Source organism: Azospirillum sp. UENF 111221, assembly GCF_058780625.1.
Genome location: NZ_JBSNCH010000005.1, coordinates 2,617,433 through 2,673,085 on the forward strand (window position 1 = coordinate 2,617,433; position 55,653 = coordinate 2,673,085).

The 55,653-nt window shown below is 68.1% G+C and carries 51 protein-coding genes and 2 pseudogenes (2 of these 53 only partly in view); 30 read left to right on the forward strand and 23 right to left on the reverse strand.

Going from position 1 to position 55,653, the window contains the following annotated elements:
- A protein-coding gene (locus ACWPN3_RS27220; protein ID WP_492240115.1) for a tetratricopeptide repeat protein crosses the window boundary here: on the forward strand, positions 1-622 show its 3' end. It extends 2,027 nt beyond the left edge of the window; only the last 622 of its 2,649 coding nucleotides appear in the window; the start codon falls outside the window, past its left edge; it ends in the stop codon at positions 620-622.
- Entirely contained in the window at positions 619-1,416 is a 798-nt protein-coding gene (locus tag ACWPN3_RS27225) for a galactosyltransferase-related protein (RefSeq protein WP_492240116.1), read from the forward strand. The genes ACWPN3_RS27220 and ACWPN3_RS27225 overlap by 4 nt, the downstream gene beginning before the upstream one ends.
- 44 nt (positions 1,417-1,460) lie before the next feature.
- Here the strand turns inward: ACWPN3_RS27225 and ACWPN3_RS27230 are convergent, their stop codons facing one another.
- The 3 genes from ACWPN3_RS27230 to ACWPN3_RS27240 all read right to left on the reverse strand — a co-directional run bounded on the left by ACWPN3_RS27230 (position 1,461) and on the right by ACWPN3_RS27240 (position 5,784).
- On the reverse strand, positions 1,461-2,144 hold the full coding sequence (locus ACWPN3_RS27230) for an orotate phosphoribosyltransferase (RefSeq protein WP_014247028.1): 684 nt from the start codon (positions 2,142-2,144) through the stop codon (positions 1,461-1,463).
- Positions 2,145-2,269: 125 nt separating this feature from the next.
- A complete protein-coding gene (locus tag ACWPN3_RS27235; RefSeq protein ID WP_492261846.1) occupies positions 2,270-3,946 on the reverse strand; it encodes a methyl-accepting chemotaxis protein in 1,677 nt (558 codons plus the stop codon).
- Between the two features lie 131 nt (positions 3,947-4,077).
- Positions 4,078-5,784 (reverse strand): methyl-accepting chemotaxis protein, encoded by a 1,707-nt coding sequence (locus ACWPN3_RS27240; protein WP_492261847.1) that lies wholly within the window; start codon positions 5,782-5,784, stop codon positions 4,078-4,080.
- Between the two features lie 216 nt (positions 5,785-6,000).
- On the opposite strand from ACWPN3_RS27240, the gene ACWPN3_RS27245 reads away from it, so the two are divergent.
- The gene (locus ACWPN3_RS27245) at positions 6,001-7,650 is read left to right on the forward strand and encodes a S10 family peptidase (RefSeq protein ID WP_492240119.1); all 1,650 of its coding nucleotides are present in this window, start codon (positions 6,001-6,003) and stop codon (positions 7,648-7,650) included.
- A 90-nt stretch (positions 7,651-7,740) separates the two neighbouring features.
- On the opposite strand, the gene ACWPN3_RS27250 is transcribed toward ACWPN3_RS27245, so the two are convergent.
- Positions 7,741-9,603, reverse strand: a complete 1,863-nt coding sequence (locus ACWPN3_RS27250; RefSeq protein WP_492240120.1) for a flagellin N-terminal helical domain-containing protein — start codon at positions 9,601-9,603, stop codon at positions 7,741-7,743.
- A 367-nt stretch (positions 9,604-9,970) separates the two neighbouring features.
- Between ACWPN3_RS27250 and ACWPN3_RS27255 the strand changes: the two genes are divergently transcribed.
- The gene (locus ACWPN3_RS27255; protein ID WP_492240121.1) at positions 9,971-10,438 is read left to right on the forward strand and encodes a RidA family protein; all 468 of its coding nucleotides are present in this window, start codon (positions 9,971-9,973) and stop codon (positions 10,436-10,438) included.
- A gap of 107 nt (positions 10,439-10,545) precedes the next feature.
- Positions 10,546-11,709, forward strand: a complete 1,164-nt coding sequence (locus ACWPN3_RS27260; protein WP_109450577.1) for a GNAT family N-acetyltransferase — start codon at positions 10,546-10,548, stop codon at positions 11,707-11,709.
- Positions 11,710-11,712: 3 nt separating this feature from the next.
- Here the strand turns inward: ACWPN3_RS27260 and ACWPN3_RS27265 are convergent, their stop codons facing one another.
- From ACWPN3_RS27265 to ACWPN3_RS27285, 5 genes are all read right to left on the reverse strand, one after another.
- Positions 11,713-12,825 carry a CaiB/BaiF CoA transferase family protein gene (locus ACWPN3_RS27265; protein WP_492240122.1) on the reverse strand — a complete coding sequence of 371 codons (1,113 nt, stop codon included), beginning with the start codon at positions 12,823-12,825 and terminating at the stop codon, positions 11,713-11,715.
- A gap of 49 nt (positions 12,826-12,874) precedes the next feature.
- The gene (gene moaA / locus ACWPN3_RS27270) at positions 12,875-13,915 is read right to left on the reverse strand and encodes a GTP 3',8-cyclase MoaA (RefSeq protein WP_109450573.1); all 1,041 of its coding nucleotides are present in this window, start codon (positions 13,913-13,915) and stop codon (positions 12,875-12,877) included.
- 133 nt (positions 13,916-14,048) lie between these two features.
- On the reverse strand, positions 14,049-16,103 hold the full coding sequence (locus tag ACWPN3_RS27275) for a 4Fe-4S dicluster domain-containing protein (RefSeq protein ID WP_492240123.1): 2,055 nt from the start codon (positions 16,101-16,103) through the stop codon (positions 14,049-14,051).
- Between the two features lie 172 nt (positions 16,104-16,275).
- Positions 16,276-17,127 carry an ABC transporter substrate-binding protein gene (locus ACWPN3_RS27280; protein WP_492240124.1) on the reverse strand — a complete coding sequence of 284 codons (852 nt, stop codon included), beginning with the start codon at positions 17,125-17,127 and terminating at the stop codon, positions 16,276-16,278.
- 100 nt (positions 17,128-17,227) lie between these two features.
- Positions 17,228-17,929, reverse strand: a complete 702-nt coding sequence (locus ACWPN3_RS27285) for an ABC transporter permease (protein ID WP_492261848.1) — start codon at positions 17,927-17,929, stop codon at positions 17,228-17,230.
- A gap of 86 nt (positions 17,930-18,015) precedes the next feature.
- On the opposite strand from ACWPN3_RS27285, the gene fdhD reads away from it, so the two are divergent.
- The 5 genes and pseudogenes from fdhD (at position 18,016) to ACWPN3_RS27310 (ending at position 21,551) form a co-directional block, all read left to right on the forward strand.
- A complete protein-coding gene (gene fdhD, locus ACWPN3_RS27290) occupies positions 18,016-18,897 on the forward strand; it encodes a formate dehydrogenase accessory sulfurtransferase FdhD (protein WP_109453151.1) in 882 nt (293 codons plus the stop codon).
- A complete protein-coding gene (gene mobA / locus ACWPN3_RS27295; RefSeq protein ID WP_492240126.1) occupies positions 18,887-19,525 on the forward strand; it encodes a molybdenum cofactor guanylyltransferase MobA in 639 nt (212 codons plus the stop codon). Before fdhD ends, mobA begins: the two co-directional genes overlap by 11 nt.
- Complete coding sequence (locus ACWPN3_RS27300; RefSeq protein WP_492240127.1) at positions 19,522-20,031, forward strand: DUF3305 domain-containing protein; 510 nt, start codon at positions 19,522-19,524, stop codon at positions 20,029-20,031. The genes mobA and ACWPN3_RS27300 overlap by 4 nt, the downstream gene beginning before the upstream one ends.
- Complete coding sequence (locus tag ACWPN3_RS27305) at positions 20,028-20,759, forward strand: DUF3306 domain-containing protein (RefSeq protein WP_492261849.1); 732 nt, start codon at positions 20,028-20,030, stop codon at positions 20,757-20,759. Before ACWPN3_RS27300 ends, ACWPN3_RS27305 begins: the two co-directional genes overlap by 4 nt.
- Positions 20,701-21,551, forward strand: a pseudogene (locus ACWPN3_RS27310) (IS5 family transposase). The gene ACWPN3_RS27305 and the pseudogene ACWPN3_RS27310 overlap by 59 nt, the downstream one beginning before the upstream one ends.
- Here ACWPN3_RS27310 and ACWPN3_RS27315 read toward each other — a convergent pair.
- Entirely contained in the window at positions 21,479-22,678 is a 1,200-nt protein-coding gene (locus tag ACWPN3_RS27315; protein ID WP_492240129.1) for an IS256 family transposase, read from the reverse strand. The pseudogene ACWPN3_RS27310 and the gene ACWPN3_RS27315 overlap by 73 nt on opposite strands.
- Before the next feature lie 712 nt (positions 22,679-23,390).
- Between ACWPN3_RS27315 and ACWPN3_RS27320 the strand changes: the two genes are divergently transcribed.
- The 7 genes from ACWPN3_RS27320 (at position 23,391) to ACWPN3_RS27350 (ending at position 29,950) form a co-directional block, all read left to right on the forward strand.
- Positions 23,391-24,017, forward strand: a complete 627-nt coding sequence (locus ACWPN3_RS27320) for a TorD/DmsD family molecular chaperone (RefSeq protein ID WP_492240130.1) — start codon at positions 23,391-23,393, stop codon at positions 24,015-24,017.
- A 17-nt stretch (positions 24,018-24,034) separates the two neighbouring features.
- Entirely contained in the window at positions 24,035-24,286 is a 252-nt protein-coding gene (locus tag ACWPN3_RS27325) for a formate dehydrogenase (RefSeq protein ID WP_247873215.1), read from the forward strand.
- Between the two features lie 13 nt (positions 24,287-24,299).
- Positions 24,300-27,200, forward strand: coding sequence for a formate dehydrogenase subunit alpha (locus ACWPN3_RS27330; RefSeq protein ID WP_109450558.1), 2,901 nt, complete (start codon positions 24,300-24,302; stop codon positions 27,198-27,200).
- Positions 27,201-27,218: 18 nt separating this feature from the next.
- A complete protein-coding gene (gene fdh3B, locus ACWPN3_RS27335; protein WP_492240132.1) occupies positions 27,219-27,896 on the forward strand; it encodes a formate dehydrogenase FDH3 subunit beta in 678 nt (225 codons plus the stop codon).
- 2 nt (positions 27,897-27,898) lie between these two features.
- On the forward strand, positions 27,899-28,087 hold the full coding sequence (locus ACWPN3_RS27340; protein ID WP_492240133.1) for a hypothetical protein: 189 nt from the start codon (positions 27,899-27,901) through the stop codon (positions 28,085-28,087).
- Positions 28,088-28,112: 25 nt separating this feature from the next.
- A complete protein-coding gene (locus ACWPN3_RS27345; RefSeq protein WP_492240134.1) occupies positions 28,113-29,156 on the forward strand; it encodes a formate dehydrogenase subunit gamma in 1,044 nt (347 codons plus the stop codon).
- Between the two features lie 104 nt (positions 29,157-29,260).
- The gene (locus tag ACWPN3_RS27350) at positions 29,261-29,950 is read left to right on the forward strand and encodes a class II aldolase/adducin family protein (protein WP_492240135.1); all 690 of its coding nucleotides are present in this window, start codon (positions 29,261-29,263) and stop codon (positions 29,948-29,950) included.
- A gap of 23 nt (positions 29,951-29,973) precedes the next feature.
- Here ACWPN3_RS27350 and ACWPN3_RS27355 read toward each other — a convergent pair whose 3' ends face one another.
- From ACWPN3_RS27355 to ACWPN3_RS27400, 10 genes are all read right to left on the reverse strand, one after another.
- On the reverse strand, positions 29,974-31,692 hold the full coding sequence (locus tag ACWPN3_RS27355; protein ID WP_492261850.1) for a sensor histidine kinase: 1,719 nt from the start codon (positions 31,690-31,692) through the stop codon (positions 29,974-29,976).
- Between the two features lie 524 nt (positions 31,693-32,216).
- Positions 32,217-33,005, reverse strand: coding sequence for a DODA-type extradiol aromatic ring-opening family dioxygenase (locus tag ACWPN3_RS27360; RefSeq protein ID WP_492240138.1), 789 nt, complete (start codon positions 33,003-33,005; stop codon positions 32,217-32,219).
- Between the two features lie 162 nt (positions 33,006-33,167).
- Positions 33,168-33,647, reverse strand: coding sequence for a F0F1 ATP synthase subunit B family protein (locus tag ACWPN3_RS27365; protein ID WP_109450543.1), 480 nt, complete (start codon positions 33,645-33,647; stop codon positions 33,168-33,170).
- A 12-nt stretch (positions 33,648-33,659) separates the two neighbouring features.
- Positions 33,660-34,295, reverse strand: coding sequence for a F0F1 ATP synthase subunit B family protein (locus ACWPN3_RS27370; protein WP_492240139.1), 636 nt, complete (start codon positions 34,293-34,295; stop codon positions 33,660-33,662).
- A 93-nt stretch (positions 34,296-34,388) separates the two neighbouring features.
- Positions 34,389-34,613: an ATP synthase subunit C family protein gene (locus ACWPN3_RS27375; protein WP_012973363.1), complete on the reverse strand. Its 225-nt coding sequence runs from the start codon at positions 34,611-34,613 to the stop codon at positions 34,389-34,391.
- Positions 34,614-34,691: 78 nt separating this feature from the next.
- The gene (locus tag ACWPN3_RS27380) at positions 34,692-35,435 is read right to left on the reverse strand and encodes a F0F1 ATP synthase subunit A (protein ID WP_098740366.1); all 744 of its coding nucleotides are present in this window, start codon (positions 35,433-35,435) and stop codon (positions 34,692-34,694) included.
- A gap of 12 nt (positions 35,436-35,447) precedes the next feature.
- Entirely contained in the window at positions 35,448-35,816 is a 369-nt protein-coding gene (locus tag ACWPN3_RS27385; RefSeq protein WP_098740365.1) for an AtpZ/AtpI family protein, read from the reverse strand.
- A gap of 253 nt (positions 35,817-36,069) precedes the next feature.
- Positions 36,070-36,684, reverse strand: a complete 615-nt coding sequence (locus tag ACWPN3_RS27390) for an SCO family protein (protein ID WP_109450539.1) — start codon at positions 36,682-36,684, stop codon at positions 36,070-36,072.
- Between the two features lie 88 nt (positions 36,685-36,772).
- Positions 36,773-38,983 (reverse strand): bacteriohemerythrin, encoded by a 2,211-nt coding sequence (locus ACWPN3_RS27395; protein WP_492240140.1) that lies wholly within the window; start codon positions 38,981-38,983, stop codon positions 36,773-36,775.
- A 229-nt stretch (positions 38,984-39,212) separates the two neighbouring features.
- The gene (locus tag ACWPN3_RS27400; RefSeq protein WP_109450535.1) at positions 39,213-39,968 is read right to left on the reverse strand and encodes a PhoH family protein; all 756 of its coding nucleotides are present in this window, start codon (positions 39,966-39,968) and stop codon (positions 39,213-39,215) included.
- A gap of 818 nt (positions 39,969-40,786) precedes the next feature.
- Here ACWPN3_RS27400 and minC point away from each other — a divergent pair.
- The 8 genes and pseudogenes from minC to dgcA all read left to right on the forward strand — a co-directional run bounded on the left by minC (position 40,787) and on the right by dgcA (position 49,080).
- Complete coding sequence (minC, locus tag ACWPN3_RS27405) at positions 40,787-41,554, forward strand: septum site-determining protein MinC (protein WP_199237696.1); 768 nt, start codon at positions 40,787-40,789, stop codon at positions 41,552-41,554.
- A 94-nt stretch (positions 41,555-41,648) separates the two neighbouring features.
- On the forward strand, positions 41,649-42,464 hold the full coding sequence (gene minD, locus ACWPN3_RS27410) for a septum site-determining protein MinD (RefSeq protein ID WP_014247062.1): 816 nt from the start codon (positions 41,649-41,651) through the stop codon (positions 42,462-42,464).
- Positions 42,461-42,832, forward strand: a complete 372-nt coding sequence (gene minE, locus ACWPN3_RS27415) for a cell division topological specificity factor MinE (RefSeq protein ID WP_109450533.1) — start codon at positions 42,461-42,463, stop codon at positions 42,830-42,832. Before minD ends, minE begins: the two co-directional genes overlap by 4 nt.
- A gap of 280 nt (positions 42,833-43,112) precedes the next feature.
- Entirely contained in the window at positions 43,113-44,498 is a 1,386-nt protein-coding gene (locus tag ACWPN3_RS27420; RefSeq protein WP_492261851.1) for a CRTAC1 family protein, read from the forward strand.
- 230 nt (positions 44,499-44,728) lie between these two features.
- Positions 44,729-45,253 carry a PAS domain-containing protein gene (locus ACWPN3_RS27425; protein ID WP_492240142.1) on the forward strand — a complete coding sequence of 175 codons (525 nt, stop codon included), beginning with the start codon at positions 44,729-44,731 and terminating at the stop codon, positions 45,251-45,253.
- Positions 45,228-46,572: pseudogene (locus tag ACWPN3_RS27430) on the forward strand (methyl-accepting chemotaxis protein). Before ACWPN3_RS27425 ends, ACWPN3_RS27430 begins: the two are co-directional and overlap by 26 nt.
- A gap of 378 nt (positions 46,573-46,950) precedes the next feature.
- Positions 46,951-47,997, forward strand: a complete 1,047-nt coding sequence (locus ACWPN3_RS27435) for a PDC sensor domain-containing protein (protein ID WP_492240143.1) — start codon at positions 46,951-46,953, stop codon at positions 47,995-47,997.
- Between the two features lie 90 nt (positions 47,998-48,087).
- Positions 48,088-49,080 carry an N-acetyl-D-Glu racemase DgcA gene (dgcA, locus tag ACWPN3_RS27440; RefSeq protein WP_492240144.1) on the forward strand — a complete coding sequence of 331 codons (993 nt, stop codon included), beginning with the start codon at positions 48,088-48,090 and terminating at the stop codon, positions 49,078-49,080.
- A gap of 27 nt (positions 49,081-49,107) precedes the next feature.
- Here the strand turns inward: dgcA and ACWPN3_RS27445 are convergent, their stop codons facing one another.
- Complete coding sequence (locus tag ACWPN3_RS27445) at positions 49,108-49,518, reverse strand: 4a-hydroxytetrahydrobiopterin dehydratase (protein ID WP_492240145.1); 411 nt, start codon at positions 49,516-49,518, stop codon at positions 49,108-49,110.
- A gap of 141 nt (positions 49,519-49,659) precedes the next feature.
- Here ACWPN3_RS27445 and ACWPN3_RS27450 point away from each other — a divergent pair, with 141 nt between their 5' ends.
- Entirely contained in the window at positions 49,660-50,265 is a 606-nt protein-coding gene (locus ACWPN3_RS27450; RefSeq protein ID WP_492240146.1) for a uracil-DNA glycosylase, read from the forward strand.
- On the opposite strand, the gene ACWPN3_RS27455 is transcribed toward ACWPN3_RS27450, so the two are convergent.
- On the reverse strand, positions 50,262-50,921 hold the full coding sequence (locus ACWPN3_RS27455) for a class I SAM-dependent methyltransferase (RefSeq protein ID WP_492240147.1): 660 nt from the start codon (positions 50,919-50,921) through the stop codon (positions 50,262-50,264). The two genes, ACWPN3_RS27450 and ACWPN3_RS27455, sit on opposite strands and share 4 nt — an antisense overlap.
- Before the next feature lie 208 nt (positions 50,922-51,129).
- Between ACWPN3_RS27455 and ACWPN3_RS27460 the strand changes: the two genes are divergently transcribed.
- Positions 51,130-51,909 carry a CHAP domain-containing protein gene (locus ACWPN3_RS27460; protein WP_492240148.1) on the forward strand — a complete coding sequence of 260 codons (780 nt, stop codon included), beginning with the start codon at positions 51,130-51,132 and terminating at the stop codon, positions 51,907-51,909.
- Between the two features lie 103 nt (positions 51,910-52,012).
- Here the strand turns inward: ACWPN3_RS27460 and ubiA are convergent, their stop codons facing one another.
- Positions 52,013-52,960: a 4-hydroxybenzoate octaprenyltransferase gene (ubiA, locus tag ACWPN3_RS27465; RefSeq protein WP_492261852.1), complete on the reverse strand. Its 948-nt coding sequence runs from the start codon at positions 52,958-52,960 to the stop codon at positions 52,013-52,015.
- A 232-nt stretch (positions 52,961-53,192) separates the two neighbouring features.
- On the opposite strand from ubiA, the gene ACWPN3_RS27470 reads away from it, so the two are divergent.
- The 3 genes from ACWPN3_RS27470 to ACWPN3_RS27480 form a co-directional block, all read left to right on the forward strand.
- Positions 53,193-53,576, forward strand: a complete 384-nt coding sequence (locus ACWPN3_RS27470; protein ID WP_492261853.1) for a response regulator — start codon at positions 53,193-53,195, stop codon at positions 53,574-53,576.
- Between the two features lie 176 nt (positions 53,577-53,752).
- Positions 53,753-54,532: a 16S rRNA (uracil(1498)-N(3))-methyltransferase gene (locus ACWPN3_RS27475; protein ID WP_492240151.1), complete on the forward strand. Its 780-nt coding sequence runs from the start codon at positions 53,753-53,755 to the stop codon at positions 54,530-54,532.
- Between the two features lie 48 nt (positions 54,533-54,580).
- Positions 54,581-55,653: the 5' portion of a glutamate--cysteine ligase gene (locus ACWPN3_RS27480; protein ID WP_492240152.1), read on the forward strand. Its footprint extends 292 nt past the window's final position; only the first 1,073 of its 1,365 coding nucleotides appear in the window; the start codon lies at positions 54,581-54,583; its stop codon lies beyond the right edge, outside the window.

Below are 55,653 nucleotides of genomic sequence, written 5' to 3' on the forward strand. Positions count from 1 at the left end.
CAAGCTGACGCCCGCTTTGTTCGACGGCTGGGCGCGCATCCTGGCGGCGGTGCCGGGCAGCGTGCTGTGGCTCTATGCCGGCGATCCCCAGGTGGCGGTCAACCTGCGCCGCGAGGGCAAGGCCCGCGGTCTCGATCCCCATCGGCTCGTCTTCGCCCAACCCCTGCCGCACGCGGAGCATCTGGCGCGGCACCGGCTGGCCGACCTGTTCCTCGACACGCTTCCCTACAACGCCCACACGACGGCCAGCGACGCTCTGTGGGCGGGCCTGCCGGTGCTGACCCGGCGCGGGACGACCTTCGCCGGGCGCGTGGCGGCCAGCCTGCTGCGGGCGGCCGGATTGCCCGAACTGATCGTCGACGGGCAGGAGGCCTACGAGGCGGAGGCGGTGGCGCTCGCCCGGTCGCCCGGACGGCTCCGCGACCTGCGGCAGCGGCTGGCACTCAACCGGCCGGTCTGCCCGCTGTTCGACACGCCGCGCTTCACCCGGCATCTGGAGGCGGCCTACCGGGCGATGTGGGACATTCACCGGGCCGGCGGTGCGCCGCGCCCGATCACCGTCACGGCTGAGGACGCCGGCGGTCCGGCATCCGCCATAGAGGGAAGAGGGGAGAGCGCATGACCACCGGCGAGAGCACAGGAGCGCGGCTGCACATCGTCGTCCCCTACCGGGATCGCGCAGACCATCTCCGCCAGTTCGTTCCCTGGGTGAGCGCTTATTTCGACCGTCTGGCGCAGCCGATCGATTATCGCGTCACCGTCGTGGAGCAGGAGGCCGGGCTTCCCTTCAACCGTGGGGCGCTGAAGAATGCCGGCTTCCTGCTGGGCGAAGGGCAGAGCGACTATGTCTGCCTGCACGACGTCGATTACCTGCCGGTCGATGCCGATTATTCCTGGGCCGACTGTCCCACACCGATCCTATGGTACGGGGCGGAGCTGCGCCCGGTGGCGCCGGGACGCTCGGACCGCACGGTGACGACGAACCTCGAAAGCACGATGGGCGGCGCGCTGTTGATGCCGAACGCGGCGATGCGGCAGATCGACGGCTATTCCAACCTCTTTTGGGGCTGGGGATACGAGGATTTCGACTTTTCGCTGCGCATCCGGGCGCGCCGCATCCCAACCGGCCGGCGCAAGGGGCGTTTCCAGCCGCTCGACCATGCCAATGACGGCTTCACACCGGAGGCGGCGCCATCCCCCATTTCCCTGGTGAACCGCCGCGTTTTTCAGGGGCTTTGGTCTTCCGGCAAGATCCCGGCCGGCGACGGTTTGTCCTCGCTGTCCTTCGAGGTGCTGGACCGCAGGTCTTGCGATGGGTGTGTCGAAGGTGCGCAGGACCGTTGGGAGATCGTCCGGGTTCGCTTCGCCCATGCCCCGACGCCGGAACAGGCGGCGGCGGCCGGCACCCAGGCCTGACAACCGCGGGGGACGGCGGCTGCTCCACCGCCCCCCGTCTTGCGTCACATGCTCGACTTGCCGCCGTGGGCGGACGACCAGCCGACCGGATCGTTCAGGAACTTCTCGACTTCCGACAGGGTGTTCTCGTCGAAATAGCGGTTGTCGCGGGCGACCTTCAGCACGTCCCACCAAGTGCACAGCGCGTGCAGGCGCACGCCGATGGCGTCCATGTTGACCTTCGACTGCGGGAAGATGCCGTAGTGGAAGATCACGAAGGTGTCGGTCACCTGGGCGCCGCCGTTGCGCAGCGCGGTGACGAAGTTCTCCTTGCTCTTGCCGTCGGTCGCCAGATCCTCGACCAGCAGGACGCGCTGCCCCTCGGTCAGCAAACCTTCGATCTGGGCGTTGCGGCCGAAGCCCTTCGGCTTCTTGCGCACATACTGCATCGGCAGTTCCAGCCGGTCGGCGATCCAGGCGGCGAAGGGGATGCCGGCGGTCTCGCCGCCCGCCACCGCGTCGATTGCCTCATAGCCGATCTCGCGCTCGATGGTGGCGACGGCGAAATCCATCAGCGCCTTGCGGGCGCGCGGGAAGGAGACGATGCGGCGGCAGTCGGTGTAGACCGGGCTGGCCCAACCCGAGGTGAAGATGAAGGGCGTCTCGGCGTTGAAGTGCAGCGCCTTGATCTCCAGCAGGATCTTGGCCGCGGTGGCGGCGATGGTGGCCTGATCGGGCAGGGTCGACATGGAAGAAGGGCTCCGGAAAACGGGATGGCATCGCGCGGATGCCCATTGTGTAGCGGGGGAGGGCGCGATTCGCAATTCCCGACCATCCTTCCCCGCTCATCCCGTCAGGAACTCGGCATTTGCTGTCAGGCTGTCCGCACGGTGCGGGTGTAGGTGTCGACATCCGTCCGCAGCTGCTGCATCTCCCGCCGCAGCTTGGCCGCGGCCCCGGCCAGTTCGCCGGCGGTGCGGTCGGTCCGCACAATGACATCGTGGACGTCGCCCAGCATGCCGGACATCGCCGTCACCGCGCCCGACCCGTCCTTCATCGCCCGCAGGATACCCTCCGCCGCGTCCGATTGGCGCGACACCGCATCCGCGATGGCCGCCCCGCTGTCCCGGGCCGCATCCACCGTGCGGGAAACCCCGTCCATGGCATGGACCGCTTCGTCCACGATGGTCTGGATGCCGGCGATCTGGCTTTGGATGTCATCGGTCGCACGCGCGGTCTGGCCTGCCAGGCTCTTGACCTCGCTGGCGACCACGGCGAAGCCCTTGCCGGCCTCCCCGGCGCGCGCCGCCTCGATGGTGGCGTTCAATGCCAGCAGGTTGGTTCGGCTGGCAATCGAATTGATCAGGCCGACCACTTCGCCGATCCGCCGCGACGCCTCGGCCAGTTCGCGGATGCGGCCCGCGGCTTCATCGGTCCGCTGGACGGCGTCGGCTGTCATCCGGGCGGCCTTCCCGCTGTGACGGCCCACCTCGTCGATGAGGGCTCCCAACCCATCGGCGCCGGCGGCGGCGTCGCTCACGATGCGGCTCGCAGCGTCCGCATGCCCGCGCACATGTCCGACCTCGTCCGCCGCGCGGCCTGCGTCCTCCGACATCGTGCCGGCGGTGGATTGAAGCTGTTCGCTGGTGGTGCCCAGCCCGCTCAGGATGATCTCGGTCTGATGGGTGAAGCGTTGCGTGGCGTCGTTCAGGGCGGCAAGTTTGCGCTGCTCCTCGTCCCGCCGCGTCTCCTCCTCGGCCCGGCGGCGGTCGAGATCGCTTGCCTGGCTTTGCATCAGCATCACGGCCGCGGTCACCCGGCCGATGGCATCGTCCACCGGATGCTTCAAGGCAATATCGCGTCGCCCGCGCCCGATCTCGGCGATTCCGTCCGCGGCGCGGTCGAGCGGCCGGACGATCGAGCGGCCGATCACAAGCGCCATCAGGGCCGATCCGCCGATGGCCAGTGCGGTCACCACGCCGATCAGCACATAGGCGTAGGCCGTGATGCTGGCCGAATCGCCGTTGCTCGCCTGGTTTTCCGCCCGGATCAAGGTGGACAGGGCTTCGTTGCGCTCCTCCAGCCGATGGAAACGCTCCAGAAAGCCGGCAAGCCCGTCCTTCGCCTTCGCCCTGTCGCGGAGCGCCACCGCGATCAGCCCCTCCGCCGCCCGGATGTACTCCTCCATCTCGGGCAGCAGTTCATCCAGCCCCCTGCCGATGGCGGGGCTGAGGGCAAGGTGCCGGTTGGCGCTCAACGCTTCGCGAAACGTGTCGGCATGGTCCTTGAGATCCTTTCGGACCTCGTCCCGCTCTGCTTCCGCGCCGTCCGGGCCGGTCAGAAGAGCGGCAAGCACGTCCGCACGCAGGGCGTCGTGCATCATGTCGCCCGCCTGATGGTTCGACAGGGCTTCTCCCGTGATCAGAACCTGACGGTTCGCCCCATCGACGACGGAGAGCGCCGAGACGGCGACACCCCCCACGACCAGCAATGCCAAGGCGAAGGACAAAGGCAGCAGAGACAATTTCCGGGACAGGGTCAGGACGGACATCTGCACAACCCTTCATTGGTACGCAAAATGGGATTGACGCATCATCCGTGCAGGATAGGCAATTTTATATGCTGATTCCTATAGGGGTTTTTCGGGGTGTTGCGCGAACGCCCGGCCGTTCGCGCATTTCGTCAGACCTTGCCCCGCACGCTTCCCAGGAACCGGTCCACCTGGGTGTGCAGCAGTTCCGCCTGCTTCGACAGCTCCCCGGACGAGGAGAGCAGGCGCGATGCGCCGCTGCCGGTTTCGGAGGCCGCCTGGAGCACACCGCCGATCGAGGACGAGACCTCGTTGGTGCCGGCCGCCGCCTGCTGGACGTTGCGGGCGATCTCCATGGTGGCGGCGTTCTGTCCGTCGACCGCCTGGGCGATGGTGCCGACGATGACGTTCACCTCGCCGATGGTGGCGGCGATGCTCTGGATCGCCTCCACCGCGTCGGCGGTGGCCGTCTGGATCTCGGCGATCTGCTGCGAAATGTCGCCGGTCGCCTTGGCGGTCTGGTTGGCGAGGCTCTTCACCTCGCTGGCGACGACGGCGAAGCCCTTGCCCGCCTCACCCGCCCGTGCCGCCTCGATGGTGGCGTTGAGTGCCAGCAGGTTCGTTTGCCCGGCGATGGAGTTGATGAGGTTCACCACGTCGCCGATCTGGTTGGCCTTGGACGACAGGCCGTCGACGATGCGGTTGGTGCCGTCGGCCTGGTCGGCGGCCTGCTTGGCCTTGCGGCTGCTTTCGCCGATCTGGCGGCCGATCTCGGAGATGGAGGCGGCCAGTTCCTCCGCGGCGGCGGCCACGGTCTGGACGTTGACCGATGCCTGCTCCGATGCGGCGGCGACGGTGGTCGCCTGGGTCTCGGTATGGTCGGCGGTGGTCGCCAGCGACTTCGCCAGCGCCCGCACCTCGGTCGAGGAGGAGGCGACGCTGTCGACCACGCCCTTCACCTCGTTCTCGAACCGGTCGGCCAGTGCGGCCATCTCGGCGCGCTTGCGCTCCTCGGCGGCATGTTCCGCCTCGGCCTGGCGGCGGCGGAAGGCATCGGCCTCCACCGCGTTGGCCTTGAACACCTCGACCGCACCGGTGATCTGCCCGATCTCGTCCTTGGAATCCGATGCCGGGACGGTGACGGTCAGATCGCCGCGCGCCAGCGTCAGCATGGCGTTGGTCAGGCGCCGCAGCGGACGCAGGGCGGCGACCGTCCACAGGCCGAAGGCACCGGCCATCAGCAGGGCGGCGCCGCACAGCGACAGCATCAGCGTTCGGAAGCCCTTGGCGACATCGCGGGCACGCGCGGCGATGGTCTGGTTCTTGCGCTCCTGCAGGTCGATGAAGGCGTTGATGCGCTTCAGCCATTCGGTGAAGGCCGGGCGGGCATCCTGCATCAGCCCCTTCTGCGCGGCGGCCATGTCGTTCGCCTTGCGGGCGGCGATGACGGCCTTGATCGCCGGCAGGCTCTTCGCCTCGATCTCCTTGATGCCGGTCAGCAACTGCCGTTCCTCCGGCTCGATGTCGGCCATTGCGGCGAACATGGCGTCGAGCGGCTTGGCGGACTCCTCGTAATAGGCTGCCAGCCGGTCGATGTCGGCCAGCACCAGCGACAGGATCGCCGGGTCGGTGGTCAGCACCACGTCGCGCAGGGCGATGGCCCGGTCGTGGACACTGCCGCGGAAGTTGATGGCATAGCGCTGCTTGACGCTGTTGACCTCGTTGATCCGAGTGAGGTCGGCGTCGATTTTCCGCACCTCGCGGACCCCGATGACGGTCAGACTGATCAGAAGGACAAGAACCACGCCGAAGCCGAGAAACAAACGTGTGCGAATCGTGGCGTGCCGTGGAAGAAACATATCGGCGCATCCCGTCAGAGTTGGCCCGCATGGGCAATAATCAGACCTTACCCCAAAAATCGTTACCTTTTTGGGTTACTCAACATGTGCTTTTAAGCCTGCCCGGCAAGGTGGCCGGCGCAAGCCTGCGCAAAAATGTGCGGGTTGCGGATCGAAGCCGCCGCCGCAATATGCGAGGCCCGGAGACCGATCCGGGAAACCGCCCTGGATTTGCCGATGCTGCCCCTGCTCCTGCCCCTGGCCACGTCCCTGCCCACGTCCCGCCGCAACCGCAGCCTGTCGCGTCTGCTGGCGATGGCCCTGCTCCCGGCCCTGCTGTTTCCGGCGCCGGCGTTCGCAGCCGATGCGGATGGGGGCGCCCAGCAGGACCGGCCGGAGCACGCCGGATCGACGGCTGCCAAGTCAGAAGGGGGCAAGTCAGAAGCCGCAAAGGCCGATGCTGTGAAAACGGACGACCTCCGGGGGTTCGATTCGCAGCGCAGCGTGACCAGCCACAGCCTGCCGCTGCCGGGCGGTGCGTTGGCCTACACCGCGACGGCGGAGTTCCTGCCGCTGCGCGACGGCGCCAGGGAGGAGCTGGCGGCGCGCATCTTCACGGTGACCTACACCGCCGATCTTAAGACGCCGGCCGCCGGTCCGCGCCCGGTCACCTTCGTCTTCAACGGCGGGCCGGGGGCGGCGTCGGCCTACATGCATCTGGGTGCCGCCGGTCCGAAGGTGGTCGCCTTCGGTCCGGACGGGGCTCTGCCGCCGCCGCCGGCCCCGCTGGTCGACAATCCCGACAGCTGGCTGGCCTTCACCGATCTGGTCTTCATCGATCCGGTCGGCACCGGATACAGCCGCGCGGTGAAGCCCGACGAGACGGAAAAGCGCTTCTGGTCGGTGGACGGCGATGCGCGGTCGATGGCCGAGATCGTCCGGCTCTGGCTGACCCGGAACGGCCGCTGGTCGTCGCCGACCTTCCTGGCGGGGGAGAGCTACGGCGGTTTCCGCATCGCGAAGATGGCGGACGAGCTGATCGATCAGGTCGGGCTCGCGGTGAACGGGCTCATCCTGGTTTCCCCCGTCGTCGATTTCGCCGCCATCGACGAGGACGGCATCCTCGGCCCGGCCTGGAAGCTGCCGTCGATGGCGGCCTCCGCCGCCGCGCTCGGCCGCACCTCCGGCACGCCCGAACAGGCGGCGGAGGCGGCGGAGCGCTTCGCCCTCGGTCCCTATCTCACCGGGCTGGCCGGTCTCGACTACGGACGGCTCGATGCGGCGCAGGATGTCTTCGCCGAGGTGGCGCGCATCACCGGCCTGCCGGTGGAGACGGTGCGGCGCCAGCGCGGGCGCGTGCCGATGGGTGTCTTCACCCGTGAGCTTCTGCGCGACCGCGGCCGCATCCTCAGCATCTATGACGGCACCTTCACCGCTCCCGATCCCGATCCGGGTGCGCCGCGCGTGCCGTTCGATCCCTTCCTGAAGGGCACGGTGCCGACCTATACCACGGCTTTCGCCGCCTATGCCCACGATGCGCTGGCGGTGGGGACGGAGCAGCCCTACCGGCTGCTCAGCGACCGGGTGAACCGGAACTGGGAGTGGCCGCGCATGTCGGTGCCGAGCGCGGTGGACGCGCTGCAAACCGCACTCACCCTCCAGCCGGCGTTGCGGGTGCTGATCGTCCATGGCCGCACCGACCTGATCACGCCCTACATGGCCTCGCGCTGGGTGGCGTCGAGGCTGGAACTGCCGGAAGGTGAACGCGGCCGGGTCGCGGTGACGGTGCATCCCGGCGGCCACATGATGTACACGCGGGGCGAGGGCCGCGCCGCGCTGGCGGCCGATGCCCGTGCGCTGATCGCGGAGAGCCTGCGCCCGCGGTGACCGGCGCCTGCCGGAGTTGGAAAGCCCGGAAACGGAAAGGGGCGCCCCGGCGGGGGCGCCCCTTTCCATGTGTCGGATCGCTGTGCCGGATCAGAACAGACGCAGGATCGACTGCTGCGACTGGTTGGCGAGCGAGAGGGCGATGGTGCCCAGCTGCTGGCGGGTCTGCAGCATCAGCAGGCTGGCGCCTTCCTCGTTCTGGTCGGCCAGCGTCAGCTTGCTGGCGCCTTCCGTCAGCACGTCGCTGAACTCCTTGGTGAAAGTCTCGCGGGTCGTGATGATGTTCAGGTTGGTCGACAGGTTCTGCGAGGCGGAGCGGATCGTCGCCTTGGCGTGATCCAGGCCGGCGACCGCCTTGTCGATGTCGGCGCGGTCCATCCAGCCGTTCTGCGCGCCGTCCAGCTGCAGGCCCTGGCCGCTGGTCGACAGGTTGACCGCGTTCACCGTGATCGCGTTCGTGTTGCGCTCGTTCAGCTGGACCGTGATGTCGTTCGACGTGTTGGCGTCGGAAATCTGCTTGGTGACGATGTTGGCCGAGCAGTTGGCCGAGGCCGCCTTCTTGATCGTCTTGGCGTCGATTTCCATGCGGACGGTGCCGCTGTCGAAGTTGAAGGACTGCTCACCCCCCGTCAGCTTGCCGTCGCCCTTGTCGCTCATGGCGTCGCGGGTGACCTGGGCGCCGTTGGAGTTGGTGACCTGGATTTGCAGGTCGACCTTCTTCTCGATGACCGAGACGCCGTTGCCCTGGTTGTTGGCCGATTCCAGCAGGCGGCGGTCGACCGTGAAGGACACGATGGTGCCCGACGCGAAGCTTTCCGAAATCTTCTTGGTCAGCGCGTTGGTGGCGCTGGTCGTCACCGTCATTTCTCGCACCGCGCCGGCCGTGGCATTGCCGGTGAGGGTGATCGTGCCGGTTGCGGTGACGGTTGCGGAGGCGACGTCCTTGCCGACCAGGCGGCCGGTACCGGTCAGGGCCGTGCTGATCGAGGCCCGCAGCTGGGTGGCCACCTGGGCCGAAGCGTTCTGGCCGACGGCGACATCGCCCTTGGTGGCGGTGTAGCTGAAGGACTGTCCTTCCACCGTGATGGTGAAGATGTCGCCTTCTTCGATGGTCCCGCCGACATTCACCGTCGACACCTGCGCCGAACCGGTCTTGGCGGCCGTCGTCAGCTTCGCTTCGATGGTCTGGGTGTTGTCGAAATAGGAGATCGTGCGGCTCTCGTCGCCATCCGACACGATGAAGTCGCGGGAACGGCCGTTGGCGCCGCGCACCTCGATCTGGACGTCGGAGAAGCTGCCCAGCGAGCCGGACATCGTGCCCGACAGCTTCAGGCCGATGAAGCCGTGCGCGTTCTCGGTCTTGGAGATGTCGGCGGTCTTGCCTTCGATCGAGCCGTCGCCCTTGACGCGGATCGAGTAGGTGTCGGCCGAGATGACGTTGGTGACGCGGGCGTTGTCGACGCCGGTCATGCTGTTCACGGCGGCACGGGACGCGCTGGTGCTGTCCATGCTCATGCCGTTGCCGTTGATCAGGTTCTTGCCCTGATAGCCGCTGTCGGCGGCCAGCTTGTCGATCTGGTCCTTCAGCGTGTTGAACTGGGTGGCCAGCGCCTTGCGGGAGGCGACGGAGGCGGCGTCGTTGCCGAGCGCCGCATAGGCGGCGGTGGTCAGGCCCTTGGCCTGGTCGACCAGCGAGTCGATCGAGGTCAGGCCCTTGTCGGCGGCCTGGATCGTGCTGATCGACTGGCCCATCGCGTCCTTCAGCGAGGACAGGTCGCCGGCGCGCTGGTTCAGGCCCTTGGCCGAGAAGAAGGAGGTGGGACCATCGAGAGCCGAATTGATCTTGTTGCCCGTCGACAGGATGTTCTGCTTCTTGTCGATACCGGCCTGCGTGCTTTGCAGTTGCAGCAGGTTGGTGCGCATCGAAGCGGTCAGGGTCACATTTCCGGCCATGGTCCTAGTCTCCTTCTGAGGCTGTCCCCGCCCCTGGTCATTTGACCGGCGAGGCAACGTGCGTTTTCCTGACACCACTCTTTCAAGCGCCGTGCCAACTGCCCGGATGTGCCATAAGTGGCTGAATTTGCTATGGAATAAAAATAGGTCGGCAAAAAGGGCAGGGTTGGGCCCAAAGGTTCGGGCCGGGCGTCCGAAAAACTTTCCCGGAATCTTTTGCCGATGACGGACGGTTCTGCCGGGATGCCGGGCGGCAAGAATCTTCCCACTGCTCCGCCGGCAAGGGCTATGGTCGGGCTCCAAACCACGTCCCAATCATCGAACGCATGGCCCTTTCATGGGCCAAAGCAGGGAAGGGAGAAGCATCATGACCGGTCGGATCGACGCACGCCTGGCGGAGCTGGGCATCGAGTTGCCGCAGGCCGCCGCCCCGGTGGCCGCCTATGTGCCCTACACCCGTTCGGGCAACACCCTCTACATCTCGGGCCAGGTGACGGTCTGGAACGGCGAGCGCAAGTTCGTCGGCAAGGTCGGCCAGGACTTCACGGTGGAGCAGGGCAAGGACGCCGCGCGCCTGTGCGCGCTGAACATCCTGGCCCAGGCCAAGGCCGCGCTGGGCGGCGACCTTGACCGCGTCACCCGCGTGCTGCGGCTGGGCGGATTCGTCAACTCCGGCCCCGACTTCCACGACCATCCGCTGGTCATCAACGGCGCGTCGGAGTTTATGCGCGACGTCTTCGGCGAGGCCGGCCAGCACGCCCGCGCCGCGGTCGGCGCCCCGTCTCTGCCGGGCAATGTCGCGGTCGAGGTCGATGCGATCATCGAGGTGGCCTGACGGCAGCGGCCCGATGGGCGCCGGGGCGGTGGCCAGGACGGCGGCGGTGCCTTGCTGTATCGCGGCATGAAGCCTACCTCCTTGCCATCGTTCAAGGAGACGCAGGCATGCCCGACGGCAACGATGCCATCACCGTCAAGGTTCTGACCGGGATCGACGAGGCGGACCAGCAGGGCTGGGACGCCTGCGCCGGTCCCGGCAACCCGTTCCTTTCCCACGCCTTCCTCCTGGCGCTGGAGGAATCGGGGTCGGCGTGCGGCAAGTCCGGCTGGCAGCCCAGCCATCTCGCCGCCTATGACGGGGCCGGCCGCATGGTGGGCGCGGTGCCTGCCTATCTGAAAAGCCATTCCTACGGCGAGTATGTGTTCGACCACGCCTGGGCCAATGCCTTCGAGCGGGCGGGCGGCAGCTATTACCCGAAGCTGCAGGTGGCGGTTCCCTTCACCCCGGTGCCGGGCCCGCGGCTGCTGGTGGTGCCCGGGCCGCGGTCCGAGGCCGTCGCCGATGCGCTGGTCGCGGCGCTGGAGCAGGTGACGGAGCGCTATGGCGTTTCCTCCGCCCACGTCACCTTCCCGGAGCGGGCCGATTGGGACCGGCTGGGCACGGCCGGGTGGCTGCAACGGCTTGGCGTGCAATACCATTGGCACAACCGCGGCTATGGCAGCTTCGACGAGTTCCTGGAGGCGCTGAACTCCCGCAAGCGCAAGGCGATCCGCAAGGAGCGGCGCGAGGTCGCCGAAAGCAGCGTGCGGCTGCACACCCTGACCGGCGACGACCTGAAGCCGGAGCATTGGGATGCCTTCCACCGCTTCTATCTGGAGACCGCCGACCGCAAATGGGGCGGCGGCTATCTCAACCGCCGCTTCTTCGACCTGCTGGGCCGGACCATGGCCGACCGGGTGGTTCTGGTGATGTGCGAGGATGGCGGGGAGTGGGTGGCCGGCGCGCTGAACCTGCTGGGCGACGATGCGCTGTACGGCCGCAACTGGGGCTCCGACGGGAGCTACCGCTTCCTGCATTTCGAGGCGTGCTATTATCGTGCGCTGGATTTCGCCATCGAGCGCGGGCTGGCGCGGGTCGAGGCCGGTGCACAGGGCGAGCACAAGATCCAGCGCGGCTATCTGCCGGTGCCGACCTACAGCGCGCATTGGATCGCCGACCCTGGCTTCCGCCGTGCGGTGGACCGCTATCTCAAGCAGGAACGTCCGGCGGTGGAGGCGGAGATCGACGCGCTGGACGAGGAACTGTCGCCCTACCGTCGGGAGGGCTGAGGCCTATTCCCAGCCGGCCAGCACCGCCGCGGCATCGCTTTCCCGCAAAGGCGCGCGGGACGGCGGCGGGGCGCCGTCGACCCGCAGTCCCATCAGCGTCTCCACCAGCGGCTCCGGGCCGGCCGAGACGCGCACCTGCCCGCGGGCGGCGATGTGCGGATGGTCGTGGACCTCCGTCAGGTCCGGCAGGGCCTCGAAACAGCAATCGACCGGATCGAGCAGAGCCTTCCAGTCCGCCAGCGTCCGGCCGGCGAACAGCGCCTCCAGCTCGGCCGTCAGGGCGGTCTGGGGCAGGGGATCGTCCTGGCGGGCGATCCAGTCGGGACGGCCGACCGCCTCGCAGAAGCCCTGCCAGAACTTGGCCTCCAGCGCCGACAGGGTGACGAAGCGGCCGTCGGCGGTGCGGTAGATGCGGTAGCAGGCGGCGCCGCCCGACAGCAGCGCCTCGCCGCGCTTCGGCAGGGTGCCGCGCGCCGCCGCGGTCAGGGTCATGCCCTGCCAGCCCAGCACCGACTCCATGATCGACAGGTCGAGGAAACAGCCCTGTCCCGTCCGCTCCCGCCCCAGCAGCGCGCCGGCCACCGCCAGCGCCGTCTGCTGGGCCGAGGCGAAATCGGCGACCGGCAGGTAGCTGATCACCGGCCGGTCCGGCAGTCCGGAGGCGTCCAGCCCACCGCCGACCGCCATGTAGTTCAGGTCGTGCCCGGCCCGCGCCGCATAGGGGCCGTCATAGCCCCAGCCCGACAGGCTGGCATGGACCAGCCGCGGGTTGATCTCCCGCAACCTTTCCCGCCCAAGCCCCAGCTTGTCCATCACGCCCGGCCGGTAGCTTTCGATCAGCGCGTCGGCCTTCGCCAGCAGCCCTTCCAGCGCCGCGCGCCCTTCGGCCGATTTCAGGTCGATGCGGATGACTGTCTTGCCGGCATTCAGCAGCTTGTAGGCGGCGGTGGTGCCGTCGCTGTCGGCGGGGCCGAGCCGGCGCAGCGGGTCGCCCCCCGGCGGCTCCACCTTCACCACCGTGGCGCCCAGGTCGCCGAGAAGCTGTGCCGCATAGGGGCCGGGCAGATATTGCCCGAGGTCGATGACGCGCAGTCCGGTCAGGAAGGGCAGGGGCATGGCGGCGCTCGCTCTTGGTTGCCGATCGGAAAGCACGTGAGGCGGTGCCTTACCCCCCGGTGACGCTCATGTGCCGCCCGACGGCCGGACCCTGGTGGCGGCGGTCGATGATGAAGTCGTGGCCCTTGGGCTTGCGGGTGATCGCCTCGCGCACCGCGTCGATCAGCGGGCCGTCCTCGTCGCTGACGCGCAGCGGCGTGCGCAGGTCGGCGGCGTCCTCCTGGCCGAGGCACATATAGAGCGTGCCGGTGCAGGTCAGCCGCACACGGTTGCAGCTTTCGCAGAAGTTATGGGTCAGCGGGGTGATGAAGCCGACGCGCTGGCCGGTCTCCTCCACCCGGACATAGCGGGCGGGGCCGCCGGTGCGGTGGTCGCTCTCGGTCAGGGTCCAGCGCGTCTGCAACTCGGCCTTCAGCATGGTCAGCGGCCAATACTGGTCGAGCCGGGCACCCTCGCCGATGTCGCCCATCGGCATCACCTCGATGAAGGTCAGGTCGAAGCCCTGCTCGCCGCACCAGGCCACCATGCGGTGGATCTCGTCGTCGTTGACGCCCTTCAGCGCCACCGTGTTGATCTTGATCTTCAGCCCGGCTTCCTTGGCCGCCTGGATGCCGCCCAGGATCTTGTCCAGCTTGCCCCAGCGGGTGATGGCCTGGAACTTGTGCGGATCGAGCGTGTCCAGCGACACATTGATTCGCCGCACGCCGGCCTCATACAGCCCGGCGGCGTGCTTGAACAGCATGGTACCGTTGGTGGTCAGCGTCAGCTCGTCCAGGTCGCCCGACTTGATGTGGCGGCCCAGCGCATGGATCAGCCGCATCACGTCGCGCCGCACCAGCGGTTCGCCGCCGGTCAGCCGCAGCTTGCGCGTGCCCAGCTTGACGAAGGCGCTGCACAGCCGGTCCAGCTCCTCCAGCGTCAGCACCTCCGCCTTCGGCAGGAAGCTCATGTCCTCGGCCATGCAGTAGACGCAGCGAAGGTCGCAGCGGTCGGTCACCGACACGCGCAGATACTCCACCTTGCGGCCGAACGGATCGACCAGCGGAGCGAGGGCGCCTGACGGCGAGGTTTCGGACACGAGCTTGGTCATCGCTGGACTCCAGGGGCGGCCGCTGACGGGCCACCACAGTATATGTTCGTCACACGCACCATGTGCAACGGTGACGGGAGCGTATTCCACATCACGGTATGCCGACTTTGACGGCGATCAAGAGGTCTCGGCGTCACATCAGCTTTTGCCGCACCGCCGCCGGTTGTGCCGCCCGCTCGGCTTCCTCGCGTTCGCGCAGGTCGTCGTCGGTGGTGCGCGGCACCGGCCGCTGACCCAGGGCGAAGGGCTCGTTGCCGCGCTCGAACTGGTCGCGGACGCGGCAGTCCTCGCACATGCGGATGCGGTTGGCGGCCTCCGGCGTGGCGAACATCCAGTGCTTGCCCGCCAGCGTCGTCACGATCTTCTCGATGGAGGATCTGGTGGCGAAGGGCTTGCCGCAGGACACGCAGCAGAAGGGTTCCTCTTCCTTCACCACGGCGGCACCGCGGGCCTGGTCTCGGAAGTCGATCTCCGGCACCAGGGAGATGACCTTCTCCGGGCAGGTGGTCTTGCACAGGCCGCACTGCACGCAGGCGTCCTGGGCGAAGGACAGCATCGGCTTGTCGGCATTGTCGAGCAGCGCCCCGGTCGGGCAGGCCCCGACGCAGGACAGGCACAGCGTGCAGCCTTCGACAGCCACCGAAACCCGGCCGAAGGGCGCGCCCGGCGGCAGCGGCAGAACCTCCACCGGGGCCGGAGCGGTCTTGTGCAGATGGCGCAGCGCCAGCATGGTGACCGTGCGCTTCGGCCCCATCGGCAGGAACATCCCCGCCTCGACCGCGTCGGCCGGCAGGGCCCACAGCTCGTCCGCCACCGCGTCGGGATCGGCGGCGTCGATCACCGCCACCCGGCCGGAGCCGTAGCCGAGGCCGCTGAAGGCGGCCTCCGCCAGCCCGATCTGCGAGGCGAGGCCGGCGGTCTCGCCGTCGTTTTCCGGTCCGGTCAGCAGGCGGACATGGGTGCAGCCATAGGCCAGCGCCAGGGCGAACAGGTCGAAGCCGACCTGCGTCACCTCGTTCAGCGCGAAGGGCAGCACGCGGGCCGGCAGGCCGCGGCCATGCCGCGCCATCATGCCGACCAGCGCATCGCCATGGCGCGGATCGTGGATCAGCAGTGCGGGCGCTGCGCCGCCGGCCTTGCGGTAGGTGGCCAGCAGCGTGCGCAGCCTCTCATAGACGGTCGCGGCCGGCGGCAGGGCGTAGGTCGCAGCACCGGTCGGGCAGACTGCGGCGCAGGATCCGCAACCGGCGCAGACATGCGGGTCGATGGCGACATGGTCGCCGTTCGGCGTGATCGCCCCGGTCGGGCAGACATCGAGGCAGCGGGTGCAGCCGGTCTTGCGGCTGCGCGAATGGGCGCAGAGATCGGCCTTGAAGTCGACGAAGCGCGGCTTCTCGAACTCGCCGACCAGATCGGCGATGTCCAGCAGCGCCTTGGCGACCTGTGCCGGGCTGTTGGGATCGGGCCGCAGATAGCCGTCGCGGCGCTTGTGGTCGGGGAACAGCGGCGTGCCGCCGGTCAAATCGAGGATCAGGTCGCAGCGGGCCGACGCCCCCTGCCGCACCGGCTCGAACCCCAGCGCACCGCGGGAGGAGGGCAGGGCCGGGGCGTAGTCGTCCACCACGATCTCGAAGGCGCCGACCCAGCCGCGGGCGCTGCGGATGCGGCCGCGGAAGATCGCCGCGTCCATCACCGGCGGCGGCGGGATGTCCTTGGCACTGGTCAGCAGAACGGTGACGTCCAGCCGCTTGGCCAGTTCCCGGCCGGCCTCGATGGCGCGCTCGTCGTTGCCATAGACCAGGCAGGTGCCCTGGGAGGTCAGGGTCAGCGCACCGGTGGCCGGGATCGGCAGGGCAGCCTCGGCCAGCAGGCCCGCGATCTTCGGCAGCGCCTGGGCACCCTCGTCCGACCAGCCGGCGCGCTCGCGGATGTTGGTGAAGGTCAGGGAGGTGTCGGGCGCCACCTCCGCCGCGATCTCGGCAAACAGCGGTGCTTCCTGGGTGCAGGCGACCAGCAGCGGCTGGCCGGCGGCGACCGCCGCCTCGAAACGGTCAAGCTGCGCCCGGCAGAGCTGGGTGTGCACGGTGGGGGTGCCGCCGTCGCCGCAAGCCTTGCCCAGCGCCGTCCCGTCCAGCGCGATGCTGTGCGCACAATCGCAGACGAGCACCGTCCGTTCGCCGATCTTCATCGTCCCCAAAACTCCTGTCGCTTGGGGCTGACGCCCCTGGCCTGAGGACACTCATATGGGGGAATGCGGGGCGATGGGAATGGGAATCTTGTCAGGGGCGATCCGGACAAACGCTGGCTGGACGGTTCCCGCGACCCTTCCGGACGGCAGGATCGCAGGAACCCGCCGCTCCTTACGCCCCCGGTTCGTTGGCGTTCGGGAAGAACAGCTGCTCGCCGTTGATCTGGTAGTCGGCGATGGCCTTCTGCCCTTCGGCGGAGACCAGCCAGTCGACGAAGGCCTGGCCGTCGGCCGCCTTGACGTGGGCGAACTTGGCCGGGTTGACCAGCATCACGCCATACTGGTTGAACAGGCGCTTGTCGCCCTCGACCAGAACCGTCAGCGGGCCGCGGTTCTTGAAGTTCAGCCAGGTTCCGCGGTCGGTCAGGGCATAGCCGTTCATCGCGGCGGCGGTGTTCAGCGTCGGCCCCATGCCCTGGCCGATGGAGCGGTACCAGCCGCCATCCGCCTTCGCCGGGTCGAGGTTGGCGGTCTTCCACAAGGACAGTTCGGCCTTGTGCGTGCCGCTGTCGTCGCCGCGCGACACGAAGGGCGCCTTGGCCCCGGCGATCTTCGACAGGGACTGGGCGACGTCCCTGCTGCCCTTGACGCCGGCCGGGTCGCTGGACGGGCCGACGATGACGAAGTCGTTGTACATCACCGGCCTGCGCACGGTGGCGAAGCCCTCTGCGACGAACTTGTCCTCCGACGGCTTGTGGTGGACGAACAGCACGTCGGCGTCGCCGCGCTTGGCGAGGTCGATGGCTTGGCCGGTTCCCTTGGCGACGACCCGCACCTCGATGCCGGTCTTGGCGGTGAATTTAGGCAGGAGCGAGCCGAACAGGCCGGAATCCTCGGTCGAGGTGGTGGAGGCCACGGTGATGAAGCGGTCGGCGGCCGATGCTGCCGACGGGGTGGCGACCTGGACCAGACCGGCCACGGTCACGGCGGCGGCAAAGCCCAGCACGAATGAACGGCGCAGCATTCTTACAATTCCCCCCGCATCGTTGTTGCTTCGCTGACATAGCGCAGTCTGGACGCGGGTGCAAAGGCTCGGCCGATCTTTTCCAATCCAGGGCAGGGCCTCAGGCCGGTCGGGCCGCCGTCTCCTTCAGCAGCGATGCGGTGAGGTTCACCGCCAGCGACAGGGTCATCAGCACCAATCCCAGCCCCAGCGCCATCGGCAGGTCGCCCTTGCTGGTCTCCAGCGCGATGGCGGTGGTCATGACGCGGGTGACCTGCTCGATGTTGCCGCCGACGATCATCACTGCCCCGACCTCCGCCGAGGCGCGGCCGAAACCGGCCAGCACGGTGGTGACGAGGCTCCAGCGCGCCTCCGCCAGCAGGGTGGTCAGGCGCCTCAAGGGGCTCGCTCCGGTGACGCGCAGCAAATCGTCATATTCGACCAGCGAATCCTCCACCGTCTGGCGGGCGAGCGACGCGACGATGGGCACGATCATCACCGTCTGGGCGACGATCATCGCCGTCGGCGTGAACAGCAGCCCCAGCACCCCGAACGGGCCGGAGCGCGACAGCAGCAGATAGACCACCAGACCGACCACCACCGGCGGCAGCCCCATCATGGTGTTCAGCGCGACGGCGACGGCGCGGCGGCCGGGAAAGTTGAGCGCCGCGACGGCGGCCCCCAGCGGCAGGCCGATCAGCGTGGCGATGGCGACGGCGGACAGGCTGACCCGCAAGGACAGGCCGATGATCCGCATCAGTGCGTCGTCCATCGACAGGATCATGGAAAAAGCCACGGCCAGGGCTTGGGAAAAATCCTGCATGAAGTCCAAATCACTGTTCGAATCATTTCGGCGAGGGCTTGTCCGACGGACGCCGCTCGCCCACACTCGCGCGCATGAGCCCGACCATGAGCCTGAAGACCTTCACCATAGCGCCGGACCCGGCGAATCCCAAGCTGACCGAGCGTGTCCGCGGCCTGGACCAGGACGGCCGCGGGATCGAGACCGCCGTGACGGTCGAGCGGCCGCTGACCCTGTACCTGAACGGCCAGGAGATCGTCACCATGATGACGATCGGCGACTATCCCGACTGTCTGGCCGTCGGCTATCTGCTGAACCAGAACATGCTGCGGCGCGACGACCGCATCACCGGCATCGACGTGGACGAGGAGACCGACACCGTCGTCGTCCGCACCGAGCGCGCGACCGATTACGAGTCCAAGCTGAAGAAGAAGACGCTGACCTCCGGCTGCGCCCAGGGCACGGCCTTCGGCGACGTGATGGAGACCTTCGAGGCTGTCAGCCTGCCGGCCGATGTGCGTCTCCGCACCTCGTGGATCTATGCGCTGTCCAAGCAGATCAACCTGCAGCCCAGCCTCTATCTGGAGGCTGGCGCCATCCATGGCAGCGTGCTGTGCCAGGAGGACCGGCCGCTGGTCTACATGGAGGATGTCGGCCGGCACAATGCGGTGGACAAGGTTGCCGGCTACATGCACCTGAACGGCATTTCCGCTTCGGACAAGATTTTCTACACCACCGGCCGCCTGACCTCCGAGATGGTAATCAAGACGGTGCAGATGGGCATTCCGATCCTGGTCTCCCGCTCCGGCTTCACCGCCTGGGGCGTGCAGCTGGCGCGGCAGGCCAACCTGACGCTGGTCGGCCGGGCCAAAGGCAGGCGTTTCATCGCGCTGGCCGGCACCGACCGGCTGGTGTTCGACACCGATGCCGCGGGAGCCGACGATGAGGATCGCCGGCATGGACGCAAGGGAAGCCGCGATGACGACTAACTCAACCCATCCCGACATTGGCGGCGTTCTGCTGGCCGGTGGCCTGTCGCGCCGGATGGGCGGCGGCGACAAGTGCCTGCGCCCGCTGGGCGACCGCAGCATCCTGGAGCGCATCGTCGCCACCGTCCGGCCGCAGGTCGGGCCGCTGGTGCTGAACGCCAACGGCGACCCGGCGCGCTTCGCCCATCTCCATTTGCCGGTCGCCGCCGATGTGGTGGAGGGTTATGCCGGCCCGCTCGCCGGGGTGCTGACCGGCATGGAGTGGATGCGCGGCACCGCCCCCGGCATCGCCTGGGTCGCCAGCTTCGCCACCGACGCGCCCTTCATCCCGCGCGATCTCGTCACCCGCATGGTGGCGGCGCTGGAGCATGAGGGCGCCGACCTCGCCTGTGCCCGGTCGGGCGGGCAGGACCATCCGGTCTTCGGGCTGTGGCCGATCCGTCTGGCCGGCGACCTGCGCCGGGCCATGGTGGAGGAGGGCATGCGCAAGGTCGATGCCTGGACCACCCGCTACCAGCTGGCCGTCGCCGACTTTGCCATCGATCCTGTGGATCCCTTCTTCAACACCAACCGGCCGGAGGATCTGGCCGAGGCGGAACGCCTGCTGGCGTCGGGACATGCGTCATGACGGACAAGCCCCTCACCCAAGCCCTGGAACGCATCGAGACCATGCCGCTGGGCATCGTGGTGGAGCGCCGCCGCGGCGTCACCGCCTGGGCCGATTGGAGCTGGCGCCCGGTTTCGGTCATCCCCGGCGCCGGCCCGGTCGAGCCGCCCGGCCGCCTGCTGATGGAGGGGGAGGGCTGGAGCCACAGCCACGCCGCCACCCTGACGCTGGAACTGTTCCGCACCGACACCGAGGGCTACCGCCTGAACCTGTCGCAGGACCCGCCGCGCCTGTGGGTGGTGATGCGTCCCGGCGGAGACGGAGAGGAACTGGTGCCCTTCACGGTCACGGCGTCGGCCCATGAAGGGGAGGGGTACCAGATCGGGGCCGATGTGGTGGAGACGGTGCCGATGCCGTCGGAGGTGATCGCGCTGGTCCGCGACTTCGTCGAGCAGCACCATGTCGACGTCCCCTTCCACAAGCGCGAGCGCAAGCGCCACTTCGAGAAGGAGGAGGGGCGGCGGTGAGCGACGAAGCCTTCCTGTCGCGCTGGTCGCGCCTGAAACGCACGGCGGTCAGGCCGGAGCCGGCCCCGGTGGAGGTGCCGCCGGCCGTTGTTCCGCCGGTGGAGGAGGATGCGGAGCTTCCCGTTGCCCTATCGGAGGACGGCGCGGCCGGCACCGTCCAGCCGGACGCCGAGGCCGACGATCCGCTGAAGGATCTGCCGCCGGTCGAGGACCTGACCGGCGAGTCCGACTTCACCCCCTTCCTGCGGGCCGAGGTGCCGGAGGATCTGCACCGCCAGGCCATGCGCAAGCTGTGGACCTCCGACCCGATCTACGCCAACGACGACGGGTTGAAGGACTACGCCGACGACTATGCCAGCCTGTTCACCGGCGGGGTGCCGGTGAAGACCCTCTACCGCGTCGGCAAGGGCTTCCTCGACACGCTGGACGAGGAGGCGGAGGGCGTCCTTGAGGCTCCGCCCGCGACTGACGCCGAGGTTGCCGAGGTAAGCGACACCCCCACTCCCCCACCGCCAATCCCCTCTCCCCCCGGGGAGAGGGTTAGGTCCTGTCTGACGAGCCTATTGACGTTGTGGTTTAGAGCCCAAGGTCAGTTTGATGGCTTACGATGCGACAGGGCTGCGACGCTACGAACTGAGCGATGCGCAGTGGGATCGGATCGCGGATTTGATGCCGCGGTCGAATCCGCGAGGTGGCGGTGTGTGGCGGGATCACCGTCAAGTGGTTGATGGGCTGATGTGGAAGCTGAACACCGGCGCCCAATGGCGGGACATTCCCGAACGCTACGGCCCCTGGCAGACGATCTACGAACGCTTTGTGCGATGGCGTTGCGACGGGCTGTTCGAGCGGATCCTCGACCGGCTGCGCTTGCAGCTTGATGCGGATGGTCGGATCGATGTGGACCTCTGGTGCATCGACGGCACCAGCATCCGGGCCAGTCGCTCGGCGGCTGGGGGCGGAAAAAGGGGGGCTCGGACGAGCCGGCCGACCACGCACTCGGCCGCTCCCGCGGGGGCTTCGGGACCAAAATCCATTTGGTGACCGATGGCAACGGCCTGCCGCTGGCCGCCGTGCTGAGCGCAGGTCAGCTTCAGGAAATCTCCTTCGCCGTCGCCGCCTTGGAGGCGGTCAGCTTGCCCACCCGCCGAGGGCGCCGACGCACCAAGCCTCGAAAGCTGGCTGGCGACAAGGGCTACAGCGCCAATCGCTTTCGTCAGTACCTGCGACGCCGCCACATCGAACCGGTCATTGCCATGCGCAAGGACGAACGCAGGCGAACCCACCGCGGCAGGCCGCCTCGGTTCGATCGGGAGGCATACCGGCGACGAAACGTCGTCGAGCGTGGCATCGGATGGCTCAAAGGATGCCGATCCGTTGGGTCGTGTCCCGAGGCGTGGTGTAGGAGCCGGGGCGCTCATCTGGTCTCCGGCAGTTCTGGCCGGGACGGTCACGCGGCCGCAGCGGGCAACGTGAGGGCAAGATCATCGCGCAGCGGGGCGATGGTTTCCAGGGTCATGTAACGCGCCCGCTGCACCGCCCATTCGTCGTTCTGTTCGAGCAGGATGGCACCGATCAACCGGGTGATCGCCGCCTCGTTGGGAAAGATGCCGACCACCTCGGTGCGCCGCTTGATCTCGCCGTTCAGGCGTTCCAGTGGGTTCGTGCTGTGGATCTTGGCGCGGTGCTCCTTGGGGAAGGTCATGAAGGCCAGCACGTCGTCCTCGGCCTCGTCGAGCAGGGCGGCCAGCTTCGGCAGCTTGGGGCGGACCTGATCGGCGACTTGGCGCCACTGCGCCTTGGCGGCGCCGGCGTCGTCCTGGGCAAACGCCGTGGCAATGAAGGCCGACACCACGCGCCGGCCGCTCCGGCCGGCATGCGCCAGCACGTTGCGCATGAAATGCACCCGACAGCGCTGCCACGTGGCGCGGAACACCTTGGACACGGCGGCCTTGATGCCCTCGTGGGCGTCGGAGATCACCAGCTTCACGCCGGCCAAGCCGCGGCGCTTGAGCTTACGCAGGAAGTCGATCCAGAAGGTCTCCGCCTCCGAGGCGCCGATGTCCATGCCCAGCACCTCGCGCCGGCCATCGGTGTTCACCGCCACCGCGATGGTGACGGCGACCGAGACGATGCGGCCATTCTGGCGGACCTTCACATAGGTGGCGTCAATCCACAGGTACGGCCAGTCGCCTTCGATGGGGCGCTCCAGGAAGGTCTTCACCCGCTCGTCGATCTCTTCGCACAGCCGGCTGACCTGGCTCTTGGAGATGCCGCCCATGCCGAGCGCCTTGACCAGGTCGTCCACCGAGCGCGTCGAGATGCCGTGCACGTAGGCTTCCTGGATCACCGCGGTCAGCGCCTTCTCGGCCATCCGGCGCGGCTCCAGGAAACCGGGGAAGTACGAACCCTTGCGCAGTTTTGGGATGCGCAGCTCGACGGTGCCGGCGCGGGTTTCCCAGTCGCGCTCGCGGTAGCCGTTGCGCTGGACCAGCCGCTCGGCGGAGCGCTCGCCGTGGGCAGCACCAGTCAGGCCCTGCACCTCCAACTCCATCAGCCGCTCGGCCGCGAAACCGATCATCTCGCGCAGAACGTCGGCGTCAGGGCTCTTCTCCAGCAGCGCGCGAAGCGCCATCATCTCGTCGGTCATCGTGGTCATCCTTCGGTCGGGTTGAGGTGTGGTGACCAGACTCTACCGAAGATCCACGATGACCGCCCCGCTGTGGGGAACCGGCCCGCCTACGCCAGCCATGTGAAGGCGCTTCGGCGGGCCGCTTACCCACAGTTCCTACACCACGCTCTGGGACGTGACCGATCCGTTGCCACGCGACATGACAAGCTTGCCGTCAACTACATGACCTTCATCAGGCTCGCCATGATCCAGCGATGCCTGCGCGTCAGTAGGCCGTCAGACAGGACCTAGGGTGAGGGGGACGCACGGCGAGGCCCTCTCAATCCGCGCACAGCTTCCATCACCCGCTTCATCCGCCCCACGCATCCCCCTCTCCCCCGGGGGGAGGGGGCTTGCCCCGACCGCCAATCTCCCTCGCAAATTCACTCCCGGAATGCGACGGATCGTCGCGCCGGCACAGACCCCCTCAAAACAAAGGGGCGCTCTGTTGCCGCAAGCATAGCGCCTCGACAAAGATTCATTTGTTTCCACTTCCGGGCGCGTCCTTGGTTGACAAAAGGATAGGTTCAGTCCTTCTATTGTCAGTCTGTGGATTGCTAAGCCACTGTAAGGCAACAGCTTTTCGCAGGTGCATCAAAAGGGGTGCAAGGGTCGGTTCCAGGAACGGCGCGCGGTAGGACCGCGGACGCCGACGCCCCTGTCTTGCGTTTCCGGGAGGAGTTTGCGGCACGTGTCCAGCGCCGTCGATCACATCGTCCCCCCCGCGGTGGCGGAGGAAGAGCTGTTCCGCGCGCAGGTCTATGCCCTGCTGGCGCGCCTGCTCGCGCGTGCGCCCGATGCGGCGTTCCTGACCGCGCTGGGCGGGCTGGCGGGAGAGGGCGGCGAGTTCGGCGCGGCCCTCGACCGTCTGGCCGAAGCGGCACGCGACAGTGACCCGGCGGCGGTGGAGGAAGAGTTCACCACCCTCTTCATCGGCGTCGGCGGCAGCGAGCGCACCCCCTACGGATCCTTCTACCTGACCGGTTTCCTGAACGAGAAGCCTTTGGCGGAGCTGCGCGTCGCCATGGCGCGGCTGGGCATCGCGCGGGCCGACGGCGTGACGGAGCCGGAAGACCACATCGCCGCCCTGTGCGAGATGATGGCCGGCCTGATCGGCGGCGAGTTCGCGCCGGAGGACGGCGACACCGTCGGTCTCGACGGGCAGCGGGCCTTTTTCGACCGTCACGTCGGCTCCTGGGCCGGGCGGTTCTTTGCGGATTTGGAGACCTCGCCGTCGGCCCGCTTCTATCGGGCGGTCGGTGCGGTCGGACGGAGTTTTCTGGCGGTCGAGGCGCGCGCCTTCGACCTTGCGGCGTAAAGGTGAGGAGCGAAGCCATGACGCGGAACGCGGTCAAAGCCACGGATGAAGCAGTCAAACAGGGCAAGGATACGCAGGGCACGGACAAGGGTCTCGCCCGGCGCGACCTGTTCCGCGCCGCCGGGCTCGGTGTCGGCGCGCTGGGCGCCGTCGCGGCCGGCGTGACCGCCACCGGCGGAACGGCCGAGGCCGCGCCGGCAGAGACGACCTCCACGGGCTACCGCGAGACCGACCATGTCCGGAAGGTCTACGAAGTCAGCCGCTTCTAAGAGGAACGCCCCGATGCTCATCAAGAAAAGCTCGGCCACCTCCGGCGGCCGCCATCTCGCCCGTACCCTGACCCAGACGCTGGCCACCGCCACCGGCGTAACCGTCGACCGCCGCGCCTTCCTGCGCACGTCCGGCATCGCCGCCGGCGGTGCCGCGCTGGCCTCCGCCATGCCCTTCGGCATGGTGAAGAAAGCCGATGCCGCCACCGCTGCGGCTGTCGCCGGTGCGCCGGTCAAGCAGGTCAAGTCGGTCTGCACCCACTGCTCGGTCGGCTGCACCGTGGTGGCCGAGGTGCAGAACGGCGTCTGGATCGGGCAGGAGCCCGGTTTCGACAGCCCGATCAACCTCGGTTCGCACTGCGCCAAGGGCGCCTCGGTGCGCGAGCATGCCCATGGCGAGCGCCGCCTGCGCTATCCGATGAAGATGGTCGACGGCAAGTGGACCCGGATCAGCTGGGACCAGGCCATCGAGGAGGTCGGTTCCAAGCTGCTGGCGATCCGCGAGCAGTCCGGCCCGGATTCGGTGTTCTGGCTCGGCTCGGCCAAGCACAGCAACGAGCAGGCCTATCTGTTCCGCAAGTTCGCCGCACTCTGGGGCACCAACAACGTTGACCATCAGGCGCGCATCTGCCACTCCACCACCGTGGCCGGCGTGGCGAACGTCTGGGGCTACGGCGCCATGACGAACAGCTACAACGACATCCAGAAGTCGAAGGCGCTGTTCTTCATCGGCTCGAATGCCGCCGAGGCGCACCCCGTCGCCATGATGCATGTGCTGAAGGCGAAGGAGCAGAACGCCGCCCCGCTGATCGTCGCCGATCCGCGCTTCACCCGCACCGCCGCCCACGCCAACGAATATATCCGCTTCCGTCCCGGCACCGACGTGGCGCTGGTCTGGGGCATCCTCTGGCACGTCCTCCAGAACGGCTGGGAGGACAAGGACTACATCGCCAAGCGCGTCTACGGCTTCGACGACATCCGCGCCGAGGTCGCCAAATGGACTCCGGAAGAGGTGGAGCGCGTCACCGGCGTTCCGGGTTCGCAGCTGCACCGCGTCGCCCGCACGCTGGCCTCCAACCGTCCGGGCACGCTGGTCTGGTGCATGGGCGGCACCCAGCACCACATCGGCAACAACAACACCCGCGCCTATTGCGTGCTTCAGCTGGCGCTGGGCAATGTCGGCGTGTCGGGGGGCGGCACCAACATCTTCCGCGGCCACGACAACGTCCAGGGTGCGACCGACTTCGGCGTCACCTCGGACAGCCTGCCCGGCTATTACGGCCTGGCCGAGGGCGCGTGGCGCCACTGGGCGCGCGTCTGGGATCTTCCGTACGACAGCATCCTGAAGCGCTTCGGCTCCAAGGCGCTGATGGAGAGCACCGGCATCCCGGTGTCGCGCTGGTTCGACGGCGTGCTGGAGGCCAAGGAGAATCTGGACCAGCCGAACCCGGTCAAGGGAATGGTCTTCTGGGGCCATGCGCCGAACAGCCAGGTCCGTCTGCCCGACATGAAGAAGGCGATGGAGAAGCTGGAGCTGCTGGTCGTCGTCGATCCCTACCCGACGATGACGGCGGTGCTGCCCGACCGCAAGGACAACTTCTACCTGCTGCCGGCGGCGACCCAGTTCGAGACCTCCGGCTCCGCCACCGCGTCGAACCGCTCGGTCCAGTGGCGCGACAAGATCATGGAGCCGCTGTTCGAATCGAAGACCGACCACGAGATCATGTATCTCTTCGCCAAGAAGTTCGGCTTCGCGGCGGATCTGGTCAAGAATGTGAAGGTCAACGGCAACGAGCCGTCGGTCGAGGACATCACCCGCGAATGGAACCGCGGCATGTGGTCGGTCGGCTACACCGGCCAGTCGCCGGAGCGCCTCAAGCTGCACATGCAGCATCAGGGCACCTTCGACAAGACGACGCTGCGCGCCGTCGGCGGCCCGTGCGACGGCGATTATTTCGGCCTGCCCTGGCCGTGCTGGGGCACGCCGGAGATGAAGCATCCGGGCTCCGCCAACCTCTATGACACCTCGCTGCCGGTGGCAGAGGGCGGCGGCGCCTTCCGCGCCCGCTTCGGCGTCGAGCGCAACGGCGTGACGCTGCTGGCCGAGGGCTCCTATCCGGAAGGGTCGGAGATCAAGGACGGCTATCCGGAAGTCACCATGGCGATGCTCCAGAAGCTGGGCTTCGACGCGGACCTGACGCCGGAGGAACTGGCGGTCATCCAGAAGATCGGCGGCGACAAGATCGGTGCGGTGTCCTGGACCACCGACCTGTCCGGCGGCATCCAGCGCGTGGCGATCAAGCACGGGCTGAACCCGCCGGGCAACGCCAAGGCCCGCTGCGTCGCCTGGAACTTCCCGGACCCGGTTCCGATCCACCGCGAGCCGCTCTACACCCCGCGCCGCGATCTGGTCGCCAGCTATCCGACCTACAAGGACACCAAGTCCTGGCGCGTCCCGACGCTCTACAAGTCCATCCAGGACCGCGACGTGTCGAAGGAATACCCGATCATCCTCACCTCCGGCCGTCTGGTCGAGTATGAGGGCGGCGGCGACGAGACACGCTCCAACCCCTGGCTGGCCGAGCTGCAGCAGGACATGTTCGTCGAGATCAACCCGTTCGACGCCAACAATGCCGGCGTCAAGGACGGCCAGCTGGTCTGGGTCGAAGGCCCGGAAAAGGGCAAGGTGAAGGTCAAGGCGATGGTGACCGAGCGTGTCGGCCGCGGCGTCGCCTTCATGCCCTTCCATTTCGGCGGCGTGTATCAGGGGCAGGACCTGCGCTCCAAATACCCGGCCGGTGCCGACCCGATCGTGCTGGGCGAGGCCGCCAACACAGCGACCACCTACGGCTACGATTCGGTGACGCAGATGCAGGAAACCAAGACCACCCTTTGCCGCATCCAGGCGGCCTGACGCGCAGGAGTTTGAACCATGGCCCGGATGAAATTCCTGTGCGACGCCGAGCGCTGCATCGAGTGCAACGCCTGCGTCACCGCCTGCAAGAACGAGCACGAGATTCCCTGGGGCATCAACCGCCGCCGTGTCGTGACCATCAACGACGGCAAGCCGGGGGAGCGGACGATCTCGGTCGCCTGCATGCATTGCTCCGACGCGCCCTGCAAGGCGGTCTGCCCGGTCGACTGCTTCTATCAGACCGACGAAGGCGTGGTCCTGCACAACAAGGATCTGTGCATCGGCTGCGGCTATTGCTTCTACGCCTGCCCGTTCGGCGCGCCTCAGTACCCGCAGGCCGGCAACTTCGGCACCCGCGGCAAGATGGACAAGTGCACCTTCTGCTCCGGCGGTCCCGAGCCGGACAATTCGGAGGCCGAGTTCAAGAAGTACGGCCGCAACCGTTTGGCCGAGGGCAAGCTGCCGCTCTGCGCCGAGATGTGCTCGACCAAGGCGCTGCTGGCCGGCGATGCCGACAAGGTGTCGGACATCTACCGCGAGCGTGTCGCCGCCCGCGGCTTCGGTTCCGGCGCCTGGGGCTGGAGCGCCGCCTACCAGACCAAGTCGGGTCAGGAGCGCGGCCAGCCCGGCGGTTCGCTGTTCCAGGGCACCGGCGGTCCGACTGGCGGCCTGCCTGTGCAGAAGCAGGGGCTGTGACGGTGACCGTCATCCGGGCCGCTGTGCTGGCGTTCGGCGCCGTCGTCCTGCTGGCCGGCTGCCGGGAGGACGGAGCGCCGCGCCCGGTCCATCTGGACAAGGGCGTCTATCAGGGCGCGGCCGACACGCCGCTGACCGCCGAACAGGTGCGGGCGCTGCAACAGCGCACCGCCTTTCAGGGTGTGCGATAGGGAGCGTCCGATGGAAGGTCATCGCATGAAGACGGCTGTCGCCGCTCTGCTGCTCGGGGTCGGTCTTGCCGGCGGTCTCGCACTGCCGGCCGCCGCCCAGTCCAGCGTCCGCATCGGCGGACCGGCGGCGGAGCAGCAGGTCGACCGCGACGGGCCGATGGTGCCGACCCAGATCCCGGGCCAGAGCCGCGGCGACAGCTGGCACGCCATCCGCCTGGGCGAGCAGGGCAGCGTCTCCATTCCCAACAAGCAGGCCGGCGTGCTGATCCAGTCGGAGGGCGAGGCGTGGCGCGCGGTGCGCAATGGTCCGCTCAGCCAGTATGGGTCCTGGGTGCTTGGCGGCATCCTGGCCCTGCTGGCTCTGTTCTTCCTGGTCCGCGGCCGCATCCGCATCGACGGCGAGAAGACCGGCCGCACCATCCAGCGCTTCAACGCCTTCGAGCGCGGCGTGCATTGGATGACCGCCGGCAGCTTCGTTGTGCTCGCGATTTCCGGGCTGAACCTGCTGTACGGTCGGCACACGCTGCTGCCGCTGATCGGGCCGGAGCCCTTCGCGGCGCTCAGCCATTACGGCAAGCTGGCGCACAATTTCTTAGGATTCGCCTTCATCCTGGGGGTGGCGCTGATCTTCGTGATGTGGGCGCACCACAACATCCCGTCGCGCCATGACCTGACTTGGTTCCTGAAGGCGGGCGGCCTGTTCTCCAAGGGCGTCCACCCGCCGGCGCACAAGTTCAACGGCGGCCAGAAGGTCATCTTCTGGTCCACCGTGGTCGGCGGTGCGGCGCTGGGCTTCACCGGCGTGCAGCTGATCTTCCCCTTCAGCTTCGCTACGCTGGAGGAGATGCAGCTCTACCAACTGGCCCATGCCGCGATTGCCGTGATCATGATCGCCATCATCCTGGCGCACATCTACATCGGCTCCATCGGCATGGAAGGCGCCTTCGACGCCATGGGCGACGGGCAGGTCGAACTGCAATGGGCGCGGGAGCACCATTCCCTGTGGGTCGAGGACGTGACCGGCGAGAAGGTGCGCCACGCCCATCGCCACGGGACGCCGGCGGAGTAGGGCAGGGGCGGGGGGATGCGTCCGACCTGTCCCTCCGCTCCCCCTTGACCCTGCCTGCACTCCATGGCCCCTTGGGCGCTCCCGCCATTCCGGATGCGCCCGCCATGACCAGCAACCTTTCCCACCGTCAGGCCGTCATCGACGGCTGCCTCGCCATGAACCGGCTGGGCATCAACCAGGGCATGTCGGGCAACCTGTCGCACCGGATCGACGGTGGCTTCCTGGTCACGCCGACCAGCATGCCCTATGAGACGATGACTCCGGCCGACGTCGTCGAGATGGGCTTCGACGGCACTTACCTCGGCGGCCGCCGGCCCTCGTCGGAGTGGCGCATCCACCGCGACATCCTGCGGGCGCGGCCGGACGTGACGGTCGTCCTCCACGCCCATCCGGCCTTCGCCACCGCGCTTGCGGTGCATGGCCGCAGCATCCCGTCCTTCCATTACATGGTGGCGCTGGCCGGCGGCGATTCGATCCGCTGCGCCCCTTACGCCACCTTCGGCACGCAGGAGCTGTCGGATCATGCCCTGGCGGCGCTGGAGGGGCGGCTTGCCTGCCTGCTGGCCAATCACGGCATGATCGTGCTGGGAAACAGCGTGGCGGGAGCCCTGGCGCTCGCGGTCGAGGTCGAGACGCTGGCCCGCCAGTATCTGTACGCCCAGCAGTTCGGCGAGCCGGTGATCCTGCCGCCCGACGAGATCGCGCGGGTGGCGGAGAAGATGCGGCGGATGAAATACGGCCAGCCCATCGACGACAACGACGCGCCCGAGGACACGGCGCGCCCGCGTATCTGACCAGTTGCTCCGATCCTTCGGCCTTATGGGCCGATCTGCGTCATCGAGGTGCTGGTGGCCAGATGCCCGGCCGGCTTGAGTGCCGCGACCCGCAGCAGCGGCTTGGCATTGCCGACCGCCTCGACCTGGAGCGGGCGCTCCTCGGCCGGCGGTTCATAGACGGCGGGCAGGGCGATGGCGATGCGGGTGCCCTGCCCGGGCTCGCTCGCCACCTCGATGTCGCCGCCCAGCATGGCGGTGTAGTGTCCGACCAGCGTCAGTCCCAGCCCGGCGCCGCGCGGCTTGCCCTGGCCGCGGGTCGCCACTGCTCCATTGCCGGCGCCCTGGACGAAGGGTTGGAACAGCCTGCCGGTCTGCGCGGTCGCGAAACCGCGGCCGGTGTCGGCGACGGTGAAGCGGTACCAGCGGGCGCCGTCGCGCTCCATCCGCTCGGCCGACAGGGTGACGGTGCCGTCCTGGGTGAACTTGCAGGCGTTGTCCAGCAGGTTCAGCAGGGTCTGCCGCACCTTGGTGAAATCCGAATGCATCTGGCCGAGCGCGGCTGGCGCCGACAGGTCCAGTGCATTGCCGTAGAGGTCGGCGGCCGGCATCGACCGCTCGCGCGCCTCGGTCAGCAGCCGGTTGACGTCGAAATCCTGCAGGCAGACATCCATCGCCCCGGCTTCGACCTTGGCATAGTCGAGGATGGCGTCGACCAAACCGGTCAGCTGCTCGCCGGTCCACTGGATGTGCTCGACGTCGGTCGCCAGCTCGTCGACACCCAGCCGGTGCAGGTCGGTCATCAGCGCTTGGCTGGCATTGACGATCTCGGTCAGCGGACCGTGCAGCTCATGGCCCATGTTGACGAGGAAATTGCTCTTGGCCCGGCTGGCGGCATCGGCCATCGCCTTTTCGCGTAGCAGGCGGGTGTGCTCGATCTCCGCCTCGCGGCGCTCGCGCTCGGTGTCCTCGGCGGTGCCGCGCAGGGCTTCCACCGCGCGGGCCATGGTGGCGATCTCGTCCTGCCCGGTCAGCGCCGGCAGCGTCAGGTCGGTGCGGCCGGCGGCCAGCGCCGTCACCGCCGTCGCCATCGTCCTCACCGGACCGGCGACGCTGCGCTGGACCAGCCACAGCGCGGCGATGCCGGCCAGCAGGACCAGCCCGCCGATCCACAGCGCGACGCTGGTGTAGCCCGACAGGCCGCTGGTCAGCGATCCGCGCAGCGCCTGGGTGCCGGCCTCCGCCCGGCGGCGGATCTCGCCCAGATTGGCGGCGATGCCGGCGGCGTTGGCGGCCATCGCCTCGGCGCGAAGATTGTCCTCTTCAACCACCGAGCCTTCGATGGCGGACAGCACGCCGCCCGCCTTCGCCAGCAGGGCGGTGACCTCGTCGATCGACTGCTTGGTGCCGGGAACCCAGAGGTAGCGGTTCATCTCCGCCAGCCGGTCGCGGGCGGCGGTAAGCTGGGTCCGCATCGCCTCCGCATCCTGCGGATCGCGGCGGTCGACGTAGCGGGTCAGATGCTCCTGCATCAGCAGGGTGGCGATGGCGGCATCGCTGGCGAGAGCGGTCGAATCGACGCCGCCGGCATTCTTGAGCTGGTCCAGCTTGCGGCGGGTTTCCGCGACCAGCGGTTCCAGAACGCCGGTCATCTGGCCGTTGCGGTCGCTGCGCAGCGCAATCAGCTTCTGCACCGCCGCCCAGTAATCCTCCAGCGCGGCGCGGGCCTTGTCGATGCCCTGGCGGTCCGCGGTTTCGACCACGGTCTTGGACAGGGCGTCGAGCCGGTCGCGCAGCGTGTCGTGCCGCCAGGAGGCGTCGAGAAGACTTCTGGTCGTCGCCGTAAGTCAGATGGTCGCGCACCGCGACTTCCAAGTCGCGCAGGCTGACGTCGGCGTCGGCCGCCACCTGCGACAGGTCGGCACGGCCGGAAAAGGCACCGATGTCGCGCGACACCGCGTAGAACCAGCCGAGCCCAACCAGGGCCAGCAGGACCACCAGCCCGAGGGCGATGCCGAAGCCAGCGCCCACCCGCGCCGACACGGTCATGTCGAGGAATCGGGTCCGGCGGCCGCTCCGGGACAGAATGCCGTTCCGCTTCACACCGACTCCCGCTCGCGCTGTGCCTGACGATTTCCGCATCCGACCGGCCACAACCATTGAGACGATGATTGAGCGGGCCGGTCGCCACGCGCGCGGATTGTAGCTTGGCTATCCCCCCAGGCAAACAGACAAGTGTGCGACGGAGTACCGCCAAAGGTCAGGCGGCATCGGCCTCTGCGTCGGCTTAGGCGTCGGCTTCCCCGCCGGTGAAGGCGTAGGCGTGCATGCCCAGGCTGCCATGTTCGAAGCCGGTATGCAGCCGTTCGGTCTTCGGCCGCGGCCCGGCGGCGCCCAGGGCCACCGGCAGCGGCAGGAAATGCTCGTCGGTCGGGTGGGCGCGGCGGGCGTCGGGGCTGGCGTCCAGCCAATTGCCAACGGCATCGGCGTCGCCGGCCTCGAGCGTCCGGTCCAGCCAGCCGGCGAAGCCGGTGGCCCAGGGGGCGGCACCGGTGCCGCCGAAGCGGAATTCCCGCAGATTGTGCACCGCACCGCCGCTGGCGAGGATCAGGACGCCGTCACGCCGCAGCGGCTCCAGCAGGCGGCCGAGCGCGATGTGGTCGGCGGCGCTGCGGTAGGGCATCACCGACAGCTGAGCCACAGGGATGTCGGCCTCCGGATACATCAGCATCAGCGGCACCCAGGCACCATGGTCGAGCCCCTGCGACGGGTCGACCGCGGCCCCGGTCATCCCCGCCACCCGGCCGGCCAGCGCCGGAGCGCCGGGAGCGGCGTAGCGCATGCGGTAAAGCTCGTCCGGGAAGCCGTAGAAATCGTGGATGGTCTCCGGCGCCGTCGCCCCGCTGACCGCCGGAACCCGGGTGGTCCAGTGGGCCGACACCGCCAGGATGGCGCTCGGCCGGCCGAGCTTGCGGCCCAGCCCGGCGAGGAAGTCGCGGCCGGCGCTGGTCTCAAGGATCAGCGTGGGCGCGCCGTGGGACACGAAGACGGAGGGGAAGGGGGCGGTGTCGGACATCGGTGAACGGAACTCCGGCCGGGCGATGGGAGAGGGCGTTGGCGAAGGGCGGAACCGTTCCATTCGACCAAAGAAAAACCCCGGCGCCAAGGCCGGGGTTTTTCCAAAGTCCGTTGCTCGCGCCGCAACAATCGTTGCGATGGAACTGGGCAGGCTTACCGATCAGTGCAGGTGCTTCGGCAACTCGCCGATCGACTGCTCGATCAGCTTGTCGGCCTGGGCCGGGGACAGGCCGCCGGCCAGGACGCGCTTGCTGGCGCCGATGGCGACGTCGACCGTCAGGTTGCGGACCTCGGCCAGCGCCGCGGCTTCCGCCTGGGCGATGCGGTCCATGGCCTGGGCCTCGCGACGCTTCAGCGACGCCTCCAGGTCGGAACCGGCCTGGGACTGCAGACGGGCGGCTTCCTCACGGGCGTGGGCCAGAACGGCCTCCGCTTCCTTCTTGGCGTCGGCCAGACGGCTCTGGTAGCCGTTCAGCAGGGCTTGGGCGTCCTTGTGGAGACGCTCGGCCTCGTCCAGTTCGGAACGGATGCGCTCGGCGCGGCCGTCCAGCGCGGTGCCAATGGCGGCGGACGCCTTCTTCCAGACCAGGGCCACGAAGATGACGAAGGCGACGAAGACCCAAAATTCAGGTGCGTTCATCCCCGGCGCTCCTCAAGCACGGCCGCGACGGCGGCGTCCGCCTGGGCCTGATCGACGTCGACGCCGGCCAGACGGCCGGTGATGTCGCGGACGATGCCGGTCGAACTCGGCGCGGATGTTGGCCAGGGCCTGTTCCTTCGCCGCGGCGATGGAGGCCTCGGCGGTGCGCAGGCGTTCGGCGATGTCGGCGTTCAACTGGGCCTGACGGGCCTGGTTGTTCGCCTCGATCCCGGCGGCGGCCTGGGCGATGACGCCCTGGGCCTCGGCGCGGGCGCCGGCGAGGGACTTCTCGACCTGGGCCAGGATGGCCTCGGCCTCTTCCTTCAGCTGGGCGGCCTTCGCCAGATCGCGCGAGATGCGCTCCTGACGCGCTTCCAGAACCTCGGCCACGCGCGGGAGCGCCTTCTTGGACATGAGGTAGTAGAGAACGCCGAAGGTCAGAGCCAGCCAGAAGATCTGGGTCGGGAAATTGGCGGGATTGAGCTGCGGCAGGCCGCCGGAAGCGTGCTCGCCGCCGTGCGCCGCGTTCGGAGCGTGCTCCGCCGCGGCCGCCAGGACGGTGCCGGCCATCGTGGTGAGGGTAGCGAGCGAAGCGCCCGCCACGCCCGACCAGCGGGCCAGCCGGCCTTTGGCCAACAGGTTCGGCATGATCGGTCCCCCTAGGCAAAGGAGCGGCGCCGAAACTTCGATGAAGAAGCCCGGCGCCGCGTCAGAGCTGTTTTTTTGAAAGCCGCTCTGGCCTTAGGCGAACAGGATCAGGAAGGCGATCAGCAGGGCGAACAGCGCGACGGCTTCCGTCAGCGCGAAGCCCAGAATGCCGATCGGGAAGACCTTCGGCTGGACGGCCGGGTTGCGGGCGATCGAGCCGATCAGCGTCGAGAAGATGTTGCCGATACCCAGGCCGACACCGGCGAGGGCGATAACGGCAAGACCGGCACCGATGAACTTGGCGGCTTGAGGATCCATAGTACTCTCTTCCTCTAGGTAAGGGTGAACTTGTTGGAACTGTTGGTGGACTCAGGTCCGACGACTGTCAGGCGCTGCTTAGTGCAGTTCCAGGGCGTCGCGGATGTACAGGCAGGTCAGGATCGAGAAGACGTAGGCTTGCAGGAAAGCCACCAGGAACTCGAAACCGGTCAGGGCGACGTTGATCGCCAGCGGGATGAGGCCGGTGACGAAACCCAGCGCGCCGAGACCGCTGATCATCATAACCGTGAAGCCGGCAAAGACCTTCAGCATCGTGTGACCGGCCATCATGTTGGCGAACAGTCGGATCGAGAGGCTGACGGGGCGCATCACGTAGGAGATCACCTCGATCGGGATGAGGATCGGGGCGAGCGCGATCGGAGCGCCATGCGGCATGAAGAAGGAGAAGAAGTGCAGGCCGTGCTTCAGCAGGGCCAGGATGGTCACGAACACGAACACCGTCGCCGCCAGCGCGAAGGTCACGATGATGTGGCTGGTGAAGGTGAAGGTGTACGGGATCATGCCGATCATGTTGCCGATCAGCACGAACATGAAGATCGAGAACACGAACGGGAAATAGGGCTTGGCGTCGTGGCCGGCGTTGTCGCGCACCAGGTTCGCGACGAACTCGTAGAACATCTCGGCCAGCGACTGCAGGCGGCCCGGAACCATCGACTTGTTCGCCACGCCCATGACCAGCAGGGCGTAGATCGCCGCCACGGCCACGACCATGAAGAAGGCCGAGTTCGTGAAGGACACGTCGTAGCCGCCGAGCACGATCTGGAACAACGGGTTGATTTGGAACTGGTGCAGCGGATCCAAGGTCGTCCTCGCTCAGTGTGCGTCGCCGTCTTGGCGCTCGTTGTCGTCCCCAGGGGGCCGGCGGTAGCCGGCGGCGATGCCGAAGCCGGTGACGGCCCGGTAGACGTTCAGCACTCCCGCCGCAGCCCCCAGGAAGAACATGACGATCAGTCCCCAGGGCGCGGTGCCGAGCCAGCGATCGAGCAGAAGCCCGCCGCCGACGCCGACGATCATGGCGGCAACCAACTCCGTCCCGATGCGCCAGGCGGTGCCGAGAGCGCCCTGCGGCGGACGGTGGTATTTACTACCGGGTCCGCCCGACCAGCCGCGCTGTCCCTCACGCGCCTTCCGCAACCGGGCTTCGAGGTCATCCAAGGGATCGGGGGGCGATTTGTCGGTCATTCCGCCTCTCAATCACGCTTGGCTCGCAGCCATGCGAAAGCGGCGAGACCATACGGGCGGGGCGTTACCCTGTCAAGTCGCAAAACCTGTGGTGTAAGTCATTGAAAAGAATAGAAAAGAGCGGAAAAGTCATCGTTTTTGCCGCGCTGCGGCGCGTTGTCCCGCTCCAGCATGCGAAAAAACCCGGTGGTATGACCGCTTTTCAGGGTTTTTTCGCCGCTTTTCACCCGGTCCGCGGCCGGTCCGCCCCCCATCAGCCCGCGATGCGCCCCGACAAATCCTGCACGATCCTGTCGGCGCCGGTGCCGCCCGGATACACCCCGACGAATTTGCCGTCCGGGCCCATCAGGTAAATAAAGCTGGAGTGATCCATCAGGTACTCGTCCGCTTTTCCGTCCTTTTGCGGTGCCTTGGCATAATAGACGCGGTAGGCGCGCGCGGCGTCCCGCACCTGCTCCGGCGTGCCGGTCAGCCCGACCATCCGCGGGTGGAACAGCGCCACATAGTCCTTCATGTGCGCCACAGTGTCGCGGTCCGGGTCGATTGTGATGAAAACCGGCCGGACCTGCTCCGCTTTCGGCCCCAGCTGGTCGAGCGCCTGGGTCATCACCCCCAGTTCGGTCGGGCAGACGTCGGGACAATAGGTATAGCCGAAATAGATCAGCATATACTTGCCGCGGAAGTCGGCGTCGGTGACCGTCTTGCCCTGATGGTCGGTCAGGGTGAAGGGACCGCCGATGGGAACGGCGGACTTCGTGCCGCTTTCCACCGTGGTCGTGGCGCTGCGCACCTGCCACCAGGCGATCCCGGCGGACACGGCGATGGCGAGGACGGAGGCGGCGGCGATGCGCAGGAGACGTGTCTTCATGGTCCGTCAGGAATGGGGCTGCCCGCCGCCCAGGTCAAGAGGTGAGGTCAAGAGGTGAGGTCACATCGTCGCGCAACGCCCGTGCCGGTCAGGCCGCACGGGCCGCGACAGTTTCGCCCTGAGCCGCCAGATGCTCGCCGATGCGCTTGTCGGCGCGCTGGATGTGCTCGAACAGCCATTCGCGCACCAGCGCCAGCAGCTCGTCCGCCACGGAGTCGCCGGCGTCCAGCCGGCGGCGCAGGCCATCGGTGCGGGCACGCAGCGCCTCGTGCTGCGCCTTGTGGGCCCTGGCATCGGGGTAGCCGCACCGGTCCATCAGCCGCTCCTCCTGCTCGAAATGCAGGGCGGTGTAGGCGAGCAGCCGGCCGATGGCCTCGCCCAGCGCTCGGGCCGACGCCCGGCGGTCGCCGCCGCTCCGACCGGCCTGCCCGGCCAGCGATGCCGCCTCGTTCATCAAAGCGATCAGGATCATATGGTCGGTGTCGATGCCCTCCTCGCCCACTGCAAGGGCATCGGTCCAGGGCATGAAGATGGCGGACCGTTCCGAGTTGACGGCCGGATTTCCGCCGGCCGGCGCGGTGTGCAGATCGGCGAGCGGGGCGGCGTTGATCGCCCCGACATTGACCAGGAAGGAATCGACCATGCCGCGCAGCCCCTGCGCCTGCCGCGACAGCCCGCCCGCGGCATCGAGCAGGGCGTCGGCCGACCGTTCGGTCTCGCGGGCGGCGTCGGACACGGCGTCGATGCTGGTGGAGACCTGGCGGGTGCCCTCCGCCGCCTCGCCGGCGCTGCGGGCGATCTCGCCGGTGGCCGCGCCCTGCTGCTGGACGGCGGCGGCGATGGAGGTGCCGATCTCGTCGCTGCGGGCGACGATGGAGCCGATCTCGCGGATCGCCGTCACCGCGGCGCGCGTGGCCTCCTGCACGTCGGCGATGTGGCGGGCGATCTCCTCGGTGGCCTTGGCGGTCTGGTTGGCCAGGGTCTTCACCTCGCCCGCCACCACGGCGAATCCCTTGCCCAACTCGCCGGCGCGGGCAGCTTCGATGGTGGCGTTCAGCGCCAACAGGTTGGTCTGCCCGGCGATCCCGGCGATGAGGTCGGCCACCTCGCCGATCTTCTGGGCGGCCTGGCCCAGCCCGTCGATCCGCTCGCCCGCCCGGTGCGACGCCTCCACCGCCTGGGTGGAGATGGTCGAGGAGGTCACCACCTGCTCGCCGATCACCGCGATCGAGCCGGTCAGCTGCTCGGCCGCCGAGGCGACGGTCTGCACGCTGCTGGAGGCCTGCTGCGAGGCGCTGGCGACGGAGGTCGCCTCGCGCCGGTTGCGGTCGGCGGTGGCGGACAGGGCGCGGGCGGTGGTTTCCAGCGTGGCGACGGCGGCGCCGACGGTGCGGATCGTCTCGGCGATGGTGGCGTCGAAGCGGTCGGTCAGCCGTTTCAGGGCGCCGGCGCGCTGCTCGGTGACCCGGTGCTCGATCTTCTGCCGGTCCCAGTGACGGGCGAGGTCGATCTGCTGGACGCGGAAGATCTCGACGGTGCGGGCCATTGCGCCGATCTCGTCGCCGCGGCCCAGCCCGGGAACCGCGACCGCGCTGTCGCCGCCGGCCAGATCCTGCATGACGCGCCCCAACCCGTCCAGCGGCCGGACGATGGCCCGGCTGACCAGCAGGGCCAGCAGCACGGCGGCCAGCCCGATCAGCAGCCCGGTTCCGGCCAGCCGCAGCGCGGCCTCGCGGAAGGCAACGTCGACGTCGTCGATGTAGATGCCGGAGCCGATCAGCCAGCCCCAGGGGGCGAAGCCCTTGACATAGGACAGCTTCGCCACCGGCTGCGCCGACCCCGGCTTCGGCCAGAGATAGTCGACGAATCCGGCGCCGTCGGCCTTCACCACCCGGACGAACTCCTGGAACAGCAGCTTGCCGTTGGGATCGGCGTTGCGCGATACGTCGGTGCCGTCCAGCTCCGGCTTGATCGGGTGCATGATCATGCGCGGGGCGAGGTCGGTGATGAAGAAATACTCCCCGCCATCGTGCCGCAGGGACTTCAGCGCCGCCTTGGCCTGCGCCTCGGCCTGGGCGCGGGGCAGGGATCCTGCGCGCTCCTGCGCCTCGAAATGGGCGATCAGGCTGTGGGCGACCTCGACGACGTTGCGGGTCTTGTCCTGGCGGTCGGCCATCATCTCGGCCCGCAGGCTCATCAGGCTGACCGCGGCGACCAGGGCCAGCCCAAGGCCGGCTGCGGCCAGGATCAGGGCGATCTTGCCCTTGATGCTGATGCGTTCGAACAAGGCAACGGTCACGGCTGCGGTCCCTTCCGGCAACGAAACGGCGATATCCCCAAATTTTTCGGGACTTTTGCCGCGCCGCCGCCGAAGGTCAAGGCCTATTGTTCGTGTATCCTACGGTCTGTTCAACGAAATGTCATAATTGCAACCATAGCAGGGTGTGTCCGACGAACCGAAACGCCGCGGTCCGCGGGAGACGCGGCGAACGCCCCTCCCGCGCAACCTGCCGGTGAATTTTTCCTGATCAGAGCACGGTCAGCATGCTGGCGACCAGCGGATGGCGGACGATGTCCTTTTCGGTCAGCCGGGCGACGGCGATGCCCTCCACCGCCTCCAGCCGGCGGGCGATGTCGGCCAGCCCGGACAGGTTGTCCAGCAGGTCGGTCTGGTCGGGGTCGCCGGTCACAACCATGGTGGAATGCCAGCCCAGCCGGGTCAGCAGCATCTTGATCTGGGCGTAGGTGCAGTTCTGCGCCTCGTCGATCACCACGAAGGCGTTGTTCAGGGTGCGGCCGCGCATGAAGCCGACCGGGGCGATCTCGATGGTGCCGTCGGCCATCATGGTGCGCAGCCGCTTGGAGCCCAGCCGGTCGGTCAGAGCGTCGTAGAGCGGGCGCAGGAAGGGCGCCATCTTCTCGTGCATGTCGCCCGGCAGGTAGCCGATGCTCTCACCCGCCTCGATGGCCGGGCGGGACAGGACGATGCGGTCGACGCTGCCCGATTCCAGGGCCTCCACCGCCGACGAGATGGCGATATAGGTCTTGCCGGTCCCCGCCGGTCCCAGCGCCACAACCAGATTGTGCGTCTTGATGGCGTCCATCAGAAGCTGCTGGTTGGGGTTCTGCGGCTTCACCTTGCGGAGATAGCTCTGGTCGCGGCGATCCTCGCTCCCACCGAGCGGGTCCCAGCCGAAGGCGGCGGGGGCGTTCATACCGGGGAAGAGCGGGTGAACGGTGGAGTCGCCCGCCGCAGCGATGCCTTTGCTCGAACGCTTGGCCATGTCGCATCTCCTCGAATGGTGGGGGTGGAGCCGATTTCCGCAAGCAAGACGTCTGGGCACAAAAAAGCCTCCCGCAGGGGGAGGCTCGACCGGTCGCATGGCTGGGTGCTGATGAGTGCTTCGCCGGGGGCTGCCGCCGGGCCCCCTGCCGGATCACAACATGCCGGAACCTGACATGCGGGTCCGGGCCGACGGGGGAGGTGCTCTGGAGGCGAAGCAAGGTGCAAAAGAACCTCGTCGTCGTTGGAAGCCACGCAACCTGACTGTACCGGTCATAACGCGGCGCGTCAGGCAAAATTGCGGCCGACGCAAAATATTCATACCAGATGTGGTGTGGGTGCCGCAGGAAAGCCGCCAGAGCGGGCTTGGTAACCCTTTCCGCCGAGCCGGCCGGGCCGGTGGCTTAGCCTTCCGACTGAGGCGGCCGAAAGGCTTTGCCGCTGCCGCGGGCTTTCATTACTATGGTCGACCACGGGGGAAATCGAAAGGCATGTTGCAACCCTGGCCTGTCTCGCTCGCGGGAGGGCTGCGATCTCAGGTCGTCGTGCCTGACGTCTCCGGACGTCGTGGCCGTCGATGGCCGGAGACGGCGGGCGTTTGCCGAAGGGCAGGCTGCGGCATGGCTTCGGATTGTCACCCCTGACGGCGGGGAATCTCTTGAATCCGACCGGTGTGGACGGCTAGAAGGCGCTGATTGGCTGGCTCGATGCCGGGGCTGCGCGACAGTGGTTCTGGGTTGGGACCGGGTACTCGGGTTGGCCGGATGCGGCGAACCGGATGCACGGCACGGGACGGCAGGAACGAACGGGAAGGCTACGGTGAGCAGCGCCAGTCAGGTCGCCGAACGGGATGTGCCGTTCCAGTTGCGTGGCAACTCCTTCACCATGATGGTGCTGAAGGTTTTCGCCCCGACATCGCCGAATTTCTTCACCCAGCTGAACGTCAAGGTGCGCCAAGCGCCCAATTTCTTCCACAACGCGCCGGTCGTCCTGGATTTCGACGACCTGCCGGAGTCCGTCGTCTTCGATCTGGGCGCCTTCGTGGCGCAGGTGCAGGCGCTGCATCTGCTGCCGGTCGGCTTCCAGGGCGGGCCGCAACCGGTGCGCGAGGCGGCGATGGCCGTCGGGCTGACGCCGATGCCGTCGGGCCGCGCCGCCAAGCTGGAAGAGGTGGTGAAGGCCCCCGATCCGCGCCAGCCGGACCAGCAGGCCCCGATCGCGGCACCGCAGGTGCTGATCGAGGTGGTCCACCGTCCGACCCTGGTGGTGACGGAGCCGGTGCGTTCCGGCATGCGGGTCTATGCCGAGAAGACCGACCTGATCGTCACCAGCTCCGTCTCTCCGGGAGCGGAGCTGCTGGCCGACGGCAACATCCATGTCTATGGCGCGCTGCGCGGCCGGGCGCTGGCCGGTTTCTCCGGCGACACCAACGCCCGCATCTTCTGCCACAGCCTGGAGGCCGAGGTGCTATCGGTCGCAGGCAATTATCGCGTCAGCGAAGACATCGGCAGTGACTTTTATAAGAAAGCCGTGCAGGTTTTCCTGCGCGACGGCGTCCTCAGCATGGATCTGCTGAAGACCGGCTGAGGACTGTGGCGACGGAATCTTGTCCGAAGGCGGCAATCTTCGGGCGGTGTCTGGTATCGGTGACGGCAACTTTGGGATTATGGGAGAGGCTCCGTTGAGCAAGATCATCGTCATGACCTCCGGCAAGGGCGGTGTCGGCAAGACGACCTCGTCCGCGGCCTTCGCAACCGGGCTGGCGCTTCGCGGCTTCAAGACGGTCGTCATCGATTTCGACGTTGGCCTGCGCAACCTGGATCTGGTGATGGGTTGCGAACGCCGGGTGGTCTTCGACTTCATCAACGTCATCAACGGCGAAGCGAAGCTGAACCAGGCGCTGATCAAGGACAAGCGGATCGAGAACCTCTACATCCTCCCGACCTCGCAGACGCGCGACAAGGACGCGCTGACCCGCGAGGGCGTGGAGAAGGTGCTGAACGAGCTGTCGAAGGATTTCGACTACATCCTCTGCGACAGCCCGGCCGGCATCGAGCGCGGCGCCCTGATGTCGCTCTATTTCGCCGACCATGCGATCATCGTCACCAACCCGGAAGTCTCGTCGGTGCGCGACAGCGACCGCATCCTGGGCGTGCTGAACTCGCGCTCCCGCCGGGCGGAGCAGGGGCTGGAGCCGGTGACGCAGCAGCTGCTGCTGACCCGCTACGACCCGGAGCGCGTCGAGAAGGGCGAGATGCTGAAGGTCGACGACGTGCTGGAGATCCTGGCGATCCCGCTGCTCGGCGTCATTCCGGAAAGCCAGGCGGTGCTGCGCGCCTCCAACGTCGGCATGCCGGTGATCCTGGACGAGGTTTCCAACGCCGGCCTGGCCTATTCGGACGCGGTCGGCCGCTTCCTGGGCGAGGACATCGAGCACCGTTTCGTCACCCCCCAGAAGAAGGGCCTGTTCAGCCGGCTCCTGCGGAGGAGCGCATGAGCATCTTCAACTTCTTCCGCGCGGCACCCCGCGCGTCGGCCGTCCAGGCCAAGGAGCGTCTGCAGATCGTCATGGCGCACGAGCGCGCCGGGCGCAGCGGCCCCGACTATCTGCCGATGCTCCAGCAGGAACTGCTGGCGGTCATCGCCAAATACGTCAACATCGACGAAAACAAGGTCGAGGTGAAGCTGGACCGCGGCGGCGACTGCTCGACGCTGGAGGTCAACATCGAGCTGCCGGCGCGTGAGCAGGCCAAGGCCGCCGCAGCGGCCAAGACGGCGGAGAAGTCGGCCGGCAACGACGTTGGCGCGGCCAAGCGCCCGGCTGGCGGCGCCGTCGGCAATGGCGGCGCGAAGAAGCGCATCTGAGCCAAACCGTCGTTCCAACGGTTCAAACCCCTCCGGCGTCCTTAGCGCCGGAGGGGTTTTTCGTTCCGGCCCTGACGCCGTCCGCCGCGGTGTCGGGATGCGGCATCGGACATAGGCCATCCCTGTTCCTCCGTCCGGGTTTACGGCCGGCCGGGGACGGGGTATCAACAGGGATACACCGCACGAAAGCCCAATGGCTCCAAAGGTCTGTCCTGGACAGCCTTCCTTGAGCGGACCAATGGGCGACGGAGTGGACCGACCACGGGACAAGAGGGTGCCGATGTTCCTCGATTGCTCGTCGCTGATCGCCGAGAACCCGCCGCGGCCGTCGAACGGGATTGCGGTCACGGACATCGACGGCGACGGCGCCTTCGAGCTTGTCGTGGCCGGCTACCGTTCCGCCAACCTCGTCCTGAAATGGGTCGACGGCCGGCTGGTCGACATCGCCAACCCGCTGCTCGCCGATCCCGCCGGCCCGGCGCTGGGGCTGGCCGCCGCCGACATCGACGGCGACGGGCGGGAGGAGCTGTACATCGTCAATTCCGACCGCGCCACCGGAGCCAAGGACATGGCCGACCGGCTGTTCGCCTGCTTCGGCAAGCATTGGCTCGACCTGTTCGCGCAGGCGGAGAATGCTGCGGCGGCCAACCACACCGCTGCGGGTGCGGTGGCGGCGGTCGACCGCTGGGGCCATGGCCGCTACGGCTTCCTGGTGGCGACCGATGGCGGTCCCCTGCGCCTGTACGAACTGACCCGGCGCGGCCGGCTGGAGGATGGCGCGGAGGAGGCGGGGCTCGACTTCATCGGTGCCGCGCGCGGCGTCACGGTCCTGCCCATCGTGTCCGACCATATGGATGTGGTGACGGTCAACGACGGCGGCCCCAACCAGCTGTTCCGCAACCTGGGCGACGGCAATTTCGAGGAAATCGCCGAGGAGCGCGGCATCGCCGATTCGCGCCCGTCCGGCCGTGCGGTCGCGGCACTGGATGTCGATGGCGACGGGCTGTTCGATCTGGTCGTCGGCACCTGGGACGGGGCGCAGCGCCTCTTCCACCAGCGCATGGGCGGCGCCTTCGTCGAATCGGCCGGCGCCGACCTGTCGATGCCCGGCCGCATCTTCACCGTCGTCGCCGCCGATTTCGACAATGACGGCTATGAGGAGCTGTTCTTCCACGCCCATGGCGAGCCCAACCGCCTGTTCGGCTGGCGCAACGACCAGTGGCAGGAGCTGGAGCTTGGCGACGCCGCCGAGCCGAAAGGTCTGGGCACCGGCGCGGTCGCGGCCGACATCGACGGCGACGGCCGCCTGGAGCTGGTTCTGGCGCATGGCAACAGCCATGGCGTCCAGGATGGGGGCGGGCAGCCGCTGTCGGTCTACCGCCCGGCGGCCTCCCACAACGGCTGGCTGCGCGTCCAGCCGTTGACCCCCTTCGGCGCTCCGGCCCGTGGTGCGGTCGTCATCCTGACCGCCGGCGGGCGGCGCCAGCGCCGGGTGGTCTGCGCCGGGTCCGGCTATCTGTGCCAGGGCGAACCGGTCGCCCATTTCGGGCTGGGGCCACTGCACGAGGTGGAGCAGGTCGAGGTGCGCTGGCCCGACGGCACCGTGGTGACGGTGGACAACCCGCCGGCCGACCGGCTGCTGACCATCCCTTACCCGCCGGAATGACCGGACCATCATCCGGTCGGATGATGGTCACCCAAATATTTCGGCCTCGCAATGGGTAGGGTCTTTCCTGTCGCCTTCCGTCACATTAGAGTGCATTTCGTTGCGGCTCCCGTATTGCGGGATATCGTGCGGCATGCCGATCCGGACATATTCCGTTCCTGCCGCCGAAACCTGCTGCAATCGGGCGCTTGGGACCGTGCGGGTTTGGGAAGCGGGAGACCGGAAGGCACATGGCACGACGCGACGTCCCCCTGACGGGGGTGGAACGCTTCTTCGACCCGGATGAAGTCATCGTTTCCAAAACCGACCTGAAGGGGCGGATCACCTACGCGAACCGGGTGTTCCAGCGGGTCGCCGGCTATGACGAGGCCGACCTGATGGGGGCGCCCCATTCCATCGTCCGCCATCCCGATATGCCGCGCTGCGTCTTCAAGCTGCTGTGGGACACGCTGGCGGCGGGGAAGGAGATCTTCGCCTATGTGGTCAACCGTGCCCGCAACGGCGACCATTACTGGGTCTTCGCCCATGTCACGCCCAGTTTCGACGCCGCAGGGCGGGTGATCGGCTACCACTCCTCCCGCCGGGTGCCGGAGCGGGCGGCGCTGGACAAGGTCATCCCGCTCTACCGCCAGCTTCTGGACATCGAGAACAGCCATGCCGACCGCAAGCAGGGGATGGAGGCTGGCTTCGCCGCCGTCCTCGCTCTGCTGGCGGAGAAGGGGATCGGGTATGACGAATTCGTCTTCTCCCTCTAAGCCGTCCTCTTCCGGGCCATCGTCGCTGGCGCGGGCCGGCGGGCTGGCCGTGCTGGCTGGCGTGGCTCTGGCGGCGCTGCTGGCTGCCGATCTGCTGGGGATGGGCGGCCTGGCTCTGCGCGCCGGTCTGGCGGTGGCCGGTCTGGCGGCGCTGGGGGGGGCGCTGCTGTTCCTGCGCCGGGCCGGCGCGGCGGTCGACCGGCTGACGCGGGTGAACCGTGCCGTCGCCGCCGGCGATTTCGAGGCGCGGGTGATCGGCATCCGCGAGGGCGGGGCGCTGGGCGAGCTGATGCACGCCACCAACGACGCCATCGATCGCACCGACGCCTTCGTGCGCGAGGCGACCGCCTCCATGCATGCGGTGTCGGAGCACAAGTATTTCCGCCGCATCGTGCTGCGCGGCATGCAGGGCGGCTTCCTGCACGCCAGCCGCACCATCAATGCGGCGACGGAGAGCATCTCGCTGAAGGTTGCCGGCTTCGCCGGCGTGACCCAGCGTTTCGAAGGCCAGATCCAGAGCGTGTGCAGCGAGGTTGCCGACACCGCACACCGGCTGGAGATCTCCGCCCGGACCATGGAGACGGATGCGACCCAGGCGACCGGCAAGGCGTCGTCGGTCGCGGCCTCCGCCGCGCAGACCGGCAGCAATGTCGGCAGCGTCGCCGCCGCGACGGAGGAGCTGTCCGCCTCCATCGCCGACATCTCCCGTCAGATCGGCGATGTCGCCCGCGTCGCCGAGACCGCGGTCGGCGAGGCCGAGCGGTCCAACGCGCTGGTCGGCACGCTATCCGGTGCGGCGCGCACGGTGGGCGACGTCGTCACCCTGATCAACGACATCGCCAGCCAGAACCAACCTGCTGGCCCTGAACGCGACCATCGAGGCGGCACGTGCCGGCGAGGCGGGCAAGGGCTTTGCCGTGGTGGCGCAGGAAGTGAAACGGCTGGCCGATCAGACCGCCAAGGCCACCGGCGACATCGCCGCGCAGATCTCCGCCATCCAGTCCTCCACCGACGAGGCGGTGACCTCCATCGTCGGCATCGGCCACACCATCCAGTCGATCAACCGGATCGCCGCCGGCATCAGTGCCGGGATCGAGCAGCAGGGCTCCGCCGTGCGCGAGATCGTCGTGAACATGGAGCAGGCCGCCGCCGGCACCCGTGCCGTGTCCGACGACATCCGCGACGTCACCGACGCCGCCGGCCGCACCAGCAGCACCGCGCACGAGGTGTTCGCGGCATCCGGGCGGATGGCCGCGGAGGCGGACCGCCTGACCCGGGAAGTCCAGCTTTTCCTGGACGAGATGCACCGCGTCGCCTGAGGAGGGTGGCGCGTTGCATCGGCGCGCGCCGCATCGACTGCACGGCGAATGTGCACAGGATGTGGACGGCCTTTTTGCAATGCGGAATTGATCTGGCGTCTGGCAGTGTGAATAAGAATTTTTGTTGCGAATTCGTGGCGAATTCGTGTTACGTCTCCGCAACAAGACTGCCGCGCCTATGGCAAGTTTGCAACCTGTTGCGCAACCCGACGCCAGTATGCCTGCTGTTTCAGCAGCTTAACCGTACGCTAACCCTGATGAGACGGGTGACGGACTGTCCGCTGCGGCCAAGTGCCGCGGAATCCGGGGAGGTGGGCCGTTTGCGGAGCGCCGGTGACCGTTGGCACGGCTTTTGATTTGGAGACTGCAGGGACGGTCATGACGGGGGACAAGACGATGAGCATGGCGGGCACCGATCTGTTCGAGCTGTCGCGTGGCGTGCTGGATGTTGCGTCGAAGAAGGTGTCCTTGATCGAGGACATCACCCGGCGCACCAAGATGCTGGCCATGAACGCCCTGATCGAGGCGGCACGGGCTGGCGACGCCGGACGCGGCTTCGCCGTCGTCGCCAACGAGGTGTCGGAGATCTCGACCCAGGTCAACAGCATCACCAAGGAGCTGCGGTCGGAAATCGTCGCCCGCGTCGATCACCTGACCACCACCGGCAGCGCCATGGTGCAGGAGATGCACGGCAAGCGGCTGGCCGACCTGTCGCTCAACATGATCGAGATCATCGACCGCAACCTGTATGAGCGGTCCTGCGACGTTCGCTGGTGGGCGACCGACAGCGCGGTGGTCGATTGCGCCGCCGATCCGACGGAGGAGGCGCGCCGCCATGCCTCGCGCCGGCTGGGCGTGATCCTGGAATCCTACACCGTCTATCTCGACCTCTGGATCGCCGACCGCAACGGCACCGTCATCGCCAACGGCCGGCCCGACCGCTATCCCGGTGCGCGCGGCGCCAACGTGTCGGACGAGCCGTGGTTCCGCCAGGCGCTGGCCACCCGCAACGGCGGCGAGTTCACCGTCGGCGACGTCGCCCGCAACCGCAGCCTGGACGACCGCGTCGTCGCCACCTATGCCACCGCCATCCGGCGCGACGGCGAGGCGGACAGCGATGCCATCGGCGTGCTCGGCATCTTCTTCGACTGGGAGCCGCAGGCCGCCGCGGTGGTCGAGGGCGTGCGGCTGGAAGCCGGCGAGCGCGAGAAGTCGCGGTGCCTGCTGCTCGACGCCCGCCATCGCGTCATCGCGTCGTCCGACGGCCGCGGCATGCTGACCGAGACGGTGCCGCTGCGCCGCGCCGCCGGCACCATGGGCCATTACATCGACGACAAGAACCGTCTGGTCGGCTACGCCCTGACACCGGGTTACGAGACCTACAAGGGGCTGGGCTGGTACGGCGTCATCGTTCAGGAGCGCTGAAGCCGCCAGCCCTTGCGCGTCAAGCCTGTCGCCTTATGGAACGGGGCCGGGATACACTCCCGGCCCTGTTCCGTTTCGGGGTTGCAGAGCATGTCCGCCCAACAGCTGACCGTCCACCGGGAGAGTTTTCCCATCCGCGGCGCCTTCCGCATCTCGCGCGGGGCCAAGACTGAAGCCGCGGTGGTGGTGGCGCAGGTGACCGACGGTCCCCACCGCGGCCGCGGTGAATGCGTGCCTTACGCCCGCTATGGCGAAAGCGTCGACGGGGTCGCCGCCGCGCTGGAGGCGATGGCCGATGCCGTCGCCGGCGGCCTCGACCGCCGGTCGCTGGGCCGGCTGATGCCGCCGGGTGCCGCCCGCAACGCGCTGGATTGCGCGCTGTGGGACCTGGAGGCCAAGCGCAGCGGCGTGCCGGCCTGGACGCTCGCCGGGTTGTCCCGGCCGCCGGGGCCGCTCGTCACCTGCTACACGCTGAGCGTCGACGCGCCCGCCGCGATGGCCGCCGCGGCGCGGGAGCGGGCGCCACGGCATCCGCTGCTGAAGATGAAGCTGACGGGGGAGGGCGATCTCGACCGTGTCGCCGCCGTCCGCGCGGCCGCTCCCGCCGCCCGGCTGGTGGTCGACGCCAACGAGGGCTGGACGCTGGACCAACTGCATCGCTTCGCCCCGGTGCTCGCCGGGCTGGGCGTCGAGATGATCGAGCAGCCGCTGCCCGCCGGCCAGGACGAGGCGTTGCGCGGGGTCGATTGCCCGGTGCCGCTCGGTGCCGACGAATCCTGCCACGGGCTGGAGTCGCTGGAGCGCCTGCGCGGGCTCTACCGGGTGGTGAACGTCAAGCTGGACAAGACCGGCGGCCTGACCGAGGCGCTGGCGATGACCGCCGCCGCCCACGCCATGGGCTTCGAGGTGATGGTCGGCTGCATGGTGGCGACGTCGCTGGCGATGGCGCCGGCCATGCTGGTGGGGCAGGGGGCGCGCTATGTCGACCTCGACGGCCCGCTGCTGCTCGCCCGCGACCGCGAGCCGGGGCTGGTCTATGACGGCGCGGTGGTGCAGCCGCCGTCGGCGGAGCTGTGGGGGTAGGCCAAGGCCTTGCCCCACCTGTGCTTCTCACGCGCCCTGCACATAGGGCGGCGGCGGGGTTCCCACCGATGCCGGCACATAGGGCGCGTCGGCCAGCCCGTTCACCTTCGCCGCCATGACGAAGTCGTTCTCGTGCAGGCCCTTGATCTTGTGGGTCCAGAAGGCGACGGAGCAGTGGCCCCAGCCGTAATGGATCTCCGCATGGTGGCCTTCCGCCTCGCACAGGTCGCCCACCTGATTGGCGAAGGCCTGGGCCTGGACGAAGTCGGGGAAGCGGAAGTCGCGCTCGATGCGGTCGGGGCCTTCCTTCAGGACCCAGCCCGGCACCTGCACCAGATAGGACTCGGCCATCGTGCGGTCCATCGGCGGAATCCCGCCGCGGCAGGGTTCGCAGGTCTTCGCTGCCAGTTCCTGCGTCGTCGGCGCCTGTGGCGTCATCCCGGTCTCTCCCCTGTTGGTGGCCTTGACTGGTGGTCTGCGCTAGAAGCGTACCGCCTAGAAGCTTGGGTTCCGGGCGGTGCTTCGGCAAGTCCGGCACCCTGCCTTGAGTTCTCGCGATGCACTTTTGGAACCGATCCGATGACAGACCTGCGCACCGACATGCCCTTCGCCGACTACCAGTATCCGACCAAGCCGGTGGACGGGCCGCGGCTTGCCATCGTCGGCGAGGCGCCGGGGGCGGAGGAGGCGCGGCAGGGCACTCCCTTCGTCGGGCGCAGCGGCAAGCTGCTGGACGAATCGCTGGCCGCCGTCGGCATCGAACGGGCGGAATGTCTCGTCGCCAACGTCTTCCGCTACCAGCCGCCCGGCAACAAGGTGGGGCACTTCTTCTCCTCGCGCGCCCGTGCCCGCAAGGAGGGGCGGGAGATCGACGAGAGCTGGGGCGCCTTCGGCACGTCGGACCGGCTGCTGGCCGAGTTCGCCGGCGAGATCGAGCATCTGCGCGCCACCCTGGCCGACTATCGCCCGTCGGTGATCGTGGCGCTCGGCCGGACCCCCACCTGGGCGCTGACCGGGGAGAACGGCATCCTGCAGCTGCGCGGCACGGTGCTGCCCTGCCGCCTGCTGGAGGGGGTGGAGGTGGTGCCGACCTTCCACCCCAGCTACCTGCTGCGCGGCCAGTTGGTCGAGCAGCCGACCTTCCTGGCCGACCTGCGGCTGGCCGTGTCGCGTCTCAATCGCTAGGCGTCAGGCAACAGGCGCCAGATTGCGGTTTCGCGCGCTTCGCGGTCCTCCAGCTCCAGCGAGGTCGGAACGGTGTAGGTCGCCAGCTTCTCGACGCCGCTCGCCGGGAAATAGGCGCGGCCGGGATCGCCCAGCAGCACCAGCGTGCCGGTGGCGGCGACCTCGCGCAGCCATGCGGTGACCCGCTCGGCCATCGGCCGCTCGTAACAGACGTCGCCGGCCAGGACCACCTCGATGCCCGGCAGCGGCCGGCCGACCAGATCGGCGCTGACCGGCTTGACCTCCACCCGGTTGGCTTCGGCGTTCAGCGCGATGGCGGCCAGCGAGAAGCGGTCGATGTCGCAGGACTGCACCCGCGCCGCCCCCGCCTTCATCGCGGCGATGCCGACCAGCCCGGTGCCTGCGGCAAAATCGAGCACCGACCTGCCGGCAACCAGCTCCGGCCGGTCGAGCACCAGCCGCGCCACAGCCTGTCCCCCGGGCCAAGCGAAAGCCCAGTATGGCGGTGGCAAATTCGTGGCGGCCAAGGTCTCCTCGGTCGCCTGCCAGAGTGGAGTGACTTCGGTGGCAAGATGAAGCTGGATTTCCGGCAACAGCGGCGTGGTCGTCAGCGTCGTGTTATCGCGGACGAAATCTGGCGGAGATGCATTGTTCATACGAGGTTTCCCAAGGGGCTCCGCTGTTGGGAGGAAGGCTGGCGGTGGCTTATCAATGTTACATAATTCAAACGGTGTAGACACAGCTGCGAACCCGTGTTACCCGTTTCCACCAGGGGAAAACAGAGGGATTGGGGGAGTCATGCGGCAGAGGGGAACCGCCATCGGCCTTTCGTTTGCGGCTTTGATCGCGCTGAGCCCCCTTACCGTGTCGACGGCGGCCGCACAAGACGGCGATTGCGTTCGGACGGTCCGCTCCATCTCCGACTTCACCATACGCGGCGACGCCTGGACCTGGTGGGATCACGCCGCCGGCCAGTATGACCGCGAACACCGCCCCGCCATCGGCTCCGTCCTCGTCTTCAAGCGCACCGGCCACATGCGCCGCGGCCACGTCTCGCTGGTCAGCGCGGTGATCGACCGCCGCACCATCGAGGTCGATCACAGCTGGATCGACGGCGACGGGCTTCGCCGCGGCATGCGGGTGGTCGACGTGTCCCGCAACAACGACTGGTCCGCGGTCCGCGTCTGGCACGAGCCGACCGACCAGATGGGTCTGCGCGTCTACGCCGCCTACGGCTTCATCCTGCCGGAAGGCGAGTCCGACGCCCCGCGCGGCGGCCGGATGCTGGATGCCGGCGACCGCGGCATGGACCAGGGCTTCGCCAGCAGCCCGCGTGGCCGTGCCAAGGCCAACGGCCCGCGCATGATGGAAGCCTCCCTGCACCCGCAGAAGAACCTCAGCGTCTCGGTCCCCGGCCGCAAGCCGCAGAGCCTTGCCACGACCGCCGTCGCCTCCCAGACGCCGCAGAAGCCGCAGCGCATCGACGTCGCGGTGCTGCCGTCGCGCAAGCCGTCCGGTGCGCAGTCCGCCCCGGTCACGGTCGCCGAGCTTTCCGGTCCCGGCAGCCACCGCACCGTCGCTCCCGGCCGCAAGCCCGGCTCCGGCAACGCCGTCGCCCAGCTGGCCGACACCAGCGAACGCTGAGCGGTATAGATTCAGGTTTTCAGGAAGGGCGGGGCTTGGCTCCGCCCTTTTCGTTTGTGCGGAGGTTCGGGCATCGAAGCCGACACCCTCCCACAATGCCCGCTTAAATCTTCCCCGCCAGGATTGCCGCCAGCACCAGCCAGCCGAACCAGCGGTTGGACTTGAACTTGTCCAGGCAATCGCCCTGATCGTCCGGCCGCCAGGTCGCGACCTGCCAGGCCAGCTGCAGGGCCGCCAGCGACAGCACCGGCAGGAACAGCCCGCCCAGGCCCGCCAGACGCCCGGCGATGCCGATGCCGACATAGGTCAGGGTGTAGAAGCCATAAATCCAGATCTTGCTCTGGTCGCCCAGGCGCAGCGCGGTGGACTTCACGCCGATGCGGGCATCGTCCTCCTTGTCCTGATGGGCGTAGATGGTGTCATAGCCCAGCGTCCAGGCGACGCCCGTCACATAGAGCGCCAAGGCCGGCCAGCCGACGTCGTTCTGAACCGTGGCCCAGCCCATCAGGGCGCCCCAGTTGAAGGTCAGCCCCAGGAAAGCCTGCGGCCACCAGGTGATGCGCTTCATCAGCGGGTAGGTGAAGACCAGCAGCAGCGACAGCACCCCCAGCCCGATGGCCGTCGTGCCCAGCTGGACCAGGATCAGCAGCGACACCAGAAGCTGGGCGGCGAGGAAGGCCAGGGCCTGACGCACCGTCACCTGACCCGACGGGATCGGGCGGGAGCGGGTGCGCTCCACCATCGCGTCGAACTTGCGGTCGAGGATGTCGTTGACGGTGCAGCCGGCGCCGCGCATCAGCACCGCGCCGACGCCGAACAGCGCCATCAGCCCGAGCAGCGTCGGCCAGTCGCGGAAGGGCTGCGGCATGGCCAGCGCCACGCTCCACCAACAGGGGAACAGCAGCAACCATGTCCCGATGGGACGGTCGAGTCGCGCCAGTGTGACATAAGGGCGCACGCGGGGCGGGAGCTTCCGCGCGATCCAGCCGTCCTGGCGGATGTCGGTGAAGCCGAACTCGGGCAGAGTGGGGCCTGTGGAGGCAGTGGGCATGACGGCAGCGGTTCCGCTGTGCTATGAGGATGTCTGACCAGCCAATCAGGGCGGCAATCAGGGCGTGGATGACGGGGAAGGTATCGGGCTGGCCTCCGTGCGGCAAGCGCGGTGCGGCAAATCACCCGAGCCCAAGCCATGGAAAATTGCAGCCTGTGATCTTGCGCTCGTCAAAATCGTGCCAATACTGTTTCTTTGTCATAACCTCAGCGGCCTGCAATCGTAAATGGACATGAGCACAACACCGGACCGTTTCGCCGTCGTCATCGACGACGAGTCGATCATTCTGGCCGGGATGGAGATCATGCTGGACACCTGGGGCTATCAGGTGCTTGCCGCCGAGGATGTGGAAACCGTCCTGGCGAAGCTGCCCGGCTGCCCACTGCCCAACGTGATCCTGTCCGACTACCGGCTGCGCGACGGCTGGTCCGGCATCACCGCCGTGCGGGCGGTGCGGGAGGCCTGTGGCGTCACCGTGCCCGCGATAATCCTGACCGGCGACACCGGGGCCGAACTGATGGCCGCGGCCAAGGCGGACCAGATCCGCATCCTGCACAAGCCGGTTCAGCCCAACGACCTGCGCCGGCAGATCAACTCCCTGATCGCCGTCGGCTGACGCCGGCCTCCGGACCGGGTTCGGCACGTGGCGCCCCCGTCCGAAGCCTCGGTGCGTCTACCGTGAAGCGCATGAACCTTTGGCGCTGTATTTGAAGGGCTGCCTCGCGCGTCAAATCTCGTCCGGTTTCACGCGATCCGCTTTATAGTCTCCACCGCCCCGCGGAGACGAATGCCATGGCCGACCCGATCAAGACCCGCCTGTATGTCGACAGCCCGCTGGCCGAAGGCCAGTCGGTCGGGCTCGACCATGAGCGCGCCCATTTCCTGCGCCATGTCCTGCGGCTGGACCGCGGCGACTCCGTCGCGGTGTTCAACGGACGTGACGGCGAATGGCGGGCGGTCATCGACGGCTTCGGCAAGGGCTGGTGCTCGCTGACCGTGGCGGAGCAGCGGCGGGAGCAGGACACCACCCCGGACCTGTGGCTATTGTTCGCGCCGCTGAAGAAGGGCCGCATCGACTTCGTCGCGGAGAAGGCGACGGAGATGGGGGTGTCCCGCCTGTGGCCGGTCTTCACCCGGCGAACCGATCCCAACCGCGTCAACCTCGACCGGCTGCGCGCCAACGCGGTGGAGGCGGCCGAGCAGTGCGAGCGCCTCAGCGTGCCGGAGATGGGCGAGGCGGTGCCGCTGGACCGCGCGCTGGCCGGCTGGCCGGCCGACCGCAGGCTCTATCTGTGCGCGGAGGCCGGGTCCGCCCGTCCGGTGGCCGAGGTGCTGCGCGATGCGCCGCCCGGGCCGGCCGCCTTGCTGGTCGGGCCGGAGGGCGGCTTCGACCAGTCGGAACTTGACGAACTCGCCAAACTTCCCTTTGTTGTTCCGGTGGGATTGGGTCCGCGCATTCTGCGGGCCGACACGGCGGTGGTGGCGGCGTTGGCTTGCTGGCAGTCCTTGGCCGGGGATTGGACTGCCGGGGGAAGCGACCGGCGTCCGCCTTTCCGCGCGCCGATCCCATAACCGGCCGTCACCCGGCCGAACCTCCGTCCACTTCCCGCGAGAGACTTCATGTCCGCACCCCCGACAACGCGCGGCGAACCCATCACCGACCGCCGCCAGCTTGCGGCCTATCTCGAATCCGGCTGCAAGCCGGCACCCGACTGGCGCATCGGGACCGAGCACGAGAAATTCGCCTACCGCACCTCCGACCTGCGGCCGCTGCCCTATGACGGGCCGGACGGCATCCGCGAACTGCTGACCCGCATGACCCGCTTCGGCTGGCAGCCGGTGGAGGAGAAGGGCAACATCATCGCGTTGGTCCAGGACATGGCCAACATCACGCTGGAGCCCGGCGGGCAGGTCGAGCTGTCCGGCGCCCCGCTGGAGACCCTGCACCAGACCTGTGCCGAGGTGCACCGCCACCTGCGCCAGGTGAAGGAGGTCGGGAGCGAGCTGGGCATCGCCATGATGGGGCTGGGCTTCCAGCCGAAATGGACGCGCGACGACATCCCCTGGATGCCGAAGGGCCGCTACAAGATCATGCGCGACTACATGCCGAAGGTCGGCTCGCTCGGCCTCGACATGATGACGCGGACCTGCACCGTGCAGGTGAACCTCGACTTCGCCTCCGAAGCCGACATGGTGAAGAAGTTCCGCGTGTCGCTGGCCCTCCAGCCCATCGCCACCGCCCTGTTCGCCATGTCCCCCTTCACCGAGGGCAAGCCGAACGGCTTCCAGAGCTTCCGCAGCCACATCTGGACCGACACCGACGCCGACCGCACCGGCGACATTCCCTTCGTGTTCGAGGACGGCTTCGGTTTCGAGCGCTATGTCGACTATCTGCTCGACACGCCGATGTACTTCGTCTACCGCGACGGCACCTATATCGATGCGGCCGGCCAGTCCTTCCGCGATTTCATGGATGGCAAGCTGCCGGCGCTGCCGGGCGAGCTGCCGCTGATCACCGACTGGGCCGACCACACCACCACGGCCTTTCCGGAAGCGCGGCTGAAGAAGTATCTGGAGATGCGTGGCGCCGACGGCGGCCCGTGGCGCAGCCTGTGCGCCCTGCCGGCCCTGTGGGTGGGGCTGCTCTACGATCAGGTGGCGCTGGATGCCGCCTGGGATCTGGTGAAGGACTG

Bases quoted from the DNA above. Each gene is read 5' to 3' on its own strand.
- ACWPN3_RS27225 (WP_492240116.1), top strand. From the start codon at position 619: ATGACCACCGGCGAGAGCACAGGAGCGCGGCTGCACATCGTCGTCCCC.
- ACWPN3_RS27230 (WP_014247028.1), bottom strand. From the start codon at position 2,144: ATGTCGACCCTGCCCGATCAGGCCACCATCGCCGCCACCGCGGCCAAG.
- ACWPN3_RS27235 (WP_492261846.1), bottom strand. From the start codon at position 3,946: ATGTCCGTCCTGACCCTGTCCCGGAAATTGTCTCTGCTGCCTTTGTCC.
- ACWPN3_RS27240 (WP_492261847.1), bottom strand. From the start codon at position 5,784: ATGTTTCTTCCACGGCACGCCACGATTCGCACACGTTTGTTTCTCGGC.
- ACWPN3_RS27245 (WP_492240119.1), top strand. From the start codon at position 6,001: ATGCTGCCCCTGCTCCTGCCCCTGGCCACGTCCCTGCCCACGTCCCGC.
- ACWPN3_RS27250 (WP_492240120.1), bottom strand. From the start codon at position 9,603: ATGGCCGGAAATGTGACCCTGACCGCTTCGATGCGCACCAACCTGCTG.
- ACWPN3_RS27255 (WP_492240121.1), top strand. From the start codon at position 9,971: ATGACCGGTCGGATCGACGCACGCCTGGCGGAGCTGGGCATCGAGTTG.
- ACWPN3_RS27260 (WP_109450577.1), top strand. From the start codon at position 10,546: ATGCCCGACGGCAACGATGCCATCACCGTCAAGGTTCTGACCGGGATC.
- ACWPN3_RS27265 (WP_492240122.1), bottom strand. From the start codon at position 12,825: ATGCCCCTGCCCTTCCTGACCGGACTGCGCGTCATCGACCTCGGGCAA.
- moaA (WP_109450573.1), bottom strand. From the start codon at position 13,915: ATGACCAAGCTCGTGTCCGAAACCTCGCCGTCAGGCGCCCTCGCTCCG.
- ACWPN3_RS27275 (WP_492240123.1), bottom strand. From the start codon at position 16,103: ATGAAGATCGGCGAACGGACGGTGCTCGTCTGCGATTGTGCGCACAGC.
- ACWPN3_RS27280 (WP_492240124.1), bottom strand. From the start codon at position 17,127: ATGCTGCGCCGTTCATTCGTGCTGGGCTTTGCCGCCGCCGTGACCGTG.
- ACWPN3_RS27285 (WP_492261848.1), bottom strand. From the start codon at position 17,929: ATGCAGGATTTTTCCCAAGCCCTGGCCGTGGCTTTTTCCATGATCCTG.
- fdhD (WP_109453151.1), top strand. From the start codon at position 18,016: ATGAGCCTGAAGACCTTCACCATAGCGCCGGACCCGGCGAATCCCAAG.
- mobA (WP_492240126.1), top strand. From the start codon at position 18,887: ATGACGACTAACTCAACCCATCCCGACATTGGCGGCGTTCTGCTGGCC.
- ACWPN3_RS27300 (WP_492240127.1), top strand. From the start codon at position 19,522: ATGACGGACAAGCCCCTCACCCAAGCCCTGGAACGCATCGAGACCATG.
- ACWPN3_RS27315 (WP_492240129.1), bottom strand. From the start codon at position 22,678: ATGACCGACGAGATGATGGCGCTTCGCGCGCTGCTGGAGAAGAGCCCT.
- ACWPN3_RS27325 (WP_247873215.1), top strand. From the start codon at position 24,035: ATGACGCGGAACGCGGTCAAAGCCACGGATGAAGCAGTCAAACAGGGC.
- ACWPN3_RS27330 (WP_109450558.1), top strand. From the start codon at position 24,300: ATGCTCATCAAGAAAAGCTCGGCCACCTCCGGCGGCCGCCATCTCGCC.
- fdh3B (WP_492240132.1), top strand. From the start codon at position 27,219: ATGGCCCGGATGAAATTCCTGTGCGACGCCGAGCGCTGCATCGAGTGC.
- ACWPN3_RS27345 (WP_492240134.1), top strand. From the start codon at position 28,113: ATGAAGACGGCTGTCGCCGCTCTGCTGCTCGGGGTCGGTCTTGCCGGC.
- ACWPN3_RS27350 (WP_492240135.1), top strand. From the start codon at position 29,261: ATGACCAGCAACCTTTCCCACCGTCAGGCCGTCATCGACGGCTGCCTC.
- ACWPN3_RS27360 (WP_492240138.1), bottom strand. From the start codon at position 33,005: ATGTCCGACACCGCCCCCTTCCCCTCCGTCTTCGTGTCCCACGGCGCG.
- ACWPN3_RS27365 (WP_109450543.1), bottom strand. From the start codon at position 33,647: ATGAACGCACCTGAATTTTGGGTCTTCGTCGCCTTCGTCATCTTCGTG.
- ACWPN3_RS27370 (WP_492240139.1), bottom strand. From the start codon at position 34,295: ATGCCGAACCTGTTGGCCAAAGGCCGGCTGGCCCGCTGGTCGGGCGTG.
- ACWPN3_RS27375 (WP_012973363.1), bottom strand. From the start codon at position 34,613: ATGGATCCTCAAGCCGCCAAGTTCATCGGTGCCGGTCTTGCCGTTATC.
- ACWPN3_RS27385 (WP_098740365.1), bottom strand. From the start codon at position 35,816: ATGACCGACAAATCGCCCCCCGATCCCTTGGATGACCTCGAAGCCCGG.
- ACWPN3_RS27390 (WP_109450539.1), bottom strand. From the start codon at position 36,684: ATGAAGACACGTCTCCTGCGCATCGCCGCCGCCTCCGTCCTCGCCATC.
- ACWPN3_RS27400 (WP_109450535.1), bottom strand. From the start codon at position 39,968: ATGGCCAAGCGTTCGAGCAAAGGCATCGCTGCGGCGGGCGACTCCACC.
- minE (WP_109450533.1), top strand. From the start codon at position 42,461: ATGAGCATCTTCAACTTCTTCCGCGCGGCACCCCGCGCGTCGGCCGTC.
- ACWPN3_RS27420 (WP_492261851.1), top strand. From the start codon at position 43,113: ATGTTCCTCGATTGCTCGTCGCTGATCGCCGAGAACCCGCCGCGGCCG.
- ACWPN3_RS27425 (WP_492240142.1), top strand. From the start codon at position 44,729: ATGGCACGACGCGACGTCCCCCTGACGGGGGTGGAACGCTTCTTCGAC.
- ACWPN3_RS27435 (WP_492240143.1), top strand. From the start codon at position 46,951: ATGACGGGGGACAAGACGATGAGCATGGCGGGCACCGATCTGTTCGAG.
- dgcA (WP_492240144.1), top strand. From the start codon at position 48,088: ATGTCCGCCCAACAGCTGACCGTCCACCGGGAGAGTTTTCCCATCCGC.
- ACWPN3_RS27445 (WP_492240145.1), bottom strand. From the start codon at position 49,518: ATGACGCCACAGGCGCCGACGACGCAGGAACTGGCAGCGAAGACCTGC.
- ACWPN3_RS27450 (WP_492240146.1), top strand. From the start codon at position 49,660: ATGACAGACCTGCGCACCGACATGCCCTTCGCCGACTACCAGTATCCG.
- ACWPN3_RS27455 (WP_492240147.1), bottom strand. From the start codon at position 50,921: ATGAACAATGCATCTCCGCCAGATTTCGTCCGCGATAACACGACGCTG.
- ubiA (WP_492261852.1), bottom strand. From the start codon at position 52,960: ATGCCCACTGCCTCCACAGGCCCCACTCTGCCCGAGTTCGGCTTCACC.
- ACWPN3_RS27470 (WP_492261853.1), top strand. From the start codon at position 53,193: ATGAGCACAACACCGGACCGTTTCGCCGTCGTCATCGACGACGAGTCG.
- ACWPN3_RS27475 (WP_492240151.1), top strand. From the start codon at position 53,753: ATGGCCGACCCGATCAAGACCCGCCTGTATGTCGACAGCCCGCTGGCC.